Below are 41,931 nucleotides of genomic sequence, written 5' to 3' on the forward strand. Positions count from 1 at the left end.
GGGCGCCGGCTGGGCCGTCCCGTTCACCCGTGCCTGGAGTGGCGGGGCCGGCGGATCCGGCGGCGCCACGGGCGCCTGCGCCGGCGGCGCACCATGCAGCTCGTCCAGCAACCGCTCGAACTCGTCGTCCGTGATCTCGTCGGCGCCGTTACCGGCCGCGGCCGTGACTGCGACGGGCTCCGGCGGCGCCTCGGGTTGCGCTGGCGGCGCGGGCGCCGCGGCAGGCGCGCCGGTCTCACCCCGCTGCGCCGCTTCCAGCGCGGCCAGCAGGCCCGGATCGGCGGGCTCGAGCGCCTGCCCGGCGCGCAAGGCGTCGAACATCACCGTGACGGCGTCGACCGCCGCCAGGACAGCGTCCATGATCTCCGGGTTGAGGCTCAGCTCGCCCTGGCGCAGCCCGTTGAAGACGTCCTCCGAGCGGTGGCACACCTCCACCAGCGGCGCCAGGCCCATGAAACCGGCGCCGCCCTTGATGGTATGGAAGCTGCGGAACAGCGCGTTCAGCAGCTCGGCGTCGTCGGGTGCGTGTTCCAGCGCCATGAGCTGCTCACCCAGGCCGTCCAGCAGCTCGCCGGCCTCGATGAGGAAGTCTTGCAGCAGCTCTTCGGCGGCGTCGAACATCTCGACCGCTCCTTCAGAAACCCATCGAGGACAGCAGGGCGTCCACTTCGTCCTGGTCGCGTAGCCGGCTCGCCGGACGTTCAGCCACCGCGGCTGCCGCAGTCTCGCCGGCGGCACGGTCGTCGCGGTGCATGCCGCCGGTGCGCGCGACCAGCTCCGCCAGGCGCCGCTCCAACTCGCCGGCGACGCCGATGACGCGCCGGATCGCCTGCCCGCTCAGGTCCTGGAAGCTCTGCGCCATGAGAATGTCGGACAGCAGGGCGTGCAACCGCTTGCCCTCGGCCTGAACTTGCGCCGGCTCCGACACCGCCCCCGACTCCAGTGCGGAGGCCACCGGCAGGCCCTCTTCCACGGCGTTGATCACGCGGTGCGCGGCCTGCTCGGTGAGCGCCAGCACCCAGCCGAGTTTCTCGCGCGCGTCCGGGATGTCGTGGGTCGCCAGCTCGGACAGGCGCGGGTCGACGCGCACGCCGTCGAGCGCCTCATGCAACTCGCGGGTGATGCGCGCCAGTTCGGTCAACAGCTCGTTGGGGGCGCCGCTCATGACGCCGCCTCCGTGGCGGGCGCGGCCAGCCGGGCGAAGATCCGGTCCAGCTTCTCGCGCAGCGTCTCTGCGGTAAACGGCTTCACGATGTAACCGTTCACCCCGGCCTGGGCCGCCTCGACGATCTGCTCGCGCTTCGCCTCGGCGGTGACCATCAGCACCGGCAGGGACTGCAGTTTCGCGTCGGCGCGCACGGCCTTGAGCAGCTCGATGCCCGGCATGCCCGGCATGTTCCAGTCGGTGACGAGGAAATCGAAGCCGCCGCCCTGCAACATCGGCCAGGCGGTCTGGCCGTCGTCGGCCTCCTGGATGTTCTGGTAGCCGAGCTCCCGCAGCAGGTTCCGTATGATCCGCCGCATCGTGGAAAAATCGTCCACGACCAGGATGCGCATGTCGTTGTTCACCCAAATTCTCCCGTGCCGTCGGCTTGCGGCGCCAAGGCGCGTTACTCGTCGTCAGTCCAGTCGTGCAGCCTGGCACGCACGCGCGCCAGGGCCTGGCCATGTAACTGGCAGACCCGCGATTCCGTTACGCCGAGCACTGCGCCGATCTCGCGCAGGTTCAGCTCCTGTTCGTAATACAGCGACATCACCAGCTGCTCCCGCTCGGGCAAGCCGCCGATAACCTCGGCCAGGGCGGCGCGAAAAGCCGCCTGGTCGAAAGCCTCGGCGGGATCCAGCTCGGAGCCGGGCATGAAGTCGTCGAAGCTCCCGTCTTCCGGCGTGAGGTCCGCCAGGCTGAACAGGCGGCTGGCCACCGAGTCCTGGACCATGGCGTGGTATTGCTCGAGCTCGACGCCCAGCATCGCTGCGATGGCGCGGGGCTGGGCCTCGCACCCGGTCTCGTTTTCGATCTTGCGCACGGCCGTAGCGACCTTGCGTGCATTGCGGTGCACGGAGCGGGGCGTCCAGTCGTTGCGCCGCACCTCATCGAGCATGGCGCCGCGCACCCGGATGCCCGCGTAGGTCTCGAAACTGGCGCCCTGGCTCGCGTCATAGCTCCTCGCTGCCTCCAACAGCCCGATCGTCCCGGCTTGCACCAGGTCTTCCAGCTGCACGTTCGCCGGCAGCCGGCCGAGCAGGTGGCACGCGATGCGCTTCACCAGCTCGAGGTGGTCTTCTACCCGAATCTCGCTCCCGGCCTGCGTCACTTGTGCGGCATACATGGCTACACCGCCATTTCGAGGCTGGCCGGGGGCTTGCAAGCGCCGACCATGCGTTCGAGAAAAAACTCGATGCGGCCGCTGGCGCCCCGGGGCTCAGGGAGCTTATCGGCACGACGGGCGAGTTCCTTGAACGCGCGCGCTGCCGGACTGGAGGGATACATGGTGGTTACCGGCGCCTGCGCCTGGACGGCGCGTCGCAGCAACGGGTCTTCGGGGACGATGCCGAGGTGATGCAGCGGCATCTCGAGGAACCGGTCGCAGACCGCCTGGAGCTTGCCGTGCAAGCGACGGCCATGCTGGACGGAGTCGACCCGGTTGGTGATGGTGTGGAAGCGGCGCAGGCCATGGTCCCGGGCCAGCACCTTGACCAGCGCATAGGCGTCGGTCATCGACGAAGGCTCGTCGCACACCACCAGCATGACGTCCTGTGCAGCGGAGCAGAACTGCAGCACTGAGGGGTTGATCCCTGCGGCCACGTCGATGATGAGGACGTCGACCGCTTCCGCCAGGCTGCTGAACACGCTGACGATCCCGGCCAGCTCGCGACTGTCGAGGTTGGCGAGACGCGCTATGCCTGAGGCCGCGGGGGCGATGCGTAACCCCCCCGGGCCGTCCACCAGGATATCGGCCAGCTCACGCTCACCGGAAAGCACGTGCGAAAGGTCGTGCCGCACCTGCAGCCCAAGCAACAGGTCGACGTTGGCGAGCCCGAGATCCGCATCCAGCAACATGGTGCGGCGGCCGAGCGCGGCGAGGGCCACGCCCAGGTTGACCGAGACGTTGGTCTTGCCCACGCCTCCCTTCCCGCTCGCCACGGCGATGACGCGCACCGGGCAGGGCTCGCGAAAAGACGCCAGGCCGGCGGCCTGCCGGGCCTGATCAAGCATGGACATGAGACACCTCCGTGTGAAGCGTGTTGGGACGCGGTGCGGGTGCGGGCGCAGGCGTGGCGGCCTGGCGCCGGGCGTGGCGCGCGGCAAGGCTCACCGCGCTGGCGACCAGGTCCTGGCAGCGTGCCAGCGCGAGGTCTTCCGGCACGCGCTGGCCGTTACTGACGAAAGCGACCGGCAGGCGTTGAGCGATCACCGCCGAGAGGACCGCGCCGAGCCGCGCCGTCTCGTCGACCTTGCTCAGCACGCAGCCGGCGAGGCGCTCGCGACCGAAGGCGTCGATCACCTCCTCCATGACCTCGCGCTGCACGTTGGCCGGCAGCACCAGGTAGCTCTGCAAGCTGTCCACGCCGGTCAGCTTGCGCATTTCCTGCAGCAGGCGCAGGTCGCGCTGGCCCATTCCTGCTGTATCTACGATCACCACGCGGCGGCCGGAGAACTCGGCCAAAGAGGCCTGCAACTGCTCGGCCGAAGCAACCTGGCGCACCGGAACCCCAAGCAGCAGACCGAAGGCACCGAGCTGGCGCTGGGCGCCGACGCGGAAGTCATCCGTACTGATCATGGCGACGGCGCCACTGCCGAAGCGCATGCAGGCGCGCGCCGCCAGCTTGGCGGCGGTGGTGGTCTTGCCGACGCCGGTGGCACCCACCAGCGCGATCAGGCCACCCTCTTCCAGGGGATCTGCGGCGACGACCGGCAACTCGCGCGCCAGCCCGACGAGCGCCTCGCGCCAGGCCGGCGCAGCGCCGCGCATGGTCGACGTCTTCCCGGCGATATCCCGCGCCAGCGACTCGTCGAGACCGATCGCCGCAAGCCGCTTCACCAGTTCGGCGCGCAGCGGAAAGCGGCGATCCTGGTCGGAGCAGGACAGCCGCGAGACCTGCTCCTGCAGGATCGCCCGCAGCGACTTCAGCTCAGCCTGCATGGCCGAGAGCGCCGGGTCCTGGCTCCACTCGATGCGCTCGGGCGACGGGCGCTGGTATGCTTCTTCTTCGGGCTCAGGCTGCGCGGACTGGACGGGCTGCGCAGGCTCCGCGGCGCCGCCCAGCATGCCGGTGACCAGCTCGGCGTCGTAGTCCACCGCCGCGACGATCTCCACGCCGCCGGCCGTGGTCCGGGTCGAGAGGATGACCGCGTCGGGCCCCTGCTCTGCGCGGACCTGGTGGATCGCCTGGCGCATGTCCGTGGCAAAAAAACGCTTGATCTTCACTTTGCTTCCCCGTGCTCGCGAGCGCCTGTCATGCGATCGCCGCCTGTGTCTCGGCAGCGCCGAGCGTTGCTATTACCTTCACCGGTCGCCGTTCCGGGATCTCCGTGTACGCCAGCACATGAAGTCCCCGCACCACCGGCCTCAGCCATCCGGCCAGCCAGGGCCGCAGTTCGGCCGAGGTGACCAGCACGGCAGGCTCGCCCGAGACCTCCTGTCGCTGCGCGGCGTTGATCGCGCCCTGCTGGAGCTTCTCCGCCAACCGCGGCTCGATGCCGAGGCCGGCTGAACCTGTCGCCTGTAAACTCTTATGCAAGACTTGTTCCAACCCCGGATCGAGCGCGATCAGCGGCAATTCTTCTTGTGAATCAGTGATGTTCTGCACGATGAAGCGCGCCAGGGAAGCGCGCACGGCGCTGGTGAGCGCGACGGGATCCTGACTCCGGGCCCCGTGCTCCGCCAAGGATTCGGCGATCGTGCGCATGTCGCGCACGGGAATCTGCTCCGCGAGCAGGTTCTGCAGCACCCTGAGCACGGTGCCGAGGCCCAGGACCTTCGGCACCAGGTTCTCCACCAGCTTGGGATGGCTCTTCGCCAGGCGGTCCAGCAACTGCTGGGCCTCGTCGTGACCGAGCAACTCCTGGGCGTGCTCGCGCAACACCTGGCTCAGGTGCGTGGCCACCACCGTGGCGGGATCGACGACGGTATAGCCGAGCGTCTGGGCATGTTCGCGCCGCTCGGCGTCGATCCACACCGCCGGCAGCCCGAAGGCGGGGTCCTTCGTCTCCATGCCTTCCAGCTCGCCATACACGCGGCCCGGGTTGATCGCGAGGTGACGGTCGACGTGGATTTCCGCGCGCGCGGCCGGCACGCCGTTCAGCGTGATGCGATAGCCGTTCGCCCCGAGGTCCAGGTTGTCGCGCACGTGCACCGGCGGCACGAGAAAGCCGAGCTCTTCAGAGAGCTTGCGCCGCACGCCTTTCATGCGCTCCAGCAGCACGCCGCCCTGCGCCCGGTCCACCATGGGAATCAGGCGGTAGCCGACTTCCATCCCGACCGGGTCGACCTGGCTGACGTCCTCCCAGGCCAGCTCGCGCGGCGGCGGCGGCGCGGCGGGCTCGTCGGGGAGGATTTCCACTTCGGCCTGCAGCGAGCGCTTGCGGATCATCCAGGCCGCGCCGCCAAGCGCGCCGCCCAGCAGCAGGAACACCAGGTTGGGCATCCCGGGCACCAGGCCCAGCATGCCGATGATGCCGGCGGCGATCGCCAGCGCGCGTGCGCTGCCGAACAGCTGCTTGACCATGTCGCGGCCCATGTCCCCGGCGGCGGAGACCCGGGTGACGATGATGGCGGTGGCCGATGACAGCAGCAGGGACGGGATCTGCGCGGCCAGGCCGTCGCCTATGGTCAGCAGCACATAGGTGCGCGCTGCGTCTGCGAGCGGCATGCCGTGCGTCACCGTGCCGATGACCAGGCCGCCGATGATATTGATGAACAGGATCAGGATGCCGGCCACGGCGTCGCCGCGCACGAACTTGCTGGCGCCGTCCATGGAGCCGTAGAAGTCCGCCTCGGCGGAAGTCTCGGCCCGCCGCAGCCGCGCCTCGTCCTGGGTGATGAGGCCGGCGTTGAGATCGGCGTCGATGGCCATCTGCTTGCCTGGCAAGGCGTCCAGGGTGAAGCGCGCACTCACCTCCGACACGCGGCCGGCACCCTTGGTGACGACGACGAAATTGATGATCACCAGGATGGCGAACACCACCAGGCCGACGGCGTAGTTGCCGCCGACGACGAAGTTGCCGAAAGCCTCGATCACCTTGCCGGCGGCGTCGGTGCCGCTCTGGCCGTCCATCAGCACCACGCGGGTGGACGCCACGTTCAGCGCCAGGCGCAGCAACGTGGCCAGCAGCAGCACGGTGGGGAATACCGAGAATTCCAGCGGCCTCGCTGCGTAGATGGTCATCAGCACCACCACCAGCGCGAGCGCGATGTTGAATGTGAAGAACATGTCCAGCGCGAGCGGCGGCAGCGGCAGCACGATCATCACCAGCAGTGCGATCAGCAGCAGCGGCGTGCCCAGCCCGTTGCGGATGAAGTCGCCGAGGTAGCGCAACACGGAAGTCATGTTCAAATCCTCTTGCCCGGCCGGCGGCGGGTCAGGTGTTCGGGAACATCGAATTCAGCCAGCTCAGGCACCGGGTCGCCCGGAGCGGCGGCGCGCAGCTGGTAGATCCACGCCAGCACGCGGGCGACCGCCAGGAACAGCTCTTCGGGGATCTCCTCGTCCAGCGGCGTGGTGTAGTACAGCGCCCGTGCCAGCGGCGGCGCCTCGAGCCGCGGCACGCCCGCCTCGGCCGCCGCCTCGCGGATGCGCAGCGCCGTCTCGTCGACGCCCTTGGCGACCACGCGCGGTGCCGACATTCCGGAGGACTCGTACTTCAGCGCCACAGAGAAGTGCGTCGGGTTGGACACCACCACGTCGGCGGCCGGCACGGCGGCCATCATGCGCCGCTGCGCCATCTCCATCTGGATGCGGCGGATGCGGCCTTTCACCTCCGGACGCCCGTCGGTCTCCTTCATCTCGTCGCGCACTTCCTGGCGCGTCATGCGCAGCTGCTTGCTGTGCGTCCACAGCTGGAACGGCACGTCGACCGCCGCGATCAGCAGCAGCACCGAGCCGAGCACCAGCAGCACCCAGCAGATGGTCCGCGCCAGGCCGGGAATCGCCGTGCGCAGGTCGTTATCGCCCGCGGTAAGCAAGTCGGGACCGATATGGCGCAGGACCAGGAAGCCGGCGCCGGTGACGACGATGAACTTGGCCAGCGTCTTGGCGAATTCCATCAGGCCGTTGGCCGAGAAAATGCGCTTCAGGCCCTTCAGCGGGTTGAGCTTGTCCAGCTTGGGCTTCATGGCCTCGGCGCTGAACACCAGCCCGCCCAGCATCGCGGGGCCGGCCAACGCAGCGATGAGCACCGCGACGAACACCGGGGCAAGCAACCAGAGCGCCGCCATGCCCGCCTCGCCGAGCACCGCCGGGAGCAAGGCCGTTTCGAAGGCCAGGTCCCGCGGCATCGTCAGGCCGGCGCGCATGGCGTCGATCATGCCGGTGCCGATGGGGCCGCCGAAAAGCAGCAGTGCCGCCGCGCCGGTCAGCACCACGGCCGTGGTGTTGAGCTCGCGCGAGCGCGGCGCCTGGCCTTTTTTCTTCGCGTCCTGGAGGCGCTTCGGCGTCGCTTGTTCTGTGCGTTCCTGGCTGGTGTCCTGCTCGCTCATCTCAGCCTCCCAGCCACCAGCCGATGACGCTGAAACCTTCGCCGAGCAACTCGCTGAAGCGCGCGCCCAGGGCCGCCACCGTCGCCCAGAGGACGAGGAACCCGAGCATCAGGGTCATGGGAAAACCCACGGCGAAAATGTTCAGCTGGGGCGCCGCACGGGTGACCACCCCCATCGCCACGTTGGCCAGCAACAAGGAGCCGACGGCCGGCAGGGCGATGAGCACAGCGTGGCCGAACATCACGCTGCCCCAGTCCGCCAGCGCAGCGAAGTCGGCGAAACGGATACCGCCGGCGAGCGGCAGTTCGCGGAAACTGAGCACCAGGAAATTCAGCAGCACCAGGTGGCCGTCCAGCGCGAGGAACAGCAGCGTCGACAACACCACGAAAAATTGGCCGACCACAGGCACCTGCACGCCGCTGTCCGGGTCCACCAGCGAGGCGAAGCCAAGCCCCATGCCCAGCGCCACCAGCTCCCCGGCGATCGCCAGCGCGGCGAACACCATTTGCAGCACGAAGCCGGCCACCGCGCCGATCACCAGTTCGCGCAGCATCGCCAGCACCATGCTGAAGCTCAGCAGCGAGATCTCCGGCGGCGGCGGCAGCAGCGGCTGGACCATCAGCGCAATCACCAGCGCCAGTCCTGCGCGCACCTGCATCGGCACCGAGCGCGCGCCGAACAGCGGCGCCGCCAGCAGCAGCGCCGCGATGCGCATGAAAGACAACGCCAAACCGGCGATCCAGGTGTCGAGTTGTGCGGCGGTGAACTCCATCCTCGCGCGGCCTCAGTGCAGCAGGCCGGGGATGGAGGTGATCAGTTCGCGCGAGTAGTCCACGATCACGCGCAGCATCCAGTGGCCGCCGAATGCCAGCACGGCGACCAGGCCGAGCAGCTTGGGGATGAAGGACAATGTCATCTCCTGGATCTGCGTCGCCGCCTGCACCATGCCGATGACGAGACCGAGCGCCAGGGCCACTGCGAGCATCGGCGCCGCCAGCATCACCGTCACGGCCAGTGCGCCGCGGCCAATCTCCATGACCAGCTCCGGGGACATCGTTCAGCCCGCCATGAAGCTGGCGGCGAGCGTGCCCATCACCAGCGACCAGCCGTCGACCAACACGAACAGCATGATCTTGAACGGCAGCGAAATGATCAGCGGCGAGAGCATCACCATGCCCATGGACATCAGCACCGCGGCGACCACCAGGTCGATGATCAGGAAGGGCAGCAGCAGCAGGAAACCGATCTGGAACGCCGTCTTCAGTTCGCTGGTGACGAACGCGGGCAGCAGCACCGAGAACGGCACGTCGGCCTCGGACTCGAAGCCGTCGTGGCCGCCGAGGCTGGCGAACAGCTCGAGGTCGGGCGCACGCACCTGCGACATCATGAACTCGCGCATCGGCCCGCCCGCCGCGGCGATGGCCGCCGGCGCGTCCAGGCTCTCTTCGAGGTAAGGCTTCGCGGCCTCCTCGTAAATGCGCTCCAGCACCGGCGCCATGATGAAAAAGCTCAGGAACAGGGCGAGGCCGATCAGCACCTGGTTGTTGGGCGTCTGCTGCGTGCCCATGCCCTGGCGCAGGATGGCCAGCACCACGATGATGCGCGTGAAGGATGTGGTCATGATGAGCGCCGCCGGCACCAGGCTCAGCAACGTCATCAGCAACAAGACCTGCAGCGTCACGGAGTACTGCTGCGTGCCGTCTTCCGCCGTCGCTACCGAGAGCAGCTCCAGCTCGTTGCCGGCCGCCGCGCTGCCCGGCCAGGCAGAAAGCAACAGGGGCAGCACCGGCAGCAGTCGCCACAAGGCCCGGCGCATCATGGCTTGCCGCTCCCCTTCATGCCGCCCAGGGCGGTGCGCAGTTGCGCCGCGAAACCGGGCGCCCCCGGGGCGCCCTCGACCGGAGCCACCGGCTCGTCCAGCACCAGCAGGGTCTGGATGCGGCCCGGCGCCGCGCCGAGCAGCAGCTGCCGCCCGCCCACTTCCACCAGCAACAGCCGTTCGCGCGCGCCGATCGAGGCGACCGACAGCACGCTGATTGCGCCGGGCAGCCGCCGTTGCATGCCGCCGTGGCGCCGCAGCAGGGCTGCGAGCCCGAAGATCAGGCCGACCACCAGCACCAGCACGCCAAGCACGCGGGCCGCCTGGGCCGCCCCATCCACGCCCGGCGCCGCGCCGCTTGCAGCGGCGAGAACCGGGGCGGGGCATACGGCGAACAGAAGCAATGAGAAGCGACGCATCATGCGGGACCTCAGCGCAACTTCCGCACGCGCTCGGCGGGGCTGATGACGTCGGTGAGGCGGATGCCGTATTTCTCGTTGATCACGACCACTTCGCCGTGGGCGATCAGCGTGCCGTTGACCAGCACGTCCATGGGCTCGCCGACCAGCCGCTCGAGCTCCACCACCGAGCCCTGGTTGAGCTGCAGCAGGTTGCGGATCGGCACCTTGGCGCGGCCGATCTCCATCGACAGCGTGACCGGGATGTCGAGCACCACCTCCAGGTTGACGTCCTCGTTGCCCGGGCCACCCGAGGCCTCCAGGGCGGCCGGGGTGACGGGCTGGCCGGCGCCGTTGCCCGGCGGCTTGTGGCCGTTGCCCGCCTGGCGTCCGGCATTGGCCGTGACGGCCTGCTCGGCGACGGCCTGCTCGGCCATGGCGGCCGCCCAGTCGTCCATCGCCGCGGAATTCTGCTCGCTCATGTTCTCTGCTCCTTGCGGATGTCCTGCTTGATGTCATTGGTCACCGGATCGCGGCGTGCGCGCTCCAGCACCTGGATGGCGTGCCGGCCCTGGTGATGGCCGAAACGCCCGTGGAAAATGGGGATCTGCTCGGCGCACAAGGTCACGCGCTCCGGCATCTCGATGGGCAGCACGTCGCCCGGCTTGAGCCTGAGCAACTCGCCGACGCTGAGTTCGACCTCGACCAGCTTGCTGCTTACCTCGACCGTGGCCAGGCGCACTTCTTCCCGCAGCGCCTTGAGCCAGCGCCCGTCGCCGTCCGAGCGGTCGCTCTGCATGCCGGCGTCGAGCAGGTCGCGGATCGGCTCGACCATCGAGTAAGGCAGCGTCACGTGGAGGTCGCCGCCGCCGCCCTCGAGCTCCAGCCGGAAACTGCAGATCACCACCACTTCGCTCGGGCTGACGATATTGGCGAACTGGGGGTTGACCTCGGCGTTGATGAATTCGAACTCGACCGGCAGCACCGGCGACCAGGCCTCGCCGAGGTCGTGAAAGGCCTGGTCGAGCACCATGCGCACCACGCGGCCTTCGGTCAGCGTGAACTCGCGGCCCTCGACCTTGGAGTGGAAGCGCCCGCCGCCGCCGAAGAAATGATCCACCAAGGTGAATACCAGGCGCGCATCGATCACGAACAGCGCGGTGCCGCGCAGCGGCCGCATGCGCACAAGGTTGAGGCTGGTGGGCACCGGCAGGGTGTGCACGTATTCGCCGAACTTTTGCAGCCGCACGCCGCTCACCGAGATCTCGGCGGAGCGCCGCAGCAGGTTGAACAGGCTGATGCGCAGGTGGCGCGCGAAGCGCTCGTTGATCATTTCCAGCGTCGGCATCCGGCCGCGCACGATGCGATCCTGGCTCGACAGGTCCACCGCGCGCGCGACACCGTCGTGCGCGCGCAGCTCCTGGTCGGTGTCCACGCTGCCGTCGTCCACCCCGTGCAACAGGGCGTCGATCTCGTCTTGGGAGAGAAGGTCTTGGCCGCTCATGTCATTGCATCACGAAGGTGGAGAAATAGACGTCGGCCACCAGCGGGCGCCCGGCCAGCTGCTGCAGTTCCGCCTGCACGGTCTTGAGCGCCTCCTGGCGCAGCGCTTCCTTGCCGGCACGGGTCAGCAGCGCCTCGTAATCGCGCTCGCTGAACAGCGCAATCAGCGCGTGGCGCAGCGCCGGCTCGTGGCGACGCGCGAGATCGAGGTCTTTCTTGTTGCCCGCCATCAGGTCCACGGACACCTGGAGATAGCGCAGCTGGCCACCGGCGGCGAAATTCACCACCAGCGGTGGCTCCAGCGCGAGGTATTCCGCGCTCCCGGCATCGACGATCGCAGGCCGGCCCGGCTCGACGGCCGGCGCGGCGGATGCGCTGCCGGCCTCGGGACCGGCCTCGGGGGCGGCGGCGAAGAACCGGCTCCAGCCAAGCCAGCCGCCAGCGCCGAGGAGCGCAACGACGACGAGCAGCCAGGGCCAGCGCCGGCGCGGCGCAGGGGCTTCCGCTGCAACGGCGCCCTCCTCGTTCTCCATCTCGTCCTGGACGACTTGGTCCGCTTCATTCATTGGCCGGTCTCCATGCGCGCACGCGTTTGTTTACAGCGTGACTTGAGCAAGAGCCGTGCCAGCTTCTTCGAGGCTATAAAAAACAGGGGGTTAGAGAGGCCCGCCGCGGGCGCGTCAGCTTCTTGACGCGGCCCGGAGCGGGCATGGCGGAGGCCGCCTCAGACGAAGGTGTCGACCAGGCCGCGCCCGCCGGCCGCCAGCGGCTGCGCCAGGAAGGATTCCTCGCCATCCTCGACCAGCTGCGCTGGATCGCCGTCGCCGGCGGTGGTCATTTCTTCCTCGGTACTGTCATCAGCGCCGTGTCGATCGACATCGAATCCGGACAGGGAAAAACCCTCCGCCTCCAGGGCCTCGCGCAGGCGTGGCGCGGCCTGCTCCAGCGCGTCGCGCGCCCCCGCCGTGGCGGCGTTGAACGACAGGCGCAGCCCGTCTTCTTCCAGGCGCACCCGCACCTCGACCGCGCCCAGGTCGGGCGGATTGAGCCGCAGTTCGGCGGTCTGCACCTTGCCGCGCACCATCCACAGGACACGCTGGCCAAGCGCCTCGGCCCAGTCGGGCCCGCCGGCCGGCACGGAGACCGACACGGTCGGCATGCCTCCTGCTGCGACTGAGGACGACGCCGGGGCCGTTCCCCCCGGTCCCAGCATGCTCAACGCGGCTTCGGCAGCGCGCGCTGCGCTTGCCTCGACCTGCGCCCGGCCCGCGCCAGCTGCGTCCGCGGCCGCCTCCGCGACGCCCAGGGCCTGCATCAGCGTGGCCGCGGAAGCCGCGGGCGCACGATCTCCGGGCGCCGCCACGGCCATGCCGGGCGCCACGCCGTGCAGCACCTGCAATATGCCGAGCAGCCGAGACAGCGAACCGCTGCCGTCTGGCGCGGTGCGCGTATCCGTGGCGGCGGTGGCCCGCAGGATTTCCGCCAGCTCCGGGGCGCGCGCCGCCAGCGCAATAGAAGCGGGCGCGGCAACCGGCTCCGGTGCTGTCAGCAGTCGCTGCAACGGTACCTCGAGCGCCTCGGGCAGGGCCTGCTGGGCAGCCTGCGTGCCGGTTGGTGCAAGCAATGCTGGGGCCGTGTCCTCGCCGGGTTCAGGGGTGGCGCCAGCACTGGCGGGATCTTCGGGACCGGCCGGGTCGCCCGGCCCACCCTCCGCTGCCGCCGGGCCGGCGAGCAGGCGCGCGAACACTGCGCCGCCCTGTGCCGGCTGCTCCGGACGCGCGCTGCGGCCAGGCCGTGCTTGCTGCGGCTCCACCTCCATGCCGGGCGACAGGGTGGGGGTACTCATGATCGCACTCCTGCGGCACGCCGTGCGGCGCACTCGTCCTGCTCACGTTGTTCACTGCGCTGGGCTGCGCGTTCCTCTTCGGCGCGAAACCGCGTCACGACCTTCTCCAGCGCCTCGCGGTCCATGCGCAAGGCCAGCCACTGGGCGCGCGCCGCCTCGAGCCGGCCGCGCGCGTGTTCCACCAGCACGCGCTGGCGATTCACCGCCTCGCTCAGCTGGCCCAGGAACAGCCGGCCGTCGCGCAGCAACGCGGTGCCGCCGCATGCACCCTGGGCGACGGCGTCGGCATACTCCTGCCACCAGGCGCGGAGCTCGGCCAGCTTGCTCTCTTCCGCCGACATCGCCTCCTGCGCCTTGCCGAATTCCTGCACCGCGGCCTGCTCCCTGCGGTCGGCCACGCGCACCATCGGCTCCAGCCGGCGGCTCCTCAATTCACCTTGCATAGCGTCAGTCTCCCTCGCCCTTCGGGGCCACGACTTCCTTTAGCGATCCCAGGCTCTGCCCCAGGGGCACCGCCTCGTGCATGTCCTGCCGGAGCCAACCCTCGAGCCGCGGCTGGAACGCCACGGCTTCATCCACAACGGGGTCTGACCCCGTTTTGTAGGCGCCGACGCTGAGCAGGTCGCGGTGCTGCGACCAGGTGGCGTACAAGCGGCGGAAGCGCAGCGCGGCCTGGCGATGCTCCGGTTCACAGATGTCATTCATGGCGCGGCTGATCGAGGCCTCGATGTCGATGGCCGGATAGCGCCCGCCCTCGGCGACGCGCCGGGACAGCACCACGTGACCGTCGAGCACGGCGCGCGCGGCGTCCGCGATCGGGTCGTTGGTGTCGTCGCCCTCGGCCAGCACCGTGTAGAACGCAGTGATGGAACCCGCGCCCGGTTCGCCGTTGCCGGCGCGCTCCACCAGCTGGGGCAGGCGCGCGAACACCGAAGGGGTGTAGCCCTTGGTGGCCGGCGGCTCGCCGATGGCCAGCCCGATCTCGCGCTGGGCCTGGGCGAAGCGCGTCAGGGAGTCCATCAGCAACAGCACGTTGAGCCCGCGATCGCGGAAATACTCGGCGATGGTGGTGGCGAGCATGGCGCCGTGCAGGCGCATCAGCGGCGGATGGTCCGCCGGCGTGGCGACCACGACGGCGCGCTGCATGCCCTCCGGGCCGAGCGTGCGCTGCACGAACTCGTTCACTTCGCGGCCGCGCTCGCCGATGAGCCCGACCACGGTGACGTCTGCCGCCGTGTAGCGCGTCATCATGCCCAGCAGGACGCTCTTGCCCACGCCGCTGCCGGCAAAAAGCCCCATGCGCTGGCCGCGCGCCACCGTCAGCAGGCCGTTGATGGCGCGCACGCCGACGTCGAGCGGCTCCTCGAGCGGCGCACGCGACAAGGGGTTGATGGCGCGGCCGCGCAACGGCATGCGCGCCTCGCAATCCAGCGGGCCGCGTCCGTCCAACGGCTGGCCCGCCCCATCGACGACGCGGCCCAGCATCGCCTCGCCCACCGGCGCGTCGTGCGCACCGGCCAGGGGCCGCACGCGCGCCCCGGGCGTGAGACCATGAATATCGCCCTCGGGCATGAGGAACATCCGCTCCCCGGCGAAACCGACCACCTCGGCCTCGGTGCGCGCCCCGCCGGCGCTGATCACGCAGCAGCGGCCGCCCACGGGCGCCTCGCAGCCGACCGCCTCGAGAGTCAGGCCCACCATGCGCACCAGCCGGCCCTCGGCCACCATCGGCTCGTCCGTCGACACGCGACGGCGCCGCCGCTGCAGCCGGGCGCACAACGCAGCGTTGCGCGCGGGCGGCAGCAAGCGTGTCGCCGCGCCGTTCACGACCCCGACTCCGCAACCTGACGCTCGCTGCCGAGCACCCGTTCACACACCCGCGCGAGGCGGGTCTCCAGGCTGGCGTCTATGTTGGACACCTCGGTTCCGATGCGCGCGCCGCCCCGCGTCAGCGTAGGGTCGGCGATGATGCGGCAGGCCGGGGAAGCCTCGCTGGCGCCGAACACCTGCTCGACCAGCCGGGCATCCTCGGGATGCAGGTGCACCCGCACCTGCCGCTCGCCCACGGGCAGGGAAGCGATACCTTCCCGCACCACGGCCACGATCTCGCCGGGATTCGCCTTGAGCTCGCGCCGCACCAGCCGGCGCGTGGCGGCCAATACCAGCTCCACGAGCTCCTGCTCGACTTCTGCGTCAAGCTGTTCCAGGGGCTGGGCCAGGCCGGCGAATATTTTCTCCAGCGCGGCGCCGCGCTGCGCGATCTCCGCCTTGCCCGCCTCGAGCCCGGCCGCAAACCCGGCTTGGTAGCCGCTCTCGCGTGCCTCGCGCTCGATGGATTCGAGGTGGCCGGCCGTCAGCATGCCGTCGCGACGCGCTGGCATGGGGGTTCCGACCGAGGGCATTGCCCAGGGTTGGGCGCCCTCGCCCGACACGATGCGTGTCGCCGGAACGCCGCCCGGCTCCGCCGCCGCGGAAGGCCCTGCCGACGGTGCGTGGGCCTCAGACATACTGTTCGCCGCCACGGCCGCCGAGGGCGATCTCGCCGCTCTCCGCCATCTTGCGCGCCACGGCGAGGATCTCCTTTTGCGCCGCCTCGACGTCGCTCAGCCGCACCGGGCCCTTGGCCTCGAGGTCGTCGCGCATCATCTCGGCAGCGCGCTTGGACATGTTGCGGAAGATCTTCTCTCGCACCGGCGCGCTGGCGCCCTTCAGCGCCAGGATCAGCTTGTCGCCCTGCAGGTCGCGCAGCAGCGCCTGCACGCCGCGGTCGTCGACGTCCACCAGGTTCTCGAAAGTGAACATGAGCTCCTGGATGCGGCCGCCGAGGTCGGCGTCGGAGCCGCGAATCTGCTCCAGCACCTTCATCTCGGTGGAGGAGTCGAGGAAGTTCATGATGTCTGCTGCGCTCTTCAGGCCGCCCATCACGGAGGACTTGTGGCTGCTGTTGAGGGCGAACTGTTTTTCCAGGATCTGGTCCAGCTCCTGCAACGCGCTCGGCTGGATGCTGTCCAGCGTGGCGATGCGCATGACGATCTCGGGGTGCAGCCGGTCAGGCAGGTGCGCCAGCACGTCCGCGGCCTGGTCCGGGTCGAGGAACGACAGCACGATGGAAATGATCTGCGGATGCTCGAGCCGGATCATCTCCGCCACGGCGCGCGGGTCCATCCACTTCAGCGCCTCGAGCCCCTTCGAACTGCGCCCGGTGAGGATGCGATCGATCAGGCTGCCGGCCTTGTCCTCGCCGAGCGCCGAGATGAGCACGTTGCGCACGTATTCGTCGCTGCCGACGCCGAGCGCGGTCTGCTCCTGCACCGTCTGCACGAAGTCGTCCAGCACCCGGTTCATGTCCTGGCGCGAGATGCTGTTTAGAGCCGCCATGGCGGCGCCCACGCGTTGCACTTCCTTCGGGCCCATGTGCTTGAGCACCCCGGCCGCATAGTCCTCGCCGAGGCTCATCAGGAGCACGGCGGCGCGGTCGGTGCCCGTCATCGGCAGCGAATCACTGGTTGCCATCGGTTGCCACCCATTGCCTTACGACCTGTGCCACCCGCTTCGGGTCTTCACGCGACATGTCCTGCGCCACCTTGAGCGAGTCCTGCGAATTGGTGGGGCGTGCCGGCGCCGATGCGACGGCCCCCGGCAGGGCGCCCGCACTTGCGGCGGCCGGCAATGCCGGCGCCCCGGCCGCGGCGGGCAACGCCGCCGCCGGGCGCGGGCCCTGCTGCGAGAGATTCTTCAGCATCGGCCGCAGCACCAGCGGCAGGGCGATCAGCGCCAGGACGGCCAGCAATACCTGCTTCGCCAGGTCGGCGACCCACGGCTCGCGCCACAGCTCCGGCTGCGCCACGGCCTCGTACTCCGCGCCCGGCATGAAGGACGCGCTGACCACGTTGACGCTGTCGCCACGCTCGGCGTCGAAGCCGACCGCCTCGCGCACCAGCCCGGAGATGTGCGCCAGCTCCTCTTCGGACAACGGCGCAGAGCCAGTGCCCTCTTCGCCGGCAACCGGGCGGTGGTCCACCACCACGGCCACCGACAGGCGGCGCAGGCTCGCCGGCGCCTGGCGCACGTGGCTGACGGTGCGATCGACCTCGTAGTTGCGCGTGCTGCGGCGGCTGGTGCTCTGCGGGCCCGGCGAGACGCCGGTCTCGGCAGCCACCCCGCCCTCCGGGAGGTTCGCGCCGGGCACGGCAATGCCGGCCGGCGGCGGCTGGTTGCTGAGCGCGCCGGGGACGCCGGCGGGCATGTCCGCAGCGCCGTTCATGTCTTCGGAAAGTTGCTCGCTGCGCAGCACCTGGCCCTCGGGATCCCAGGTCTCGTGCGTGCTCTCGACCATGGTGAAATCGACGTCCGCCGCCACTTGGGCGCGGAACCCGTCGACGCCGAGCATCGGGCTCAAGAGCTGGCCGATGCGCCGCACATAACTGTCTTCGAGGCGTTGCACGTAGTCGAGATCGCGACCGCTGAGGCCCTCGTGACCTCCCGGCGCGGTGAGCAGGCGACCCTGCTGGTCCACCACGGTGACGGCCTCCGGCTCGAGCTCGGGCACGCTGGAGGCGACCAGGTGCACGATGCCGGCCACCTGCGCGTCGTCCAGCCGTCGTCCCGGGTGCAGGTTCACCAGCACCGAGGCGGTGGGCGGAGCGCGGTCGCGCAGGAACACGCTGGGACGCGGCAGGGCGAGGTGAACCCGGGCACCCTCGACGCCGCGCAAGGTCATGATCGAACGCGCCAGCTCGCTTTCCAGCGCATGGTGATAGCGGGCGTTCTCGACCATGCGACTGGTGCCGAAACCGGAGTCGTTGCCGAGGGCCTCGAAGCCGCTGCTGCTGGCGCGCGGCAGGCCGTCGGTGGCCAGGCGGATGCGGGCCTCATGCAGTTTCGCGGCCGCCACCAGGAGCTGGCCGCTGCCGCTGTCGAGCCGGTACTCGAAGCCGTTGCGGCTGAGCGCGTCCATGGCCTCCGCGGTGTCGCGCTCGGTCAAGCCGGTGAGGACCGGCACCATCGTGGGGCGGCTGGCCCAGGTCCAGGCGACACCGAGCACCGCGACGCCCAGCGCGAGGCCGAGCAACAATCCGACCTGGCGTTGCGCCGGGAGACGCATGAAGCCGTCCAGCGGCGCCCCGGCGGGACGCGTGATTGCCTTGCTCATGCCTGTTCAAGCTCCATTTCTTCAATCCTTCCCATTACGTTGCAGGTCCGGGCGTCGCCCATGAGGGCCGTGCCTCAGACCTGCATGTTCATGATGTCCTGGTAGGCCTGCAGCAGGCGGTTGCGCACCTGCACCGTGGCCTCGAACGCGAGGCTCGATTTCTGCATCGAGACCATCACCTGCGGCAGGCTGACGCCGGGGTCGTTGCGCTGGAACGCCTCCGCCAGCTGCGAAGCCTCGGCCTGTTGCTTGCTGACGGCGTTCACCGACTGCTGCAACAAGGCACCGAATCCCGTGCCGGCAGGTCCCTCGGCCTGCGGCGCCGGGGTCGGGCTGCGCGCCGCCAGGGCACGCATCTGGTGGATCACCTGCTGGATCTGCATGTCGCTCATGTGTCGCTCTCCCTAGTTCCCGCATCCGCTCGCGCGGGGGATCGCCAGGCCGAAATCACGCATCCGCGCCAGCTTGTAGCGCAATGTCCTGGGGCTGATGCCGAGACGCTCGGCGGCCTGCTTGCGGCTGCCCCGGGCGGCGTGCAGGGTGTCGAGGATCATGCGCTCCTCGTGACTGCGCACCGTGGCGCCGAGGCCGGCATGGCCTGCCTCGGCCCTGCTCGTGGCTTCCGGCCGGGCGGCGGTCCCGGGCGATGCCGGGCGCGCGCCGGCCGGGCAGGCGTCGAACTGGATCGCGCCGGACTCGATGACGCCGCCGCCGCTGAGCACCAGGGCGCGCTGCATCACGTTCTCGAGCTCCCGGACGTTGCCCGGCCAGTCGTGCGCACGCAGCTGCGCGGCAGCCGCGGCGGTCAGGCCCGGCTGGCGACCGGGCGCGTGCCGGGCCAGCAGGTGCTGCGCCAGCGGGAGCACGTCGCCCCTGCGCTCGCGCAACGGCGGCACGTGCAACGGGAATACGTTCAGGCGGTAGTACAGGTCCTCGCGCAACACGCCCGCGCGCACCGCAACCGCCAGCTCACGGTTCGAAGTGGCGATGACGCGCACGTCGAAGCGGACCGAACGGCGCCCGCCGAGCCGCTCGACCTCCTGCTCCTGCAGGACCCGCAGCAGCTTGGCCTGCAGGCCCAGGTCCATTTCCGTCACCTCGTCCAGCAGCAGGGTGCCGCCGTCGGCCTGTTCGAACTTGCCGGGGCAGGCGCTGAGCGCGCCGGTGAACGCGCCGCGCTCGTAGCCGAACAGGATCGCCTCCAGCATGGTCTCGGGGATGGCCGCGCAATTCAGGGCGACGAACGGGCCTCCCGCACGGTCCGAAGCCTGGTGCACGAAGCGCGCGTAGACTTCCTTGCCGGTCCCTGACTCGCCGGTGAGCATCACGCCGGCACCGGACGCGGCAACACGCTCCGCCAGCGCCAGCAGGCGCTCGCTGGCCGGATCCACGGCCACCGGCCGCAGGCTCCCGGCCGGGTCACTCGAGTTTCGCATCGATGCCTGCATGTTGCTTCTCCACTCCCGCGGAAACGGCCGCACGACCGCCGGGAATGGATTAGCAAGTTCCGTGCCTAACCAGGCGCGGTTCTTTATTTTCAGTAAGTTGGAGGGTGCGACGGCGGGGCCGAAGCCGGCGCGTCAAGAATCCGGCATGAACTCGCGCCGGTCGATGTCGAACTTGCGCAGCTTCTCGACCAGGGTCGTGCGGCGCATGCCGAGCGCCTTCGCGGCATCGACCACGGTGCCGGCGCTGTCGGCCAGCGCGCGCCGGATGATCTGTTCCTCGATATTCTCGAGATGGTCTTTCAGGCTCTCGCCCCGCCCGAGGCTGAACCCGTTCATGGCCGCCGGCGCCCGGGCCCCGGTGTGAACCGCCCCCGCCAGGTCCCCTTCCGGGTCCTCCCGCTCCGGCTCCCGCGAAATCGGCGCTGGCGCCATGTCGCGCAACACCTCTTCCGGGCCGTCGTCCGGGTCGGCGAGGGCGCCGATATGGGGCGGGAGGTCCCGCACAGTCACAGACCCCGACGGGTTCAGGATCAGCATGCGCTCGATCATGTTGGCCAGCTCGCGCACGTTGCCCGGCCAGTCGTAGCGCGCCATGGCGGCCAGCGCGCGGGTGGTGAAACTGACGGTGCCGCGTCCCTCTGCCGCAAGCCTGGAGACCAGCTCGACGGTGAGCAGCGGGAGGTCTTCGCAGCGCGCCCGCAGCGGCGGCATTTCCACCGGGAAGACGTTGATGCGGTAGTAAAGGTCGCCGCGGAACTCGTTCGCGGTAACCATTTTTTCGAGGTCCCGGTGGGTGGCGCAGACGATACGGACGTTAGCCCGTTGCGACTTGCCGCTGCCGAGCCGCTCGAACTGGCGTTCCTGCAGGACGCGTAGCAACTTCACCTGCATGGCCAGCGACATGTCGCCGATCTCGTCGAGGAAGAGCGTACCGCCCTCGGCCAACTCGAAGCGTCCCTTGCGCGCGGCCAAGGCGCCCGTGAAGGCGCCTTTCTCGTGACCAAACAGCTCACTCTCCAGCAAGTCGGGGGGGATCGCGCCGCAATTCACGGCGACGAACGGCCCGGCGCGGCGCTGGGAATGGTAATGGATATGGCGCGCAACCACTTCTTTGCCGGTGCCGGTCTCGCCCAGGATCAGCACCGTCGAGTCGCTCGGCGCGACACGCGCGATCATGTCGCGAATACGCTGTATGGGGGCGCTCTGGCCGACGAGTGAGCGGAACAACTCGGGATTGCGCTCCGGCGGCCGCCACGCCAGGATGCGCTCGAGCAGTGGAACGAGGTGGACATGGCGCAGGGGGCGCTCGATACGCCCCAGCAGGCGCGCATGCAGTCGCTCGTAGCTGCCGGCAATCGACAACTCGGTATCGATCGCGACGACGGGAGGCCCGCGCTCGAGTTCATCCAGCGCCTTCAGGATACGACTCGTGACGGCCGAGCCGCACAGCATCAGGGCGGAGAAACGCTGGTCGTCCGAGAGGCGCGCTGCCACGGCGTCTGCCGGCAGGATCTCGCTACGGAGCCCGAGGAACGCCAATACGCCGGCGACCTCCTTGCTGACCTGCGGGTCGGAAGCAATGATTCCGGCGGGTGGCAGGTCCGCGAGGGACAGGCCGCCGTAGTCCTTGGAACGGGACGGTTCCATTATCTCTATCTGCGTTGTCCGCCAGGTATTTCGGTGTGGTCTGGCGCGCCTCGCCCCTCCCCGAGCGACCCCACGGCGCACGTTTATCCTAACCGGGGACGATGCATGATATTGAACGCGTGTCGCAATTCCCACACGCAGTTCTACCGACTGTGGCAAACCCCTAGGCGATATTGGGGCGCTGGCGGGCGATGGTGCGGCGATGTCGCCGGAACACGAGTTGTTGCAACTGCTCCCGCACGCGCGGGCCGATGCGCCGGAATTCCACCACCATGGCGTCGCTCCCGGGACTGAGGTTGGGCCGCACGACACCGGCCAGCCGGACCGGCCGCGGCACGATGGTGCTCAGGTACAGGTCGATCTCGACCGCGGTGCCGGGGTCGACCGGCGCATCGGTTTCCAGCGCCACGCCGTCGCCGCTGAGCGTCACGCGCGCAAGATCGGGCCCGGCGCCGTCGGGCATCAGCACTTCCGACAGCATCGCCAGCACCAGGTCGAATTTCGCTTCGAGGTGCTCGAGCTGTCCTGCCAGCGGCGCCGGATCCTCGGCGCGGCGGCCCGGACCGTGCTCGATGAACGCCAGCGCGCTCAGGAGCGCGAAATTGCGCTCCTCGCGACGATCGAGGTGCTCGCGCTCGGGCAAGGCGTCAAGCGGGCGCCATTCCAGCGGCACCCGGCCGCTCCAGCTCAGCCGGCCCTCCAGCGGGCCGCCCAGCTCGGCGTTCACGCACCGCCCTCTGTGCCGTAGGCGTGGGCGGCCTGCTTGCCATGGCGCAGGGACTTGAGCTCCGCGGCCACGGCACCGCGGCACGCCTCCGCCATCCCGACCACGCGACGATAAACCGCGGCGACCTGCTCCAGCGCTTCCGCCTGCGCGAGGTCCATGGGGACGTCGGGCGGCAGGTCCAGCAGCGCCTCCAGCAGGGACCGGCAATAGGCTTCCAGGGCCAGCGCCTCGTCCCAGGCGTCGGCTGCCGCGGCGGCATCCAGCGCACCCACCGCGGCCAACAGTTCCTGTACCGAGGCGTTGGCCGCCGTGTTCACGCCACCGGCTCCGCGCCCGCGACGGCATCCGCCACGATGCGGTCCCAGGCGGCCTTGATCTCGCGCAGCAGGCCGGACACCTCGTCCAGGATGCGCGGGTCATTGCGCATGTTGGCCTCGGCCAGGCGCCGGCTCATGTAGTCGTACAGCGCGTCGAGATTGCCGGCCAGGTCGCCGCCCCGGTCGTGGTCCAGCACCGCGCGCAGCCCCTCGACGATGCCGATGGCCTTGCCGATGCGCTCTCCCTTGAGCGCAACCTGCCCGTTCTCCATCGCGCCGCGCGCGGTGCTGATGCGATCCAGCGCGCCCTCCAGCATCAGCTGCACGAGCCGCTCCGGCGCCGCGCCCTCGACCTGCGCGCGTGCGCCGACCTGCTCGTACTCTTTCATGGCGCTGCGGAAATTGTTGGCGTTCATGTTGCTCCGGGCCTGTGCGGCCCCAAGTGATGTCCTGTTAGCCTTGCTTGCCGATGTTGGCCAGCTGCGCGGTCAGGTAGCTGCTGGTGCTGTTCATTTGCGCGACCATCTGGTCGAGCGCTGAAAACTGTTTGACGAGGCGCGCTTCGTAACTTTCCATGCGACGCGCCAAAGTCTCGTACTGCGTTTCAATCGCCTTCAGCGAGGCCTTCATGCCCTCGGTGCGGTTGTCCAGCAGTCCCTCGGCATCGCTGTAGCGCCGTACTTCCTCTCCCAGTCCGTCTGCAAACCCACGCAGCGACGCCAGCGCGCCGGCGGGATCCTCGGCCAGACGGGCCGCGAAGTCTTCTGCGTCGAGGCTGAGTTTGCCCTGGACGTCGGAACGGAGACCCATCTCCACCGCATTCCAGGCCGCACCGGTTTCGCGACCCAACGCCGCCGGCAATGCGCCGCGTATCGAGCGCAGGGTGGCGTCGCCGGTCAGGGTCGAGCCCTGTTGGGTTTCCGCGTTGTAACCCGACAGCTTCGCCGTCAAGTCGATCACTGCATTGTAGGCGCTGACGAACGCATCGACCGCCTTGCGGGTGCTCTGGTCATCGCGCCCCACGGTCACGGTGACCGTGCTGTTCTCCTCGGTCTCACCCTTCAGGGTCAGAGTGACACCGGGCAAAACTTCTTCAATCGTGTTCGAAGCACTGGTGAGAGCCAGCCCCGATACGCTGAAGTACGCATCGGCCGGGGGCGTCACCTGCGTCATCGCAGCCGAACCCAGTCGGGCATCCATGCCGGTGCCTGGCGTGACCGTGATCGTGTTCGCGAGTCCAGTCTCGTCCGCTGTGAGTAAGAGACGATACTCCTCGCCATCCTTAATGAGCGTGGCGCTGACACCGGCCTCAGCTTCGTTGATCGCGTCCCGCACGTCCCGCAGACTGTCCGCTCCCTCCGCGAGGGTGATGGTCACCGGATCAGTGCCGCCGACTGACATTGACAGTTGGCCCGCGCCAAGCGAGGCATCCGCGTCCGCAAACCCATCGCTGGCCAGCGACTGCGCGGCAGCGAGGCTGGTCACCTTGATCGAGTAGCTTCCCAGGTCCGCCGTTTCGGTCGCCGTGGCCGTGACCAACTTGGTGTCAGACACCTGGACAGAGCGGGCTTCGCCCAGGTCCGAGAGCTTCTTCAGCGCCCCATCGAGCTTGGCCAGGCCGCTCTTGAGCTGCCCGTACGCGGAAATTTGTGCGTTGAGACTGGAGGCGCTGCGGCTGAGCCGACCTTCGGCGGGCGCCCGCTCGGCAGACACCAGGCGCTGGACCAGCGACTGGAGGTCCAACCCCGAACCGACCCCAAGTGAAGCGATGCCAGCCATACCGAAGTTCTCCTGGAAAACCGCCCGGCGAGACCGGGCGGGGTGGCGGCCGGCCGGGCCTGAGCCCGGACCGGCCGCCTGGTCCCTTTCACCCCGAGGGGATCAGGGCCCGGTTGCGTGCCGACTCCTAGCGGAGCAGGGAGAGCACGCTCTGCGGTGCCGCATTCGCCTGCGACAGCACCGAGATACCGGCCTGCTGCAGGATCTGCGCCCGGGTGAGGGCAGCCGTCTCGGCGGCGAAGTCGGCGTCCAGGATGCGCGAGCGCGAGGACGTCAGGTTCTCGGACACCGTCGACAGGTTGGCGATCACAGACTCGAAGCGGTTCTGCACGGCACCGAGCGAGGCGCGGGAGCCGTTCACGCTGTTCAACGCACCGTCAACAACGCGCAGAACGACGTCGGCCTGGGCCGCGGTAGTAACATTGATCTTGCTGTAGGCCGTATCGGATCCGGCAGCCGCTCCATCGGTCAGGCCAGCCTTAGCGGAATCATCACCCGCAATCGTGTAAGCACCCGTAGACGAGAGCGAAACCCCGCCTCGGGTAATGGCATCGGAAAAACCAGACGCGGCGCTTGTGCTACCACCAATCTCCACGTTGCTGCCGTCGCTCGACGTCACAGTTACGGACGTGGCATCGGCGGTCGCAGTAATGTTAGTAACGCCCGCGTTCCTAAGCGCCGTGTTGATGGCGTCCCTCAGGTTGCCAGCACCGACAGCCACGTCGCCGGTGATGGCGGTCTCCGCTACTGCGATGCCGTTAACGGTCATGTTCGTGACCGTCCCGTCTTGTACGACTGTACCGCTCACCGAAGCGCTCGTCGCCGTCGCAGCGATTCCGGCACCTGACGCGTTGATGTTGTTTGCCAATTCAACCGCGCTACTTGCACCCGACACGGCAAAGTTGCTGCCATTCACAGTGAACGACAGGTCAGTGTCACTGGTCGTACCGGTCATCGCTCCTCCGGTAGACGTGTAGTCGCGCAGGGTGCCGCCGTTGAGGCCCAGATCCTGCGCGGTCGCCGACGAAATCGACGAGACGCTGATTGTCTGGCCCTGGTTGGCGCCGACCTGGAAGACCTGCTGCTTGAAGCTGCCATCGAGAAGCTTCAGTCCGTTGAACTCGGTCTGGCTGGCGACGCGCTGGATTTCACCGAGACGCTGCTGGACTTCGGCGTCCAGGGCGGCGCGGTCGGAGGCGCTGTTGGTCGCATTGCGCGACTGCACAGCCAGTTCGCGGATACGCTGCAGGTTGTTGGAAACCTCGGCCAGCGCGCCTTCGGCGGTCTGGGCAAGGGAAATGCCGTCGTTGGCATTGCGGACGGCCTGGTTGAGGCCGCGAATCTGCGTCGAGAACCGCTCGGAAATCGCGAGCCCCGCCGCGTCGTCCTTGGCGCTGTTGATGCGCAGACCCGAGGACAGGCGCTGCAGGGAAGTCTGCAGGGCGCTGCTCGTGCTGTTGAGGTTACGCTGCGCGTTCAGCGACAGGATATTGGTGTTGATGACCTGTGCCACGTTAGTACTCCTTAAGAAAGAAAAATGACTCTTCAGCTTCAGTCGGCCGCCGCCTGGGCGGGGCTTCCGGGCGGCGTGACTGCGCCGCGTCAGGGGTGTTATCGGCTCGCGCTGGCGGGACTTGAGCGTTTTTTGAGCTAACGCATGTAGTCGAACAGCGAGAAGCGCGCGAGCATCGAATAGGATTGCTGCGCGGCCTGCAGGCCCACCATGCGCAGGTTGAAGCGCGAGATGGCCTCGGCGTAGTCGAGGTCCTCGATCTCGGAGAGCGTCTCCTGCAACGCGAGGGTCTCGATGCCGCGCATCTCGGCCTGGCCGTCGATGGCGTTCAGCCTCGAGCCCACCGTCGAACGTATGGAAGAGACCTGCTCGCCCGCCTGGTCGAGGTCGGCCAGCGTGCGGCCGATGGCGCCGTTGAGCTGCGCGCGCTCTGCCGGTGTCGTGGCGCCGCTCTCGAGCGCGGTCGCCAGGTCGGCGTAGATGCCGAACATGTCGCGCCCGCCCGCGGGACGCAGCTCGAAGGTGTCACCCGCAGCGGGCGTGCCGTCCAGCCGGATCGCCAGCCCGTCTACAACCAGCGTCTCGCCGGGCGCATGCGTCCCGGTGGCGGCCACCGAGCCGTCGGCATCGACCGCCTCCCAGGTCCCGGGCGCGGTGAAGCGCAGCGTGCGCGTCCCGCCGTCCCAGGCGCCCTCTGTGCGCACGGTCGTTTCCTGCACCACGCCGCTGCCGGTGTTGGCCGCGGCCTCGGTGACCACGAAGCGGCCGTTGCCCTCGGGGATGTTCATGAACACGGCGTCGCCAGCGTCGCCGAGTCGCACACGGCGCTCCTCGCTGATGGCGATCTCGCGCGCCTGGTCGCTGCCGGAGTAGCTCACGCCGCCGGCGCCCATGCTGAACGGCCGGTCGAGGGAATCGAAGCCCGCGAACAGGTACTCGCCGTTGGCGTCGCGCGTGTTCGCCAGCTCATACAGCGCCTCGAGCTGTTGGCGCACCTCACCGGCAATGGCCCGACGGGTTTCGGGGGTCTGGGTGGCATTGTTGCCCTGGATGGCCAGCTCGCGCACGCGCTGCATCCCGTCCATGACCTGTGCCAGCACCACTTCCTCGTGGTTCAGCCGCGCCTCCGCCATGCCGCCGTTGCGGGCGAACTGGTCGAGACGCGCGATGGCCTCGCGGAACTGCAGCGACTGCACCGCGCCGCCGGGGTCGTCGGCGGGCGACAGGATGCGCTTGCCGCTGGCGAGCTGCGTCTGCGCGCGGCTCATCTCGACCTGCTGGCGCTGGATGGAGTCCAGGCCGGCGTTGTGGATCTGCGAAGTCGAGATGCGCATGGCTATCTCCTCACGGCCATCAGCAGGGTGTCGAACAGGGTGCCGGCCACCGCCACGACCTGGGCCGCGGCCTGGTAGGCCTGCTGGTAGCGCAGCAGGTTGGCCGCCTCCTCGTCGAGGTTCACGCCGGAGGTGGACTCGCGCTGCGCGCGCGAGGCGTCGAGCATGCGGCCCTGCGCCTCGGCGGAGAGCTTGGCCTGGCGCGTCTTCACGCCGATGTCGGCCACCATCTCGCCGTAGGAGGCGGAAATACTCGTGGTGCCGCCGTTCAGGACGCGTTCCTGCGCCAGCCCGGCAAGCGCCAGGGCGTTGCGGTTGTCGCCGGCCACGCCCTGGCCGGCCACGTCGGGCGGCAGCGCGGCAGCAATGCTGCGCGGATCGGTGAGGGCCACGGCGAGGCCGCCGGCCGCGGCACGCGTGGGCCGCAAGTCGTAGCGATCACCCGCAGCGGCGCCGCTGATGCCGGAAAGGTCCAGCTCGAAGCCGTCGGCGCTCAAGATCCCCCCCGGGGCGGCGGTGGCGACCGGGGTCGAGGAGCCTGCGCGGGTCAGCTGCCAGGCGGTGCCGGTGAAGCTCAGCCGGTAATCAGAAGTGGTGAGCGCGGAGGCGTCGGTGTAAGCCAGCACCGGCGCGCCGCTGCCGGCGTTGCCGGTCGCGCCGAAAATCTCCGGCGCCGGCAGGCGGAAAAACTCGCCGCCGGCCACGCCGTCCAGGTCGACACCCTGGGCGTGGATGTCGTTGAAGGCGAGCGCCATCCCGACCGCAGTGCGGCCGAGCGTGTTCTGCGCCGGGTCGAGCACCTCGCGGCGCACGTCGAGCAGCCCCCCGAGGCGGCCGCCGGTCAGGAGATCCGTGACACGCACGGCGGAGTTGTGGCTCAGCACCGCGATTTCCATGCGGGCCGGGTCGCCGCCCAGGGCCTGGGCGCTCAGAGTGGTGGACTCGGAGCCGACGACCAGGCTCTGGCCGTTGCCGATGAGCACGTTTACCGAGCCGTCGTCCTGCTCCAGCGTCTGCACTGCGACCAGCTCCGCGAGACGGCCGAGCATGGCATCGCGCTGGTCGAGCAGGTCGCTCGGCGGACGGCCGCCGCTCTGGCCGATACCCTCGGCGATCTGGCGGTTCAACAGCGCGATGCCGTCGGCCAGCCCGTTGATCTCTTCCACGGTGCTGCCGATTTGGCCTTCGACGAGCTGGCGCTGGTCTTCGACGCTGCGCTGCAGGTAGGCGAAGCGGTCGGCCAGCGACTGGCCCTCGCTCAACAGCACCTGGCGCGCTGCGGTGGACGTCGGGTCGTTCGCGACGTCTTCCACGGCGGCGAAGAACTTCTGCAGCGCCGGCGACAGGCCCGCTTCCGGGTCGGCCAGCAGGTTGTCGATGCGCTCGGCGTACTCGTAATACACGGCTTGGCGCCCGGCGCCCGCGGTATTGTTGAGCAGCTGGGTCTGGACGAACTGGTCTGCGATACGGCGGATGTCGGCGACATCCACGCCCTGGCCGATGTAGTTGCCGCCGAGGAACTGCGGGTTGCGCACCTCGAGCTCGACACGCTGGCGACTGTAGTCCTCGTTGGCCGCGTTGGCGATGTTGTGGCCGGTGACCGTCAACGCCTGCTGGTAAGCCTGCAATGCGGACGACCCGATGCCGAAAATGCCGGAACTCATCAGGTGCTCTCCTCACCGGCCGCCTGCGGCCGGACGTAGGCCATCCCGGGACGGCCCGTTTCCATGGTTGTCGGCCGCGTGGCGGCAGAGTTGAATGCGGGGCTGGACGGCAGGCCGGGCAGGCCGCGCTCCAGGATCGCCAGGATCTTGTCGGCATAGGCCGGGTCGGTGGCGTAACCGGCTTCCTGCAGCCCGCGCAGGTACACGGCGGGGTCGCCGCCGGAGGCCAGCGCCTTCTGGTAACGCGGCTCGCTGCCGATCAGCCGGGCGTAGTCGGCGAAGCTCGCGGCCTCGTCTCGATAGCCGCGAAACGCGGCATGCTCGCGGCGGGCGACGCCGTCGCGGTATTCCAGCGTCGGTACGCCGACCCGCTCGCCCTGCCAGTTGCCGCTGGCCTTGATGCCGAACAGGTTGTGCGAGCTGCGGCCGTCGGCATGTCGGATCATGTGCCGGCCCCAGCCGGTTTCCAGCGCCGACTGGGCCACCAGCACCTCGGGCGCGATGCCGAGGCGCGCGGCGGCGCGCTGGGCGTGCGGCCACAGGCGCCGCACGAACTCTGCGGGCGCGATATCGTCGCGTCGCGCGACAGGGCCCGGAGCGTCCGCGGCGCCTGCGGCCGCCGCAGCGGACGGCCCGGTCGAGCCAGCCGCAGCAGCCGGACCGGCCGGGGTCATATCCACCAGCGCCTGCGGTCGGGCCGGCAGGCGGTGGGTGGGGAAATTCAAGGGGCGCGGCCCAGGCATGGGTGACGTCGGCGCGCCGCCCTGCAGCAGCTGGCGCTCGATCGCGGCCGCCAGGCCGATGCCGCCGCGCTGCGCCATGGACAGCGACAGCTGCTGGTCGTGCAGGCCCTCGTAGAGCTTCATGCCCTCGCCGCCGAACAGCCCGCCCTCGGTGGGCATGGCCTCGCGCATCTGCTTCACCATCATCTGCACGAACAGCGCCTCGAACTGCTGCGCCGCCGCCTTCGCCGCATCCGCGTCCCCCGCCCGCGCGGCACGCCGCAACCCTGACAGGTCGCCCGAGCCGACGGGGCCGGACAGGTGAGGAGCGTCGGGGAAGCTCATGCGGGGCGCCTAGATGATGATCAGCTCGGCGCGCAGCGCGCCGGACTGGTGCAGCGCTTCGAGGATGGCGATGAGATCGCCCGGCGCCGCGCCGACCTGGTTCACCGCGCGCACGATTTCTTCCAGCGTGGCGCCCGGGCCGAAGGGGAACATACGGTTGTCACCTTCCTGCACCACGGTGATGTCGCTCTCCGGCACCACCACGGTCTCGCCGCCGCGCGAGAAGGGCTCGGGCTGCGATACCGCGTAGCTCTCGGCCACGGTCACCGTCAGCCCGCCGTGCGCGACCGCCGCCGCCAGCACTTTCACCTGGCCGCCCATGACGATGGTGCCGGTGCGCGAGTTGACGATCACCCGCGCCGGCGGCTCGCCCGGCTGTACCGTGATGTTCTCCAGCCACGCCATGAAACCGACCCGCTGTGCCGGGTCGAGCGGTGCGCGCACGCTGACGGAGGTCCCATCCATGGCCTTGGCGAGCTCGTCGCCGACGGCCTTGTTCACGGCCTCGGCAAGACGGTGCGCGGTGGTGAAGTCCGGGCTGCGCAGGTTGAGCACCACGCTGTCGCCGGCGTTGAAGCCGGAGGGCACCATGCGCTCCACCGTGGCGCCGCCGGGGATGCGGCCGGCGCTCGGCACGTTGACCGAGATGCGCGAGCCGTCACGCCCCTCGGCGCCGAAACCGCCAACCACCAGGTTGCCCTGCGCGATGGCGTAGATCTGCCCGTCGGCGCCCTTCAGCGGCGCCATCAGCAGGCTGCCGCCGCGCAGGCTCTTGGCGTTGCCGATGGAAGAGACGGTGATGTCGATGACCTGGCCGAGCTTGGCGAAGGGCGGCAGCTCGGCGTGGATCGCCACGGCCGCCACGTTGTTCAGCTGCAGGTTGACGTTGGACGGAATGGTGACGCCGAGCTGGCCCAGCATGTTGCGCATGCTCTGGGCCGTGAACGGCGCCTGGGTGGTCTGGTCGCCGGTGCCGCTGAGTCCCACCACCAGGCCGTAGCCGACCAGCTGGTTGCTGCGCACCCCGGCCACTACGGCCAGGTCCTTGATGCGTTCCTCGGCCTGCAGCGGCGCGGGCAACGCGGTGAGCACCGTGAGCAGGGCAAGCGCCAGGGCCGGGATCGCGTTCGAGATCTTCATGTCGTGCTCCCGCGGCTCAGAAAGGCCAGACCGGACTGTTGAAGAAGCGCGTCAGCCAGCCCGGGGAATTGCTCTGGGCGACCGCGCCGGTGCCGCCGTACGCCACCTGGGCGTCTGCCACCTGGGTCGAGAGGATGGAGTTCTCGGGGCCGATGTCGACCGGGCGCACGATGCCGCGCAGGCGGATGTATTCCTGGCCCTGGTTGATCTTCACCCACTTCTCGCCCTGCACCACCAGGTTGCCGTTGGGTAGCACGGCGGCGACGGTGACGGTGATCGAGCCGTCGAGCTGGTTGCTCTGTGCGGCGTCACCCTGGCCGTCGAAGCTGCGATTCATGTCGACTTCGGTGTTGAGGACCGGCACGCCGTTGCGGGTCACCGGCAGCCCGCCGAGCACGGGGTCCGTCAGCGACACGCTGCTGTCCTTGGACGTGGCGGCGTTGGCCGACTTGCGCGCGTTGGTGCGCTCGGCCAGCACCACGGTGAGGATGTCTCCCACGCGCCGCGCCTTGAAGTCCTCGAACAACGCCGTGGCGTTGGCCGCCTGGAAGATGGCGCCATGGTTGGCTTCCGGCGCCACCGGCTGCGGTGACTCGGTCACGGCGTAGGCCGCGTCGTCGCCGCGCAGCACCGGCGGCGGCGAAGCGCAGCCGGCGAGCAGTGCGGTCAAGGCGAGCAGTGCGGCGAGGACAATCGAAGTATCGTTGAGCTTGCTCATGATCAGCGACCGAGCTGGTTGTTGGCGTACTGCAGCATCTGGTCGGCCGCGGAGATTGCCTTGGAGTTGATCTCATAAGCACGCTGCGTCTCGATCATGTTCACCAGCTCCTCGACGGTGTTCACGTTGGAGCCTTCCAGCGACCCCTGCAGCAGGCTGCCGAGGCCGTTCAGGCCCGGGTTGCCGACCTGGGGGGAGCCGCTGGCCGCGGTCTCGAGGAACAGGTTCTCGCCGGCGGGCTGGAGGCCGGCCGGGTTGATGAAGTCGGCCAGCTGCAGGGTGCCGACCTGGACCGGCGCCACGCTGCCCGGCACCGTGGCGGTGACGATGCCGTCGCTGCTGATGGAGATGCTCTGGGTGTTCTGCGGCAACACGATGCCCGGCTGCAGCTCGTAACCCCCGGCCGTCACCATGCGCCCCTCGCTGTCCAGCTTCATCGAGCCGTCGCGGGTGTAGCCGACGGTGCCGTCCGGCATCAGGATCTGCAGGAAGCCGCGGCCGTTGATGGCGAGATCGAGCGCATTGTCGGTCTGCACCAGGTTGCCCTGGGTGAAGGTCTTTTCCGTCGCCACCGTGCGCACGCCGGTGCCCAGCATCAGCCCGGAGGGCAGCTGGGTGTCCTGCGAGGACTGCGCGCCGGCCTGGCGCACGTTCTGGTAGATGAGGTCCTCGAACACGGCGCGGCCTTTCTTGAAGCCGGTCGTGTTGACGTTGGCGAGGTTGTTCGAGATCACGGACATGCGCGTCTGCTGCGCGTCCAGTCCGGTCTTGGCGATCCACAGGGCCTTGTTCACTGCCTGTCTCCTGGTTAATTCGGGCGGCGCGCCTAGCGCATCCGCAGCAGCTCAGCCGAGGCGCGGTCCGCGTCCTCTGCTGCGCTCATCATCTTCACTTGCAGCTCGAACTGCCGCGACAGCTGGATCATGTCCACCAGCGCCGCGACGGTGTTCACGTTGCTGGCCTCCAGCATCCCGGTGCGCAGCCGCACCGCGGCGTCGGCCGGAGCCGGCACGCCGCCCTCGAGCCGCATCAGTCCGTCCTCGCCGCGCTGCATGCCGGCGGGGTCGGGGTTCACGAGGCGGATGCGCTCCACCACCGCCAGCGCATTCGCAGGCTGGCCGAGCGGCTGCAGTGTCACGGTGCCGTCGGCGCCGATTTCCACTTTCTCGAAGGGCGGCAGCGCGATCGGGCCGCCCTCGCCCATCACCGGGTGGCCGGCGCCGTTGGTGAGCCGGCCCAGGGCATCCACGCGCAGGTCTCCGGCGCGCGTGTAAGCTTCCAGCCCGTCGGGCGCCTGCACCGCAATCCAGCCCGGCCCGTCCACCGCCACGTCGAGATCGTGCCCGGTGCTCTGCAGTGCGCCCGGGGTGAGGTCGGCGAGCCGGTCCAGCCCCATGGCGTAGGCGCGCGCCGGCAGCCCGGGCCCCTCGACGCCCTGGGTCTGGGCGTGCTGCAGGCTGGCCTTGAAGCCCGTGGTGCTGGCGTTGGCCAGGTTGTGGCTGACGCCGGCCTGCGCGAGCATCGTCTCGCGCGCGCCGGTCATCGCCAGGTAGATCATGCGGTCCATTCAGCGCGTCCTCATCAACGCAGGTTGATGATGGTCTGGGTGATGGCGTCGGCGGTGCTGATCACCTGGGCGTTCGCCTGGAAGTTCCGCTGCGCCGTGATCAGGCCGACCAGCTGCTCGGAGAGATCCACGTTGGAGCCCTCGAGGCCGCCCGACTGCACCTGGCCGAAGCTGCCGGCGCCGCCCGCGCCGAGCACCACCTCGCCGGCGGCGAAGCTGTCGCCCCAGGCGTTGTTGCCCAGCTGCTGCAGGCCCTGCGGGTTGGGGAAGTTCGCCAGCGCCAGCTGGCCCAGGGCACGCGACTGGCCGTTGGTGAAGCGCGCCAGCACCACGCCCGAGGTGTCGATGTCGACGCTCGACAGGCGTCCGGTGCTGAAGCCGTCCTGCGTCAGCGCCGTGACGTTGCTCACGCTGCCGAACTGCGAGGCCGAGGTGAAATCGAACTCGATATCGAGCGGCGTGGCGCCGTTGCCCGGGTCGAACGTGCCGAAGCCGACCGGGGCGGCGGGACTGGCGAGGGTGCCGTCGGAGTTGAAGGTCATCGGCTGGGTGTCGGGCAGCACGTTGCCGTCCACGGCCACGCGAGCTTCCCAGGTCAGCGCGCCGGTATTGCGGAAATACAGCGTGGCGGTGTGCGACTGGCCGAGCGAATCGTAGGTCGTGAGCGAGGTCGTGTAGCTGAAGGTCTCCGGATCCGCCGGATCGAAGGCGACGCCGCTCAGGTCTGTCGCGTCGGCGCGCAGGTTCAGCGTGGCGGACACCAGCGAGGTGGCCTGGGGTGCAGCCTCGCTGCCGTCCAGCACCAGGTCGCCCAGCACGCCGGTGCTGAAGATGCTGCCGTCGGCGTTACCCGGCGGGTAGGCCTGCAGCCGCTGGCCGGAGGAATTGACCACGAAGCCGTCGCGATCGACCTTGAAGGCGCCGTCGCGACTGTACACACGCGAGCCGCCTTCGCTCAGCACGAAGAAGCCCTGGCCGTTCAGCGCCAGGTCGAGGTTGTTGCCGGTGAAGTCGATGTTGCCCTGGCCGAACTGCTGGGCGACGGAGGAAAGGCGCACGCCGGTGCCGATGGCATTGCTGGCGATCCCGCTGAAGGAGTTCGCGAACACGTCGGCGAATTCCGCGCGCGACTGCTTGAAGCCCGTGGTGCTGGCATTCGCGATGTTGTTGCCGGTCACCCGGAGGTCGGCCGAGGCCGCGTTCAAGCCACTCAAGGCAGTTCTGAAAGGCATGTTCCTGTACTCCTGGAATAGGGGTCGTTAACCGATCTGGCGCACTTTGCCGAGGTCGACCTCGCCGAGGCCCGTCACCGTCAGTGACAGCCCGCCCGTGTAGCGGTCGATGCTGACGCTCTCCACGCCGCCGCGGACCAGCGTGTCCAGCGACAGCGAGGTGTCGCCCTGGCGCCCGACCGCACGCAACTGGTAGAAGCCCGGCGCGGCAGGCTCGCCCTGGGCGTCGGTGCCGTCCCAGTGGAAATTCGCTTGCGGGCCGCTGCCCGCGGCCGCCACGGTGGTCACCAGGCGGCCGGCGAAGTCATACACGCCCACCACCACGTCCCGCGCGCCTTCCGGGTTGTCGACCGCGCCGGTGACCGTGCCCGCGGGAGGCAGCCAGGCCTCCTGGGCCGGCACGTAGACCTGGCGGCCGACGAGGGAGGCCGCCTGCAGCGCCTGGTTCGAGGTCAGCGAGCCGGCCAGCTCCTTCAAGGATTGTTGCATGTCCTCGATGCCGGACACGGTGCCGAACTGCGCCAGCTGGCCGAGGAACTCGCCGCTTTCGAGCGGCTTGAACGGATCCTGGTTGCGCAGCTGCGTGACCATCAGCTCGAGGAACTGTTCCTGGCCGAGCTGGCCCTGCTTCGGCTCGGCCTTCGGCTGGCGCAGCAGGCCGGCCTGTTCGAGGGTATTCGTGTCGATCGTGCTCATGTTCAACCCCTGCCGAGCTGCAGCGTGCGCAGCATCAGGTCCCTGGTGGTGGACAACACCTCGACGCTGCTGGAGTAGCTGCGCGAGGCGGAAATCATGTCGGCCATCTGCTCGACGGTGTTGATGGCCGGGAGGTAGACGTAGCCGTTCTCGTCGGCGAGCGGGTTGCCGGGGTCGTGGCGCGCGACCGGCGGCGCCTGGCTCTCGACGATCCCGGTCACGCGTACGCCGGGCGCCGACTGGGCCTGCGGCCCGGCGCCTGCGGTGGCCTGCTCCAGCGTCGCCGCGAACACCGGGTGCCGGGCGCGGTACACCGCCTCCGGCGTGCTCGCCGCCGTGTCGGCGTTGGCGAGGTTGCTGGCGATGGTGTTGAGCCGCGTGGACTGGGCGCTGAGCGCCGAGCCGGAGATGTGGAAAATCTTGCCGAGGTTCATGGCTTACTCTCCCTTGAGGGCCTTGCGCAGCCCGTTGATGCGGCTGTTGATGAAATCCAGCGACGCCTGGTAGCGCACGGCGTTCTCGGCGAAGGCAGCGTGCTCGAGCTGGCTGTCCACGGTGTTGCCGTCCAGCGCCGCGTGGTTGGGCACGCGGTACATCATTTCGGCGGGACCGCCGGGCTGGCCGGAGCCGGTGGAGATATGCCCCTGTCGCGTCGTGGCGAGGGCCATGCCCTGTTGCCCGGACGCCTGCGCCAGCGCGGCGCGGAAATCGATATCGCGCGCCTTGAAGTTGGGCGTGTCCGCATTGGCGATGTTCGCCGCGAGCAACTCGACGCGCTTTGCGGCGACGGCAAGCGCCTGGGGGTGAATGCCGAGGGCGCGGTCTGTGATGGAACTCATTGCTACCTTCCCGTGCTGGCCGTCCACGCGGACGGACTCGGGAAACACAAAGCAAGGCCCGTGCCAACGGAACTAAGTCACTGCAAGCAAAAGGTATTTTTCGCCGCCGCGGGCGCGGGCCCGATGCTCGACGATTTTTTGACGCGGGGGATGGACGTCAGCGGCCGTACTGCGCCCTGCGTGCGGCGCGCCCTTGCCGGGCGAGCGGCAAGAAGTTGCCGCCCGGTGAATTCAGCGGCGGCAGGCGAGCTGCTCGACGACGGCAGAGGCCAGCTCGTCGGGCTGGAACTTGGCAAGGAAGCGATCGGCGCCGGAGTTGCGCGCGCGATCATCGTTGGAGCGGCCGCTGAGGGAAGAGTGCAACAGGATGTGCAGGCCGCTCATCCGGCTGTCCTCGCGCACGCGCGAGACCAGCGTATAGCCGTCCATCTGCGGCATCTCGATGTCCGAGATCAGCATGCTGACGCGCTCCTGGAGGGGGCCGAGCTCGGCCCAGGTGCGCAGCTGTTCGAGCGCCTCGGCGCCATTGTTCTTCAGCACGCAATCCAGCCCCAGGGCGCGCAACGCGCGCTGCACCTGGCCCCGGGCGACCGAGGAGTCGTCTGCCACCAGCACCGGCGGCAGCCCGGCGGCAAGAACCTGCCGCGCCTCTGTCGACAAGGCGCTGGATACTGACTGCTCGGACTTGGCGACCATGGCCAGCACGCGCTCGACGTCGAGGATCTCGACCATCTCTTCTGCGACGCTGGTGATGGCGGTGACGAACCCGGCCCCGCCCTTGCTCGGCGGCGGCCGTACGGACTCCCACCGGGTCGAGACGATCCGGTCGACGCGGGACACCAGCAAGCCCTGCAGGGAGCGACTGAACTCGGTCAGGATCACCAGCCGGTAGGGCGTCGGCACCGCCGGCGCCTGGCCGATGGCATGGGCGAGGTCGATCACCGGCACGGCGCGGCCCCGCAGCGACGCGATGCCGGCGACGACCTCATGGGCGCCAGGCATCCGGCGCAAGGGCGGGCAGTACACCACCTCGGTCACCTTGTGCACGTTGATGCCGTAGAGCTGCTCGTCGGCGAGCCTGAACAACAACAGCTCAAGAGGCTGAGAGCTGGTTTCGACCTGCGCGCGAGCGTTGGAGCGTGTCATGCGTTGATCCTCTGGCACCCGCTACAACTGATCGGCCGGCTGCCCGGTTACTTGAGCCTGTCGCGAGTTGGCACGCACCGTGCATGTCTACCCGCGGTAACGACGGTTTAGTGACGGTTTTTGGTGACGGTCCAGCGATGCAGCACAGACTCCTCTTATTAATGGCTTGCTTGCTCGGGTTGCCGGGCGCGCTCGCAGTCACGGCCCCGACTGCGAGCGCTGCCCCGGCAACCCAGCCTCTCGAATCCATCGCCGCTGCCGCGCAGGCCCGGCTGGAGGCGGAGGCGGCGCGGCGATGGGGGTCTGACCCCGCGACCGAGACGGAGGTCCGGATCAATCGGCTCGACGCGCGACTGCGCCTGCCGGCCTGCGCCACGGCACTCAGCACGGTGTTGCCGCCTGGCACGCGTGCCATCGGCGCAGTCGCCGTCGGCGTGCGCTGCGCCCGGCCCGCATGGTCGGTGTTCGTGCCCGGGCGGATCTCGGTGCAAAAGCCCGTCGTGGTCACCGCCGTGTCCCTGCCGCGCGGGGCGGCGCTGGCCCGTGGCGACCTCGTGATGGAACGGCGCGACCTGAGCACCTTGCCCGCCGGGTACCTCGCGGACGCAGAGGCGCTGGTCGGCCAGACGCTGCGTCGGCCGCTGCAGGCGCGCACCGTGCTGTTGCCCGGCATGGCCGCTGCGCCGAAGCTGGTGGCGCGAGGCGAGCGCGTGGCGCTCCAGGCGGGAGGCGGGGGCATCGCGGTCCAGGTCGAGGGCGAAGCGCTGGCCGACGGCGCCCTTGGCGAGACCGTGCGCGTGCGCAACCTGGCGACCCGGCGGGTCGTCCAGGGCACCGTGAGCGGCCCACAACGGGTGGTCGTGGGCCTGCCGGGGATAGGCAAAAATGTGAACCAGCCCTAAAGTTTCTGCCCGCAACGCCGACAACCTCCCTGCAGAAGGGCTTATTTGCGTTTCGGGGCCAGAAAATGAGTAATGAAATCAAGAGCCTGATCTCAGGCGAACCGCGTCGTAGCGGCGTGGTGGGCATGGGACCGCCAGGCAAGAACAACGCCCAGGCACAGGATGCCGGGGGTCGGCCGCCGGCCGTCGAGGAAAAAGTCACCCTCACGGAGACGGCCCGGAAGCTTTCCTCCCTCGCTGCCGAGGTGGGTCGCGACACGCCGGTGGACGAGGCCAAGGTCGCCCGGCTGCGGGCGGAGATCGAGTCGGGCGATTACCAGGTCAATGCCGAGGCCATCGCCACGGCGCTGTTGAAGTTCGAACACGACGCCTGAGACAGGCGGGACTGACTGCCATGCAAGAGCAACCGGCGGGCCATGTCGCCATGACCAGCACGATCAACGCACTCAGCAACTGTGCGGAGATCCTCGATGCCCTGGTGGCCACGCTGCTCGGTGAGCAGCAGGCGTTCACCGAGCGGGATACAGAGGCGTTGCTGGCTGTGGCAGAACGCAAGCGCGCCCTGCTGGAAGACCTCAAGCGCTCGGCGCCCTGCCTGGTGGCGTTGCCCGAGGCGCCTCGCGTGCTGCGCGAGCGTATCGAGCACAGCTTCGAGCGCTGCCGGGAACTGAACCAGGTCACCGGCCGCTTCATTGCCGCAAACCGCGGCGCGACCGAAAAGGCGATCGCCGCGCTGCGTGGCGTGCCGCCGCCCATGCCTTCTTACGGGCGCCACGGCGCGTCCGACGACGAGCACGGGTCGCGCACGCTCGCGACCGCGTAGCCTGCTGTGCTCGCCCTGCGCCGCCGCCCGCGGCGACAGGTGACAAACCGCTAAAGCATCCCGCGCGCCGGCCGATAAATCCGGGGAACACATCCCACGGAACCCGGCCGAATGAAATCGCTCACCCTCCCCCCGGACCTGCGCATCCAGCATGCATCGAGCTTGCAGCAGCGACTGCTGCAGGCGCTCGAAGGTACGGGACGGTTGCGCCTGCGCGCCGCCGCCGTGGAACGCGTGGACGCCGCCGGGCTGCAGCTGCTGCTCGCGGCGCAGCACGAGGCCGACCGCCGCGGGCGCAGCATGGACCTCGAGGCGCCTGCCCCGGTCCTGCTCGAGGGCCTGCAGCGACTCGGGCTCGGCGACCGTATCCCAACCCAAGCAACCACGTCAGGCGGTGGCAAGCGCCGCCGCAACCCGCAGGAAAAGGTCAATGGCAAAAATCCTGGTAGTTGATGACTCCGCGTCGATGCGGCAGATGGTGAGCTTCACCCTGCAGAGCGCGGGACACGAGGTGCGCGAAGCCGACGACGGTCAAACCGCCCTGCCGGCCGCGCAGCAAAACGGCTTCGACCTCGTCATCTCCGACGTCAACATGCCGAAGATGGACGGCATCACCCTGGTGAAGTCATTGCGCGGGATGCCCGAGTTCCGCTTCACGCCGATCCTGCTGCTGACGACCGAGTCATCCCCCGAGAAGAAGATCGAAGGGAAGAACGCCGGCGCAACGGGCTGGATCGTGAAGCCGTTCAACCCCGAGCAACTGCTCGCGACCGTGCAGCGCGTACTGGGTTAAATCATGGCCATCGACGTCTCCCAGTTTGTCGGCGTCTTCCTCGAGGAAAGCTTCGAGGGCCTCGACCTGATGGAGGCGGGCCTGATCGACTTCCGGGACGACGATCCCGAAGCGGTGAACGCCATCTTCCGCGCCGCGCACTCCATCAAGGGCGGCGCCGGCACCTTCGGCTTCCGGGAAGTCAGCGACTTCACCCACGGCGCCGAGACCCTGCTCGACCAGATCCGCCAGGGCGAACGGGCCATGACCGGCGAAACCGCCGATGCGCTGCTCGCCGCGGTGGATTGCATCCGCGCGATGCTGGAAGCAGCACGCGACGGCAGCGATCCGGATACCGACCGGGTGCTGGAAACCCGGGCCGTCATCGAGAGCCTGCTCGCCAATGCCGCAGCAGCGGCGCCAGTCGCCGCGGCGCGTGGCGCGCCGGTCCCGGGCGGATGGCATATTCGCTTCGCGCCGCACCCGGGCATGCTGGCCGGGGGCAACGACCCCCTGCGCATCATCGCGGCGCTGGAGCCCCTCGGCCCGCTCGAAGTGCATTGCGAGGCATCAGCCCTGCCGCCACTGGCAGAGCTGGACGCCGAGAGCTGCGCGCTGGCCTGGGATATCGAGCTGAACGCCGCAGTGCCCGAACAGGCCATCCGCGAGATCTTCGAGTGGGTCGAGGGCGAGTGTGAGCTGGTGCTCAGCCCGCTCCCGGGCGCACCCGGCGATGACACCGGGGCAAACGCAGCGCCAGCGAAGCGACCGGCGCAGGTTGAAGCCACCGCGGCCAACGGCGCGGGCCCTGTGGCGCGCGCCGCCGCCGACACCGCCCGCCGCAACGACGCGAGCTCCATTCGCGTCGCCGTGGAGAAGGTCGACTCGCTGGTGAATCTGGTGGGCGAACTGGTCATCACCCAGTCGATGCTGAGCCAGATCGGCAACGCCAACGACGAGTTCGACCTGCCGCGCCTGGAGCAGCTGCGCGAAGGCCTCGGCCAGCTCGAGCGCCAGACGCGCGAGCTGCAGGAAGGCGTCATGGGCATCCGCATGCTGCCCATCAGCTTCGTGTTCAGCCGCTTCCCGCGCGTCGTGCGCGACATGGCGGCCGCGCTCGGCAAGAGCGTCGAGCTGCGCATGGAAGGCGAAGAGACCGAGCTCGACAAGGGGATGATCGAGAAGCTGTCCGATCCGCTGACGCACCTGGTGCGCAACGCCATCGACCACGGCATCGAGTCGACCGAGGCGCGCCGCGCCGCCGGCAAACCGGAGGCCGGGCAGATCTCGCTCAAGGCCTACCACCAGGGCGGCAATATCGTGGTCGAGGTCGCCGACGACGGCGCCGGGCTGAACCGCGAAAAACTGCTGGCCAAGGCCGCATCCCAGGGCCTGCCGGTCAGTGACGCCATGCCCGACCGCGAGGTGTGGGCGCTGATCTTCGCCGCCGGGTTCTCGACCGCCGACAAGGTCACTGACATTTCCGGCCGCGGTGTCGGCATGGACGTGGTGCGCCGGAACATCGAGGCCGTCAACGGCCGCGTCGAGATCGACTCGAGGCCGGGGGCAGGCACGCGCATCATCCTGCGGCTGCCGCTGACCCTGGCGATTCTCGACGGCATGTCCGTGCGGGTGGGCAGCGAGACCTACATCCTGCCCCTGACGGCCATCCTGGAGAGCATCCAGCCGACCAGCGAGCAGCTCTCGACCGTCGGCGGCAAGGGCCGCGTGGTGCACCTGCGCGGTGAGTACCTGCCGCTGGTCGCCCTGCACGAACTGTTCGGCATCGAGGCACGCGCTACGCGGCCGGAGGACGGCATCGTCATCATCGCCGCCGCCAGCGACGGCCGCGCGGCCTTGCTGGTCGACGACCTGGTGGCACAGCACCAGGTCGTCATCAAGAGCCTGGAAACCAATTACCGCAAGGTGCCCGGCATATCCGGCGCCACGATCATGGGCGACGGCAAGGTCGCCATGATCCTGGACGTCGACATGCTGCTGCGCCTGCGCCGCACTCACTGAACGAGGACTGATCGATGAGCGAGGCAATGAACACCAAGAACGGCGCTGCCGAGGAAGCCAGGGAGTACCTGACTTTTCGTCTCGGGCAGGAGGAGTACGGCCTGAACATCCTGAACGTGCAGGAAATCAGGGGCTACGACTCCGTCACCAAGATCGCCAA

48 protein-coding genes are annotated in these 41,931 nt (G+C 69.2%); 7 read left to right on the forward strand and 41 right to left on the reverse strand.

Annotation, left to right across the window (positions count from 1 at the left end):
* From G8346_RS00005 to G8346_RS00205, 41 genes are all read right to left on the reverse strand, one after another.
* The coding region (locus G8346_RS00005) for an Hpt domain-containing protein (RefSeq protein WP_206202497.1) at positions 1-621 on the reverse strand (621 nt) is incomplete at its 3' end.
* A gap of 13 nt (positions 622-634) precedes the next feature.
* Entirely contained in the window at positions 635-1,165 is a 531-nt protein-coding gene (locus G8346_RS00010) for a protein phosphatase CheZ (protein WP_166046942.1), read from the reverse strand.
* Positions 1,162-1,557 (reverse strand): chemotaxis response regulator CheY, encoded by a 396-nt coding sequence (gene cheY, locus G8346_RS00015; protein WP_166047029.1) that lies wholly within the window; start codon positions 1,555-1,557, stop codon positions 1,162-1,164. Before cheY ends, G8346_RS00010 begins: the two co-directional genes overlap by 4 nt.
* Positions 1,558-1,610: 53 nt before the next feature.
* Positions 1,611-2,330, reverse strand: coding sequence for an RNA polymerase sigma factor FliA (locus G8346_RS00020; protein WP_166046944.1), 720 nt, complete (start codon positions 2,328-2,330; stop codon positions 1,611-1,613).
* A gap of 2 nt (positions 2,331-2,332) precedes the next feature.
* A complete protein-coding gene (locus G8346_RS00025; RefSeq protein WP_166046946.1) occupies positions 2,333-3,223 on the reverse strand; it encodes a MinD/ParA family protein in 891 nt (296 codons plus the stop codon).
* Positions 3,210-4,430 (reverse strand): flagellar biosynthesis protein FlhF, encoded by a 1,221-nt coding sequence (flhF, locus tag G8346_RS00030; RefSeq protein ID WP_166046948.1) that lies wholly within the window; start codon positions 4,428-4,430, stop codon positions 3,210-3,212. The genes G8346_RS00025 and flhF overlap by 14 nt, the downstream gene beginning before the upstream one ends.
* Before the next feature lie 28 nt (positions 4,431-4,458).
* Positions 4,459-6,552, reverse strand: a complete 2,094-nt coding sequence (gene flhA / locus G8346_RS00035) for a flagellar biosynthesis protein FlhA (protein WP_166046950.1) — start codon at positions 6,550-6,552, stop codon at positions 4,459-4,461.
* Between the two features lie 2 nt (positions 6,553-6,554).
* Entirely contained in the window at positions 6,555-7,700 is a 1,146-nt protein-coding gene (flhB, locus tag G8346_RS00040; RefSeq protein ID WP_166046953.1) for a flagellar biosynthesis protein FlhB, read from the reverse strand.
* 1 nt (position 7,701) lies between these two features.
* Positions 7,702-8,472, reverse strand: coding sequence for a flagellar biosynthetic protein FliR (gene fliR / locus G8346_RS00045; RefSeq protein ID WP_166046955.1), 771 nt, complete (start codon positions 8,470-8,472; stop codon positions 7,702-7,704).
* Positions 8,473-8,484: 12 nt separating this feature from the next.
* Entirely contained in the window at positions 8,485-8,754 is a 270-nt protein-coding gene (fliQ, locus tag G8346_RS00050) for a flagellar biosynthesis protein FliQ (protein ID WP_166046957.1), read from the reverse strand.
* 3 nt (positions 8,755-8,757) lie between these two features.
* A complete protein-coding gene (gene fliP, locus G8346_RS00055; RefSeq protein ID WP_240901197.1) occupies positions 8,758-9,519 on the reverse strand; it encodes a flagellar type III secretion system pore protein FliP in 762 nt (253 codons plus the stop codon).
* A complete protein-coding gene (gene fliO / locus G8346_RS00060) occupies positions 9,516-9,941 on the reverse strand; it encodes a flagellar biosynthetic protein FliO (RefSeq protein ID WP_166046959.1) in 426 nt (141 codons plus the stop codon). Before fliO ends, fliP begins: the two co-directional genes overlap by 4 nt.
* A gap of 8 nt (positions 9,942-9,949) precedes the next feature.
* Entirely contained in the window at positions 9,950-10,399 is a 450-nt protein-coding gene (gene fliN, locus G8346_RS00065) for a flagellar motor switch protein FliN (protein ID WP_166046961.1), read from the reverse strand.
* Positions 10,396-11,421 (reverse strand): flagellar motor switch protein FliM, encoded by a 1,026-nt coding sequence (gene fliM / locus G8346_RS00070; protein ID WP_166046963.1) that lies wholly within the window; start codon positions 11,419-11,421, stop codon positions 10,396-10,398. Before fliM ends, fliN begins: the two co-directional genes overlap by 4 nt.
* A gap of 1 nt (position 11,422) precedes the next feature.
* A complete protein-coding gene (locus G8346_RS00075) occupies positions 11,423-11,986 on the reverse strand; it encodes a flagellar basal body-associated FliL family protein (protein WP_166046965.1) in 564 nt (187 codons plus the stop codon).
* A gap of 158 nt (positions 11,987-12,144) precedes the next feature.
* The gene (locus tag G8346_RS00080; protein ID WP_166046967.1) at positions 12,145-13,266 is read right to left on the reverse strand and encodes a flagellar hook-length control protein FliK; all 1,122 of its coding nucleotides are present in this window, start codon (positions 13,264-13,266) and stop codon (positions 12,145-12,147) included.
* The gene (fliJ, locus tag G8346_RS00085; protein WP_166046969.1) at positions 13,263-13,709 is read right to left on the reverse strand and encodes a flagellar export protein FliJ; all 447 of its coding nucleotides are present in this window, start codon (positions 13,707-13,709) and stop codon (positions 13,263-13,265) included. Before fliJ ends, G8346_RS00080 begins: the two co-directional genes overlap by 4 nt.
* Before the next feature lie 4 nt (positions 13,710-13,713).
* Positions 13,714-15,093, reverse strand: a complete 1,380-nt coding sequence (gene fliI, locus G8346_RS00090) for a flagellar protein export ATPase FliI (protein WP_370520502.1) — start codon at positions 15,091-15,093, stop codon at positions 13,714-13,716.
* Positions 15,090-15,647: a flagellar assembly protein FliH gene (locus G8346_RS00095; protein WP_166046971.1), complete on the reverse strand. Its 558-nt coding sequence runs from the start codon at positions 15,645-15,647 to the stop codon at positions 15,090-15,092. Before G8346_RS00095 ends, fliI begins: the two co-directional genes overlap by 4 nt.
* Positions 15,648-15,765: 118 nt before the next feature.
* The gene (fliG, locus tag G8346_RS00100) at positions 15,766-16,779 is read right to left on the reverse strand and encodes a flagellar motor switch protein FliG (RefSeq protein WP_166046973.1); all 1,014 of its coding nucleotides are present in this window, start codon (positions 16,777-16,779) and stop codon (positions 15,766-15,768) included.
* Positions 16,766-18,418: a flagellar basal-body MS-ring/collar protein FliF gene (fliF, locus tag G8346_RS00105; RefSeq protein ID WP_166046975.1), complete on the reverse strand. Its 1,653-nt coding sequence runs from the start codon at positions 18,416-18,418 to the stop codon at positions 16,766-16,768. The genes fliG and fliF overlap by 14 nt, the downstream gene beginning before the upstream one ends.
* A 74-nt stretch (positions 18,419-18,492) precedes the next feature.
* Positions 18,493-18,810 carry a flagellar hook-basal body complex protein FliE gene (fliE, locus tag G8346_RS00110; RefSeq protein ID WP_166046977.1) on the reverse strand — a complete coding sequence of 106 codons (318 nt, stop codon included), beginning with the start codon at positions 18,808-18,810 and terminating at the stop codon, positions 18,493-18,495.
* A gap of 12 nt (positions 18,811-18,822) precedes the next feature.
* Positions 18,823-19,866: a sigma-54-dependent Fis family transcriptional regulator gene (locus G8346_RS00115; RefSeq protein WP_166046979.1), complete on the reverse strand. Its 1,044-nt coding sequence runs from the start codon at positions 19,864-19,866 to the stop codon at positions 18,823-18,825.
* A gap of 132 nt (positions 19,867-19,998) precedes the next feature.
* Positions 19,999-21,513 carry a sigma-54-dependent Fis family transcriptional regulator gene (locus tag G8346_RS15005; protein WP_166046981.1) on the reverse strand — a complete coding sequence of 505 codons (1,515 nt, stop codon included), beginning with the start codon at positions 21,511-21,513 and terminating at the stop codon, positions 19,999-20,001.
* Between the two features lie 163 nt (positions 21,514-21,676).
* A complete protein-coding gene (locus G8346_RS00125; RefSeq protein WP_166046983.1) occupies positions 21,677-22,240 on the reverse strand; it encodes a PilZ domain-containing protein in 564 nt (187 codons plus the stop codon).
* Positions 22,237-22,557 (reverse strand): flagellar protein FliT, encoded by a 321-nt coding sequence (locus G8346_RS00130; protein ID WP_166046985.1) that lies wholly within the window; start codon positions 22,555-22,557, stop codon positions 22,237-22,239. The genes G8346_RS00125 and G8346_RS00130 overlap by 4 nt, the downstream gene beginning before the upstream one ends.
* Complete coding sequence (fliS, locus tag G8346_RS00135; protein WP_166046987.1) at positions 22,554-22,973, reverse strand: flagellar export chaperone FliS; 420 nt, start codon at positions 22,971-22,973, stop codon at positions 22,554-22,556. Before fliS ends, G8346_RS00130 begins: the two co-directional genes overlap by 4 nt.
* 37 nt (positions 22,974-23,010) lie before the next feature.
* Entirely contained in the window at positions 23,011-24,336 is a 1,326-nt protein-coding gene (gene fliD / locus G8346_RS00140) for a flagellar filament capping protein FliD (protein WP_166046989.1), read from the reverse strand.
* A gap of 127 nt (positions 24,337-24,463) precedes the next feature.
* Entirely contained in the window at positions 24,464-25,849 is a 1,386-nt protein-coding gene (locus G8346_RS00145) for a flagellin (RefSeq protein WP_166046991.1), read from the reverse strand.
* Between the two features lie 137 nt (positions 25,850-25,986).
* A complete protein-coding gene (flgL, locus tag G8346_RS00150; RefSeq protein ID WP_166046993.1) occupies positions 25,987-27,183 on the reverse strand; it encodes a flagellar hook-associated protein FlgL in 1,197 nt (398 codons plus the stop codon).
* A gap of 2 nt (positions 27,184-27,185) precedes the next feature.
* A complete protein-coding gene (gene flgK / locus G8346_RS00155; protein WP_166046995.1) occupies positions 27,186-28,847 on the reverse strand; it encodes a flagellar hook-associated protein FlgK in 1,662 nt (553 codons plus the stop codon).
* Positions 28,847-29,914, reverse strand: coding sequence for a flagellar assembly peptidoglycan hydrolase FlgJ (flgJ, locus tag G8346_RS00160; protein ID WP_166046997.1), 1,068 nt, complete (start codon positions 29,912-29,914; stop codon positions 28,847-28,849). The genes flgK and flgJ overlap by 1 nt, the downstream gene beginning before the upstream one ends.
* A 9-nt stretch (positions 29,915-29,923) precedes the next feature.
* Positions 29,924-31,054 (reverse strand): flagellar basal body P-ring protein FlgI, encoded by a 1,131-nt coding sequence (locus G8346_RS00165; protein ID WP_166046999.1) that lies wholly within the window; start codon positions 31,052-31,054, stop codon positions 29,924-29,926.
* A gap of 16 nt (positions 31,055-31,070) precedes the next feature.
* Positions 31,071-31,772 carry a flagellar basal body L-ring protein FlgH gene (gene flgH, locus G8346_RS00170; RefSeq protein ID WP_166047001.1) on the reverse strand — a complete coding sequence of 234 codons (702 nt, stop codon included), beginning with the start codon at positions 31,770-31,772 and terminating at the stop codon, positions 31,071-31,073.
* A gap of 2 nt (positions 31,773-31,774) precedes the next feature.
* Positions 31,775-32,566 (reverse strand): flagellar basal-body rod protein FlgG, encoded by a 792-nt coding sequence (gene flgG, locus G8346_RS00175; RefSeq protein ID WP_166047003.1) that lies wholly within the window; start codon positions 32,564-32,566, stop codon positions 31,775-31,777.
* 32 nt (positions 32,567-32,598) lie between these two features.
* Positions 32,599-33,339, reverse strand: a complete 741-nt coding sequence (locus tag G8346_RS00180) for a flagellar basal body rod protein FlgF (RefSeq protein ID WP_166047005.1) — start codon at positions 33,337-33,339, stop codon at positions 32,599-32,601.
* 14 nt (positions 33,340-33,353) lie between these two features.
* The gene (flgE, locus tag G8346_RS00185) at positions 33,354-34,571 is read right to left on the reverse strand and encodes a flagellar hook protein FlgE (RefSeq protein WP_166047007.1); all 1,218 of its coding nucleotides are present in this window, start codon (positions 34,569-34,571) and stop codon (positions 33,354-33,356) included.
* Between the two features lie 27 nt (positions 34,572-34,598).
* The gene (locus tag G8346_RS00190; RefSeq protein ID WP_166047009.1) at positions 34,599-35,267 is read right to left on the reverse strand and encodes a flagellar hook assembly protein FlgD; all 669 of its coding nucleotides are present in this window, start codon (positions 35,265-35,267) and stop codon (positions 34,599-34,601) included.
* A gap of 2 nt (positions 35,268-35,269) precedes the next feature.
* Entirely contained in the window at positions 35,270-35,701 is a 432-nt protein-coding gene (gene flgC, locus G8346_RS00195) for a flagellar basal body rod protein FlgC (protein ID WP_166047011.1), read from the reverse strand.
* A gap of 3 nt (positions 35,702-35,704) precedes the next feature.
* The gene (flgB, locus tag G8346_RS00200; RefSeq protein WP_166047013.1) at positions 35,705-36,106 is read right to left on the reverse strand and encodes a flagellar basal body rod protein FlgB; all 402 of its coding nucleotides are present in this window, start codon (positions 36,104-36,106) and stop codon (positions 35,705-35,707) included.
* A gap of 231 nt (positions 36,107-36,337) precedes the next feature.
* Entirely contained in the window at positions 36,338-37,252 is a 915-nt protein-coding gene (locus G8346_RS00205; RefSeq protein WP_166047015.1) for a chemotaxis protein, read from the reverse strand.
* 161 nt (positions 37,253-37,413) lie between these two features.
* Here G8346_RS00205 and flgA point away from each other — a divergent pair, with 161 nt between their 5' ends.
* The 7 genes from flgA to G8346_RS00240 form a co-directional block, all read left to right on the forward strand.
* Positions 37,414-38,154: a flagellar basal body P-ring formation chaperone FlgA gene (flgA, locus tag G8346_RS00210; RefSeq protein WP_166047017.1), complete on the forward strand. Its 741-nt coding sequence runs from the start codon at positions 37,414-37,416 to the stop codon at positions 38,152-38,154.
* A gap of 65 nt (positions 38,155-38,219) precedes the next feature.
* Positions 38,220-38,528 (forward strand): flagellar biosynthesis anti-sigma factor FlgM, encoded by a 309-nt coding sequence (gene flgM / locus G8346_RS00215; RefSeq protein WP_166047019.1) that lies wholly within the window; start codon positions 38,220-38,222, stop codon positions 38,526-38,528.
* A gap of 20 nt (positions 38,529-38,548) precedes the next feature.
* Entirely contained in the window at positions 38,549-38,977 is a 429-nt protein-coding gene (locus G8346_RS00220) for a flagellar protein FlgN (RefSeq protein WP_166047021.1), read from the forward strand.
* A gap of 111 nt (positions 38,978-39,088) precedes the next feature.
* Positions 39,089-39,430, forward strand: a complete 342-nt coding sequence (locus G8346_RS00225; RefSeq protein WP_166047023.1) for an STAS domain-containing protein — start codon at positions 39,089-39,091, stop codon at positions 39,428-39,430.
* On the forward strand, positions 39,408-39,770 hold the full coding sequence (locus tag G8346_RS00230; RefSeq protein ID WP_166047025.1) for a response regulator: 363 nt from the start codon (positions 39,408-39,410) through the stop codon (positions 39,768-39,770). Before G8346_RS00225 ends, G8346_RS00230 begins: the two co-directional genes overlap by 23 nt.
* A gap of 3 nt (positions 39,771-39,773) precedes the next feature.
* Positions 39,774-41,771, forward strand: coding sequence for a chemotaxis protein CheA (locus G8346_RS00235; RefSeq protein ID WP_166047027.1), 1,998 nt, complete (start codon positions 39,774-39,776; stop codon positions 41,769-41,771).
* Positions 41,772-41,797: 26 nt separating this feature from the next.
* The coding region (locus G8346_RS00240; protein WP_240901204.1) for a chemotaxis protein CheW at positions 41,798-41,931 on the forward strand (134 nt) is incomplete at its 3' end.

It is taken from the genome of Thioalkalivibrio sp. XN279, from assembly GCF_011089885.1.
Classification (GTDB): Bacteria; Pseudomonadota; Gammaproteobacteria; order Steroidobacterales; family XN24; genus XN24.

Excerpts from the sequence above, each read along its gene's own strand:
- G8346_RS00230 (WP_166047025.1), top strand. The coding sequence starts at position 39,408 with ATGGCAAAAATCCTGGTAGTTGATGACTCCGCGTCGATGCGGCAGATG.
- cheY (WP_166047029.1), bottom strand. The coding sequence starts at position 1,557 with ATGCGCATCCTGGTCGTGGACGATTTTTCCACGATGCGGCGGATCATA.
- fliR (WP_166046955.1), bottom strand. The coding sequence starts at position 8,472 with ATGGAGTTCACCGCCGCACAACTCGACACCTGGATCGCCGGTTTGGCG.
- G8346_RS00075 (WP_166046965.1), bottom strand. The coding sequence starts at position 11,986 with ATGAATGAAGCGGACCAAGTCGTCCAGGACGAGATGGAGAACGAGGAG.
- flgC (WP_166047011.1), bottom strand. The coding sequence starts at position 35,701 with ATGAACCTCGGCAAGATTTTCCACATCTCCGGCTCGGCGCTCAGCGCC.
- flgL (WP_166046993.1), bottom strand. The coding sequence starts at position 27,183 with ATGCGCATCTCGACTTCGCAGATCCACAACGCCGGCCTGGACTCCATC.
- G8346_RS00095 (WP_166046971.1), bottom strand. The coding sequence starts at position 15,647 with ATGCCAGCGCGTCGCGACGGCATGCTGACGGCCGGCCACCTCGAATCC.
- fliP (WP_240901197.1), bottom strand. The coding sequence starts at position 9,519 with ATGATGCGCCGGGCCTTGTGGCGACTGCTGCCGGTGCTGCCCCTGTTG.
- fliE (WP_166046977.1), bottom strand. The coding sequence starts at position 18,810 with ATGAGCGACATGCAGATCCAGCAGGTGATCCACCAGATGCGTGCCCTG.
- fliS (WP_166046987.1), bottom strand. The coding sequence starts at position 22,973 with ATGAACGCCAACAATTTCCGCAGCGCCATGAAAGAGTACGAGCAGGTC.
- flgE (WP_166047007.1), bottom strand. The coding sequence starts at position 34,571 with ATGCCTTTCAGAACTGCCTTGAGTGGCTTGAACGCGGCCTCGGCCGAC.
- G8346_RS00165 (WP_166046999.1), bottom strand. The coding sequence starts at position 31,054 with ATGAAGATCTCGAACGCGATCCCGGCCCTGGCGCTTGCCCTGCTCACG.
- G8346_RS00115 (WP_166046979.1), bottom strand. The coding sequence starts at position 19,866 with ATGCAGGCATCGATGCGAAACTCGAGTGACCCGGCCGGGAGCCTGCGG.
- flgK (WP_166046995.1), bottom strand. The coding sequence starts at position 28,847 with ATGAGTTCCGGCATTTTCGGCATCGGGTCGTCCGCATTGCAGGCTTAC.
- fliO (WP_166046959.1), bottom strand. The coding sequence starts at position 9,941 with ATGATGCGTCGCTTCTCATTGCTTCTGTTCGCCGTATGCCCCGCCCCG.
- flgM (WP_166047019.1), top strand. The coding sequence starts at position 38,220 with ATGAGTAATGAAATCAAGAGCCTGATCTCAGGCGAACCGCGTCGTAGC.
- G8346_RS00080 (WP_166046967.1), bottom strand. The coding sequence starts at position 13,266 with ATGAGTACCCCCACCCTGTCGCCCGGCATGGAGGTGGAGCCGCAGCAA.
- G8346_RS00010 (WP_166046942.1), bottom strand. The coding sequence starts at position 1,165 with ATGAGCGGCGCCCCCAACGAGCTGTTGACCGAACTGGCGCGCATCACC.
- flgH (WP_166047001.1), bottom strand. The coding sequence starts at position 31,772 with ATGAGCAAGCTCAACGATACTTCGATTGTCCTCGCCGCACTGCTCGCC.
- G8346_RS00225 (WP_166047023.1), top strand. The coding sequence starts at position 39,089 with ATGAAATCGCTCACCCTCCCCCCGGACCTGCGCATCCAGCATGCATCG.
- G8346_RS00205 (WP_166047015.1), bottom strand. The coding sequence starts at position 37,252 with ATGACACGCTCCAACGCTCGCGCGCAGGTCGAAACCAGCTCTCAGCCT.
- fliQ (WP_166046957.1), bottom strand. The coding sequence starts at position 8,754 with ATGTCCCCGGAGCTGGTCATGGAGATTGGCCGCGGCGCACTGGCCGTG.
- G8346_RS00020 (WP_166046944.1), bottom strand. The coding sequence starts at position 2,330 with ATGTATGCCGCACAAGTGACGCAGGCCGGGAGCGAGATTCGGGTAGAA.
- G8346_RS00235 (WP_166047027.1), top strand. The coding sequence starts at position 39,774 with ATGGCCATCGACGTCTCCCAGTTTGTCGGCGTCTTCCTCGAGGAAAGC.
- G8346_RS00180 (WP_166047005.1), bottom strand. The coding sequence starts at position 33,339 with ATGGACCGCATGATCTACCTGGCGATGACCGGCGCGCGCGAGACGATG.
- fliD (WP_166046989.1), bottom strand. The coding sequence starts at position 24,336 with ATGGCTGGCATCGCTTCACTTGGGGTCGGTTCGGGGTTGGACCTCCAG.
- fliM (WP_166046963.1), bottom strand. The coding sequence starts at position 11,421 with ATGAGCGGCCAAGACCTTCTCTCCCAAGACGAGATCGACGCCCTGTTG.
- fliJ (WP_166046969.1), bottom strand. The coding sequence starts at position 13,709 with ATGCAAGGTGAATTGAGGAGCCGCCGGCTGGAGCCGATGGTGCGCGTG.
- flhB (WP_166046953.1), bottom strand. The coding sequence starts at position 7,700 with ATGAGCGAGCAGGACACCAGCCAGGAACGCACAGAACAAGCGACGCCG.
- fliN (WP_166046961.1), bottom strand. The coding sequence starts at position 10,399 with ATGAGCGAGCAGAATTCCGCGGCGATGGACGACTGGGCGGCCGCCATG.
- flgA (WP_166047017.1), top strand. The coding sequence starts at position 37,414 with ATGGCTTGCTTGCTCGGGTTGCCGGGCGCGCTCGCAGTCACGGCCCCG.
- flhA (WP_166046950.1), bottom strand. The coding sequence starts at position 6,552 with ATGACTTCCGTGTTGCGCTACCTCGGCGACTTCATCCGCAACGGGCTG.
- fliF (WP_166046975.1), bottom strand. The coding sequence starts at position 18,418 with ATGAGCAAGGCAATCACGCGTCCCGCCGGGGCGCCGCTGGACGGCTTC.
- G8346_RS00220 (WP_166047021.1), top strand. The coding sequence starts at position 38,549 with ATGCAAGAGCAACCGGCGGGCCATGTCGCCATGACCAGCACGATCAAC.
- fliG (WP_166046973.1), bottom strand. The coding sequence starts at position 16,779 with ATGGCAACCAGTGATTCGCTGCCGATGACGGGCACCGACCGCGCCGCC.
- G8346_RS00025 (WP_166046946.1), bottom strand. The coding sequence starts at position 3,223 with ATGTCCATGCTTGATCAGGCCCGGCAGGCCGCCGGCCTGGCGTCTTTT.
- G8346_RS00190 (WP_166047009.1), bottom strand. The coding sequence starts at position 35,267 with ATGAGCACGATCGACACGAATACCCTCGAACAGGCCGGCCTGCTGCGC.
- flgJ (WP_166046997.1), bottom strand. The coding sequence starts at position 29,914 with ATGAGCTTCCCCGACGCTCCTCACCTGTCCGGCCCCGTCGGCTCGGGC.
- G8346_RS15005 (WP_166046981.1), bottom strand. The coding sequence starts at position 21,513 with ATGGAACCGTCCCGTTCCAAGGACTACGGCGGCCTGTCCCTCGCGGAC.
- flgB (WP_166047013.1), bottom strand. The coding sequence starts at position 36,106 with ATGAGTTCCATCACAGACCGCGCCCTCGGCATTCACCCCCAGGCGCTT.